This window comes from Candidatus Pseudothioglobus sp. uisw_070, from assembly GCF_059512545.2.
Genome location: NZ_CM183456.2, coordinates 807,284 through 864,954, shown reverse-complemented (window position 1 = coordinate 864,954; position 57,671 = coordinate 807,284). Strand labels below are relative to the sequence as shown.

Sequence of the window (57,671 nt, the reverse complement as noted above, 5' to 3'; positions counted from 1 at the left end):
ATACTTTTAAGTCTGGATTTGAGTATTCAGATTGTTGGGTAGATGACTCCAGATTGGTCATATTAAATGCAGTTGACGCTGCCTCAAAAGGAGCCTCATTAAGAAACTATACAAAGGTAACAAATGCAACTAGTTCAAATGGCCTGTGGACAATCTCAACAAAAAACTCTTTAAATGGTAAAGTAGAAATTGTTAAGGCAAAAGCTTTTGTTAATGCATCTGGACCATGGGTTGATAAGGTTTTAAAAGAATCTTTTAAAGTTAAAGATTCAAAAAATGTTCGTCTTGTCAGAGGGAGTCATATTGTTGTAAACAAACTATATGAGGGTGACAAGTCATATATCTGCCAAAATAAAGATGGGCGCATTTTCTTTATAATTCCATATGAAGATAATTTCACATTGATTGGTACAACAGATATTGATCATGGTAAGTCAGCTGATCAAGTAAAAATAAGTGAGCAAGAAAAATCATACATCTGCGAGTCAGCAAGTAGTTATTTAAAACAAGAAATTACAACAAATGATATAGTCTGGAGTTATTCAGGGGTGAGACCACTCTATGATGATGGTGCAAGTAAAGCTCAAGAGGCAACTAGAGATTATGTTGTTTCAGCCAAGGAATATGACTACTCATTAATGATTAATATTTTTGGCGGAAAAATTACAACTTACCGTCGATTATCAGAAACAATTCTTGAACATATTGAGAACTTCCTTGGTAAACGAGGTAAATCATGGACTGAAAATTCTCGCCTTCCTGGAGGAGAAATCAAAGTTGCAACTCTTTCTGAATTTGAAGCAAAGTTAAAAAATAAATATAGCTTCTTTACGAATGAACTTATAAGAAGACTTGCAAGGTCATATGGAGAGATTTCTTTTGATATTTTTGGTGATGCAGATAGTTTAGATGCATTAGGTGAAAATTTTGGAGGTGGATTATATGAACCTGAAGTTCAATACTTAATTAACAATGAATGGGCTAGGTCTTCAGATGATATTCTTTTTAGGCGCTCAAAGCTTGGATTAATACTTTCTGAGACAGAAATAGAAAACCTTAACTTATTTTTGAAAAAAAATAATACAAAATCCCAAACCTCAGAAAATATAGTACCTTCAGAAAATAAAGAGGTTCTTAAGGCATGAGTCTACTAATTGAACTTTTAGGATCAATTGCACTTCTGTTGTGGGGTCTTCGAATGGTTCGAACTGGAGTAATGCGCTCCTATGGTAACAACCTAAAGAGTTTAGCGCGTCGATCAGAAGGCAAAACCCTGCCCGCGTTTACATCAGGATTACTGGTTGCGGCTTTGCTGCAAAGCAGCACAGCAGCCATTTTAATATCTGCCTCATTTGCAGGTCAGGGGCTCATCAGTGTTGGTTCTGCTTTTATAACAATGTTAGGAGCCGATGTTGGAACCTCAGTAGCAGTTCTTATTGCCTCTCAAAAATTTACGACTCTGGCCCCCTTACTTTTAGCGATAGGCGTTTTTGGTTTTATTGGCTCTAAAGTCAACAAATGGCAAAATGTTTTTAGAGCAATCAGTGGACTAGGATTAATTCTATTCGCTCTTTCATTAATTGCATCAACTGCTGGTGGCCTATCAGAACTAAAACAATTTACTGCGCTGTTAAATATATTTGAGGATCAGCCCATATTCTTTATTCTTTTGGCATTGATTCTGACTTATCTTTCATACTCAAGTTTAGCCATTGTTTTGCTATCTGTGAGCTTTCTAGCAACAGGTGTGATTGGAGTAAGTGAAGGGTTATACCTAGTATTAGGCGCAAATTTAGGAAGCGGGATGCTTCCTCTTATCTCAAACTGGAGAGGATCCATACAAGAGCTGACGCCAGTATTGGCAAATCTTATTGTAAGAGTAGTTTGTATTTTAGCTTTTTATCCATTTGTTGACTTCGTTGCTACATTTGGATTAAAGTTTGTATCTATTGAATTATTCCCCGCAATTTATCACCTGTCTTTGAATTTGATTGTGGCTATTGTAGGCGTTATATTTTCTAAAAATATTCTTATGCTTGCAACAAAAATGCTCTCTAATCTTCAGGAGAAAGAGCTTAGTCAGCCTAGTTTTTTAGAAGCAAATAATTTTGCAATGCCAGCAATTTCTCTTGCTAGTGCAAAACGCGAAGCAATTCATATGGCTGAGATTTCACAAAAAATGGTTGTCTCTTCACTCGCTGTTCTTCGAGATGACAATATCGCTTTACGCAGTGAAGTAATTAAAAATGAGGATATAGTAGATAACATATTTGATTCAATAAAACTCTATATAGCAAGGATCTTACAAGAAGAATTAACGCCTACAGAAACTCAAAAAGCTTTAAATATCCTTAACTTTACAACAAGCATGGAGCATATTGGCGACATTATTAATAACAGCTTAATGGATATTTCTGGGAAAAAAATTGATAAACATATACAGTTTTCAAAAGAAGGATTAAATGAAATTATCTCTATACATGAGGTTGTTTGTTCAAATTATGATCTAGCCATTAATACCTTTGTTTCAGATGATTGTGAGCTGGCAAGAGTACTTTATGAGAAGAAACAAGAGCTCCATAATCTTGAAAAACGCTCAGTCACTAAACATCTTCAGAGGATTGGAAAAGGCATTACTGATAGTTTAGAAACCAGCTCTATGCATATTGATGTAATCCGTGATTACAAGAAAGTAAATAGTCTTTTATCTTCAGTGGCTTATCCAATTTTAATTGCTTCAGGTGAGATTCTAGAGTCAGGGTGGAAGCAAAAAATATAGGCAGTAGCTTTAAAATAGAGCAGCTAAAAATGTCTAATAATTAAGAAATTAAACTAGACTACTTATTTAGAAAGAGTTCGACTCACTGCATCCTTCCAACCTAATTGCTTTCTTTCTCTTTTAGCATCAGACATTTTTGAACTAAATTGTTTTTCAGTTTTCCATGATTCTGCAAACTCTTCAGTAGAAGGATAAAAACCTATCTGCATTCCGGCAAAATAAGCCGCTCCCAATGCAGTAGTTTGTAAATTTTTTGGACGCTCAACCGGTAAATTTATTAAATCTGCAAGCATCTGCATAGTCCAATTTGAAGCCGACATACCACCATCCACTCTAATAGTACTTAACATATCATGTCCCAAGTCATTAGAAATTGCATTCAAAAGGTCACAAGTTTGATAGCACACAGACTCTAGCGCGGCTTTTGTTATTTCTGCAGGCCCTGTATTTCTTGTAAGACCGAATAAAGCACCTCGGCAATCTGAGTCCCAATAAGGCGCACCAAGACCGACAAATGCAGGCACTAAATAAACATCTTCTCCTGGATCAGCATTCATAGCTAGAATATCTGATTGATCAGCTGCATCAATAAACTCAAGCTTATCACGGAGCCACTGAATGGCTGCGCCGGCAACAAAAATTGAGCCCTCAAGAGCGTAGCATGGCTTATTGTTAATTTGATATGCAATTGTTGTTAATAATTTATTATTTGACTGAACTGGAACCTCTCCAGTATTTATTAGAACAAAACAACCAGTCCCATAAGTAGACTTAACCATACCTGGTTTAAAGCAGGCTTGACCAACCAAGGCTGAGGGTTGATCGCCAATGAGGCTACAGATAGGAATTGAAGAGCCAAAAAAAGACTTATCGGTATCACCAAAATTGGAAGCGCTATCAAGCACCTTTGGTAGCATTGATTTAGGGATATTAAAAAGTCTTAATAAATCATCATCCCACCGGCTTTCGTGAATATTGTACAAAAGAGTTCTAGATGCATTTGTAGCATCCGTTGAATGGACTTTTTTATTACTTAAGCGCCATAGTAAAAAACTGTCTATTGTTCCAAAAAGTAACTTGCCAGAATTAGCCTTATTTCTTGCACCATCTACATTGTCAAGAATCCAAGAGATTTTGGTTGCGCAAAAGTATGGATCAAGTACAAGTCCAGTTTTTTTGGTAACACTTTCCTCATGTCCAAGATCCCGAAGTTTTTGACACTCATCAGAGGTCCTCCTGTCTTGCCAAACAATTGCTTTATATACAGGCACCCCACTTTCCTTATCCCAAACAACAGTAGTTTCACGTTGATTTGTAATGCCTATTGAAGCAATTTGGTTAGAATTAATTTTTGCCTTATTAATTGCAATATTGCAGCTATCAAGCACTGAAGACCAAATTTCTTCTGGATCATGCTCTACCCAGCCTGAATGTGGAAAAAACTGAGTAAACTCTTTTTGGCCAATTGATACAATTTGATAATTTGAATCAAATAATATAGCCCTTGATGAAGTAGTTCCTTGATCAATTGATAGAATATATTTATCTAACTTGGACATAATTAAAAACTCCTATTTCCAAATAATGGAACTTAGTTCTACTATTGTAAACTTATTCAAAATAGTATACATTATCTGCTAAAATTATATCAATAAATGAGCTGTTAATCATATACAACAGTTGATTTAATATATTTATTTATTTATTATCTAGAAAAGTTATGGCAAAAGAGAAAAGGGGCGATGGAACTGTAGGCAAAGCACTTGATGTTCTCAATGAAGTTGCAGAAATTGGCTCACCAGTTCGATTTTCAAGCCTTTTAAAAACCAGCAAGTATCCTAAGGCAACCCTATATAGACTACTCCAAACCCTCCTGAATCAAGATATGCTGAGCTACAATGATGAGGAGCAAACCTACAAGCTAGGACTAAAGTTGGTTCGTATGGCACACGCAGCCTGGCTTCAGAGCTCTCTCGCCCCAATAGCCCTTCCATTTATCGACGTGCTATCTGACAAAGTTAGTGAAACCGTTCACCTTGCTCAGCTTGATAATGGCCAAGTATTGTATGTTGATAAAAGAAACCCTAACTCACCAATTGAGATGTACTCTCAAGCCGGCAAAGTTGGCCCTGCATACTGCACTGGAGTAGGTAAGGCAATGATGGCTTTTTTAGATGAAGATGCGCTAAGTAGAGTTATTTCTAAACAAGCATTCTTTAAATATACTGACTTTACAATTACCTCTGAAAAAGCGCTTCGCAAAGAACTAACTATAATAAAAAAGCAAGGAATATCTTTTGACAGGCAAGAACATGAAGTAAAAATTATTTGTATCTCATCCCCTATTCTTTCTGCAAAGGGGAGAGTAATTGGCGGCCTATCAATCACCAGTTCAATTGACATACATAGCTTAGAGAGCCTTCAAGAATTCAAGCCTCAACTACTTAAGACCTCAGAACTAATTGGGAAAGAAGCTGGTGCATGGAATTTTCCTGAACAAAACAACTAATATAAGGACACCTTTGATATGGCATCATTAAAGATATCTAAAGCGACAAAGAAATACGATAAAGTGGAAGTTATTCATGGAATTGATTTAGAAATCGAGGATGGTGAATTTTGTGTTTTTGTTGGGCCATCAGGCTGTGGAAAATCAACATTACTCAGAATGATCTCTGGCCTTGAAGAAGTAACCACTGGTGAGATTCATATTGGTGATAAAGACGTCACTACCATGCATCCAGCGGACAGAGGCATTGCAATGGTTTTTCAATCTTACGCTTTATATCCGCATATGACGGTTAGAGAAAATATGGGCTTTGGTCTTAAAATGACAAAAGTTCCTACTGATGAAATTAACAAGAAAGTTAATGATGCTGCGAGTATTTTGCACCTTGAAGATTACATGGATAGAAAGCCTAAAACCTTGTCAGGTGGACAAAGACAAAGAGTTGCCATTGGAAGGTCAATTGTAAGGGGTCCAGAAGTATTTTTATTTGATGAGCCTTTATCAAATCTTGATGCGGAACTTAGGGTTGAAATGCGCGTTGAAATCTCTCGTCTTCATCGTGAACTAGGGACAACTATCATTTATGTCACCCATGACCAAGTAGAAGCAATGACACTCGCCGATAAAATAGTCGTTCTAAAAGAGGGTTTAATTCAGCAAGTAGGTAAACCATTAGAGTTATATGAAGATCCACAAAATATTTTTGTTGCATGCTTTATTGGCTCACCAACAATCAATTTTTTAAAAGGAAATATTGTTGATTCAAAGTTAATAATACCTAATCTTAAGTCCTCAAAAATCAAAGTAAGTAAAGCAGTTGCCTCATCTAAGTCAGAGTTAATTGTAGGATTAAGGCCTCAGCAATTAAAGCTCACTAAGTCAGGAGATCTTGAAGTAGAATTCACTGAAGCTCTTGGAGACATTTCGTATGTTTACTTAAAAACCTTGAGTGGTGAAAGAGTTGTTGTAGAGTCAAGAGAGGAAAAATTGCCCTTAACAGGATCAAAAGTTGGAATAGAAGCAAACACAACTTCAGCCCTATTTTTTGACCCTAAAACCGAACTTCGAGTCAAATAACCTTTTGTTAAAGAGGTTCCCAGAAAACCCCAGAAGGAGGAAGACTAACTGAACTGACATTCGTTTCTTTCTCACTGTAGTTGAACCAAAATCGATGTTTATGTGTTTCACGTACTCTTACGCAATCAGGCAGATCCATTGTAGAAATATTTTGAGATAAACAAGCATCCCTAAATATTCTTGTTAACGCCTCCTGATTACCCCAACCCGTTAAATATAGTCTATTTGTTTGTCCAATGAGTGCTGGACGGCCATCCTCACATTCCTCAATAACATTATCACAATCTACTAAAGTTTCCATCCAGCGATTAAAACTACCTCCAGCTTTAATTGAAATACTGGCATTTGGCCTCAAAGACTCAACACTAGCAACAATGCCAACAACGCCAGGAACTTCTGGTGGTAAATTCTTTGGAATAGCCATATCTAATGTTTTTGAGCCAGATCTTGGGCCTGAAATTAAAATGCCTTCAAAGGATTGAATTGCCGCCTTAAGATCTGTATCAAAATGCATTAATCCAGGAGCAAGTACAATTTTATATCCAGTTAAATCTTTTTGATTTGGAGGGAGTATATCAACTGATAAACCAAGGCTTCGAAGAGCCTTATAGTATTCATAAACTAATTCAAAATAACTAAAGTCTTTACCTTGAGGCTGAATTTCCCATGCCCAACAGCTTTCATAATCAAAAATTATAGCGACCTTTGATTGAACTTGCTGAATGCCATCAAATTCTTTTAACTCAGAATTAACTTGAGAAGCTTGAGTTAAACCGGGTGCGCTTTCACCATCAGGTCTTTGCAGGCCAGCGTGCATTTGTTCCTGAGCAAAAGGAGCCTGTCTCCAGCGAAAATAACTTACCACTTCTGCGCCATGAGCAATGGCCTCCCAAGACCAAAGCCTAACCGCTCCGCGAGCAGGTTCAGGGTTGTAAGGAGCCCAATTCACGGGTCCTGGTTGCTGCTCCATTACCCACCAACGGCCGCGCCCAACAGTCCTGTATAGGTCATGATGAAATGCCTGAAAATCAGGATCTCCAAAGCGCATAAATTTAAGTTTAAAGTCTTCATTTTGAGTCGATCGATCTTCTAAAAAGCCCAAAGGATAGCTATCCCAACTAGCAATATCTAAATCATTACCTACTTCATAATGATCAAAATCTGTAATTTTTCCCATATAGTTATGAATAAGTGGCATTTTTGTATGTTCGCGCATTATTAAAACTTGGGCGCGGTTAAACTTAACTACTTGCTCAGAGCTAAACCTTCTGAAGTCTAATTCATGAATTGGATTCGCATCAGTAACGGTTAAATTTGGTAAATCAATTTGCTCAAAACTATTGTATTCCATCGACCAAAATACATTTTTCCAAGACTCATTAAGATTTTCAATCGTCTTATATTTATTAGATAACCAAAGTTTAAACGAGCTTTCTGATGAAGTACTAAAAGACAACGTAGTGTTGTGACAGCCATATTCATTATCTAATTGCCATGCTTTAATATAAGGGTTTTTTCCATATCGCTTTGCAACAAGCCTTGTAATCCTTGAAGATTCCTGGAGATAGCCTTGATGAGAAAAACAGTAATGTCTCCTTGAGCCAAATTTACGAGAACGTCCATCAGAATCAACTAGTAGCATATCCGGCCATTTATCTACAACCCACCTTGGAGGAGCTGCAGTTGGAGTGCTCATAACCACATTCAATCCAGCATTTCCTAATACTTCAATAGCTTGGTCAAGCCATTTAAAATTTTGAGCACCCTCTTCAGGCTCTAATCGGCTCCACGCAAACTCACCTATTCGAACCCAAGTTAAGCCTGACTCTATCATATCCTTAGCATCTTTTTTCCATTGAGTCTCTGACCAATGTTCTGGATAATAACAACTACCTAGTTTTGGAATCATAGTATTCTCATAATTTAACTTGATATTCAGCTAAACCAGTTATCTCTGATTGAAAATAAAATACTCTACCAGCTAAAGGCTCAACTTTTAAATTTTCATTATTTAAATTCTGATAGGCCGAAGTAGTATAAATAGTATTTAATGAGTCGCCGCCAAAAGCAGGACAAGTAACCTGGGAAACTGGAAAGTTAACTACTTGATCCAATTGACCATAAGGGCTATATCTTGCCAGCCTAGAGGCGCCATACTGCGCATTCCATAGAAATCCCTCACTATCACATACTGAGCCATCGGGACGAAGACCTTGAGGCTCCAGATCAACAAAAATAACTGGCTCATGAGCAGGCCAGCCATTAGATTCATCTAATTTCTGCTTCCAAATTTTCTGTTTACGTGTATCTGCAAAATATCCAAACTTTTTATCTGGGGAAAAGCAAATGCTATTAGGGATTGTAATATTCTGGTGTAACTGTCTTAGCTCACCTTTATAGAAGCGATAAATAGATCCAGCATCTGCTTGCCCATTAAGTCCCATTGTACTAATCCAAAAACCGCCCCATGGATCAGCGCGCCCATCATTTGATCGGGTGTGAACCATATCAGCCTCTAAATCAACGATCACCTCTCTTTCATCAGTTGCTAAGGTAAGTTTAGTTAATGAGGATGCAGTCGCAACCATTAAATGCTCCTCATCAATCCATCCTGCGGCCGAAACTGGCTCAGAAAATACCCAAGTTTTAAGTTTAGAATTATTCCAGTTATGCATCTTAAAGGAATTTATATCAAACCAGAATAGAGACTTTAGTTTTGGATGCCATAATGGGCCTTCACCCAAATCAGACGAATCTAAGGGAAGATAGTCACTTATCATTATTGCGCTTCATCATAAGCCAAAACAATCGACTCAGCCTTCTTAGAAACTATGTTTGGGGATTCGCCAGCCTTGTATAACCCTGAGCCTATTCCAAAACCAGTAGCACCGGCTTTGATCCAAGATGAAAAGTTTTTTGGACCAACACCGCCAACCATGAAAAGAGGCATATCTGATGGCAAAACAGCCTTTAATGCGATTAAATTGTCTTCTCCAATAAGAGAGGCTGGAAAAAACTTCAAACCATCAGCTCCACAATGTATTGCAGAGAAACACTCTGTTGGAGTTATAACTCCTGGATAGCTCAATATATTTTCCTCTTTAGTTGCTTTAACAACATCAGGATTAAAATTAGGCGAAACAATAAAATTAACACCAATTTTAGCAAGAACTTCAACCTGCTTTATATCTGTTACTGTTCCTGCGCCAAATTGAATTGATCCTTCAAATTCATCACGAAGCAGCTCAATGCTTTCTAAGGCACCAGGTGAATTAAGAGGTACTTCGACTTGGCTTATTCCGGCGTTAAGAATAACATAAGCTATGTCAAGAACCTCTTTTGGTTTAACGCCTCGTAATATAGCAATTATATTTCTACTCATCATTGATCTAAAAATTGCTTATAAGCGAAAATTAATCCAGCAATAGTTGCTTTTTCAACACTAAAAATTTCACTTTTTCCTCCAAGAAACTGAATGGCATTTTGATAATTTTTAACTAAAGTACCAGAGCCAATAAGTACAATTTTATTTTGCATCCAATAATTTTGGGAGCCATCAAGTTCAACTCCAATAAGAATGCCTGAAAGCATTGCCCTAGAAGAATCTTTGTTTAAGTTACTAATTATAGATTTAGATCTTAATGAAAAAAGACTTGAGGCTATGGAACCTGGATTTTTATACCCAATTCCAACGCCTTTATCAAAGCTTTTTTGATGCCAACCTTCTGTATTAATTGAATGAGCAAGCAAAGTATTAAGAGAAATTACACCAAACAATTCACCAGTCATAAAAGTAGTGAATTCTTCTATTACTCCATTGTGTATTTTAATCCATTTAGTATGAGTTCCAGGCAGGCAAATAACTCCATTAAAGCCTGGGTTAAAATCCAAAAAACCTGAAACTTGCGTTTCTTCCCCTCTCATAATGTCAGGTGGATCTGACTGCATTATTCCTCTAACTAAAGCGACTTTTATTCTTTTATCTTTTGTGGTCACAAAAGTAAGTTGACTTTTATTAATTGGCAAACAAGGAGTTTCATTGTATGGTGTTTCAACCCACCCCTGACGAGCTCCAACCATCCCACAAGTTATTACAGGTATTTCCCTATCATCAACTAGCCAACTTTCAATGAGGCGAAACAGTACTGGCTCAAACTCATTTTTTTGGAGATATTTCATTCCCTTATCAGACTCACTGTAGGCTAAGATGTTATTTTTTTCATCCATAGCCCATGCTCTCATATGAGTTGTACCCCAGTCTGCAGCAATCCAAAAAACTTTATTTATATATTTTTTCATTGTCATCCAGTAACTACTACACCACCATCAATTACTAAAGCTTGGCCAGTCATCATTCGTGATGCGTTCGAAGCTAAAAATAAAGTGGAGTCAATTAAATCATTAGGCAATAAGTGCTCCTTAATGCATTGTTTATCCATGTGAATTGCTAAATCTTTTTCATTTGCCCAAAGCTTTAGCTGTCTTTCAGTCAAAACCCAACCTGGGATTAATGTGTTCACTCTAATGCCATCAGCGCCAAGTTCTCTCGCTAAACTTCTTGTTAGGCCAGTAATACCAGCTTTAGAAGTAACATAAGCAGGCAAGCCTGCATTGCCCATCATGTAAGAATTTGATGAAAAATTAATAATACTGCCACCACCTTGAGTTTTCATAAAAGGCGCTACAGCCTGTGCTGAAAAGAAATGAGGTCTTAGATTGATATTAATTGACTGATCCCATTCTTCTGTTGTCATAGCATCAAGAGTGTGGCGTGTGTCATTAGCGGCATTATTTATAAGCACATTAATTCCACCATTAGCCTTGCTAGCATCTGAAATTGCAGACTTTAGAGCATCAATATCAGTAATATCACATTTAATAAATAAGGGATTATATTTATATTTTGAGGAAATTTCATCTAGAAATTCATCACAATCTGATCTCTGTACAAAAGCAACTTTAGCGCCTTGGGCTAAAAAGCCTTCTGTCAATGAAGCCCCTATTCCTGAGCCACCTCCAGTTATAAAAACTGAAGCATCCTCTAAATCTTTAAAAATTGCGTAATTATTCATTAATGAGATTCTCGTGTTGGAAGGCGAGTGTCTTTGCCTACTAGGAAGTCTAAGTCTGCACCTTTGTCAGCTTGCATGACATGATCAATATAAAGTTTTGCGTATCCACGGGTGTAATTTACTTTTGGCTCTTTCCTTGCCTTAAGACGTTTATCAATTTCAGACTCTGTAACTAACAGCTCAAGTACTCCATTAAAAGCATCAAGCCGAATAAGGTCACCAGTCTCAACTATTGAAATAGGGCCACCTACATTTGCCTCAGGAGACACATGAAGCACTATAGTTCCAAAGGCAGTGCCTGACATTCGAGCATCTGAAATACGTATCATATCTCGAACACCTTGTTCAATTAATACCTTTGGTATTGGCATATTACCAACCTCAGGCATTCCTGGATAGCCCTTTGGCCCACACCCCTTTAAAACTAGAATAGAGTCTTTTGTTACTGGAAGGTCAGGTCTATCAATATTAGCCTTTAGATCTTCAATATCTTCAAATACATAAGCCAAACCTTCATGCTTTAACAATTCTTCTGTTGCAGCAGCAGGCTTAATAATTGCTCCATTTGGAGCCAAATTCCCTCTTAATACTTTTAACCCTGCAGCAGGCTTTAGTGGGTTATTTATTGGCCGAATGACGTCCTCATTGAATGTTTCAGCACCTTTAAAGTAGCTGGTTATATCTTTGTTTAGAACCGTATTAGCAGGTTTTATATGATTCTTAATTTGCTCTAATACTGCTGGAACTCCTCCTGCATAACAAAAATCTTCCATTAGATACTTACCTGAAGGCATACAATTAACAAGAAGCGGTATATCTGCCGCTTTCTCAAAGTCCTCCAAAGTAAGTTCAATTTCAGCTCTTCCCGCTAAAGCCAACAAGTGAATTACTGAATTCGTTGAACCGCCAACTGCGCTGTTCAATGTAATCGCATTTTGAAAGCTCTCTTTTGTTAAAACTTTGGATAAGTTCAAACCCTCTTCCACCATTTCTACGATGCGCTTTCCTGTCATATGCGCAAGAGCCATTCTCCTTGCATCAACGGCTGGAATAGCCGCATTCGTTGGTAAACTTAAGCCCATCCCTTCAACCAAGCTTGCCATTGTGGATGCAGTCCCCATTGTCATACAAACCCCCGATGAGCGGCTCATTCCTGTCTCAGCAGACATAAAATCTTGTAAAGACATATCACCCGCCCTGACATCTTCAGAAAAGCGCCAAACATCAGTTCCAGAACCAATATCTTGACCTTTATATTTTCCATTAAGCATTGGGCCAGAAGAAACAACAATTGTCGGTAAATCGACACTTGCTGCACCCATTAATTGCCCTGGGGTAGTTTTATCACAGCCACCGAGTAAAACAACGCCATCAATTCCATAAGCGCGAATACTTTCCTCGACATCCATAGACAAAAGATTTCGGAAAAGCATTGCGGTTGGTTTCATTTGGGTTTCACCTAATGACATTACAGGAAACTCAAGTGGCAGTCCTCCTGCCTCCCAAACACCTCTCTTAACGCCTTCAGCTAAAGTTCTTAAACCTGCATTACATGGGGTTAACTCAGACCAAGTATTGCATATGCCAATTATTGGGCGTCCATCAAAAACATGGTCTGGGAATCCTTGGCTTTTCATCCAGCTGCGATGGATAAAACCATCTTTATCCATTTTTCCATACCAATTCGATGATCGACGCTTGTTAGCTTTACTCATGCAGCTTTATCCCCTTCTATTACCATCATGCTAGCTGGAAAAGCTTTAGGTAACTGCAGTCCATGGTTCATTAAAAATTGCCCACTAAGCTTAAATGTTTTTTGCAAAAGACCACCATTTGATTTACTAAGAGAGTTGATGTGATTTTTGTTGTATAACGAGACATTATACATTGCCATTGAGTCTAGCCCAGATAGGACCAATGGAACTGGTGAGCTAAATTCTGATAAGGCATTTTGGCCAGCAAAAACAACAAAGTGATTCTCGCTTGAATTAATTTGAATTTCAGCGGTTATGCTTTTATCGACACAAGGTAATCGTAAAATATTTGCATCTTTCATCCACTCACGATTCTCCTTCCACCAGTTAGTAACGGCTTTTAGCAGTGCTTTATCTGAAGGTGAGAGTTCACGAGGATCCATCTCAAATCCCATATGCCTTTGAGCTGCCACCCACGCTCTGAATGCTAGTGGAAGTTCACGCCCAGAAGTGTGACAAACCTTTGGCCCAACATGACTGCCCGTTATCGAAGTAGGCAGCCATAAAATTGCCTCATGCTGAATACGTAACCTTTCAATTGCATCATTACTATCAGACAACCAAACCCTTTGTGTATTTTCTAAAATACCATAATCTATTCGTCCACCTCCTGATGAGCAGGATTCAATCTCAACTTTTGGATACGCCAATCTAATTCGCTTAAGAAGAACATACAGGCTTTTTGTTTGCGAAGCGTCAGGATAAGGCAGAACTCGATTATGGTCCCACTTAATATACTCAATTGGGTACTCAGTTAACAATGCTGAAATTTTCTTAAAAAGGTAATCCTCAACATCTTTAATGGCAATATTAAGAACCAACTGATCTCGTCCAAGAGTTTGATCTTTGTGGCCCATTATCCATTCAGGATGCTGTCGATAAAGATTACTATTAGGGCTAACCATCTCAGGCTCAAACCACAAACCAAAAGACATTTTAAGAGAATGGATATGGCTAATTAATGGTTGCAATCCTGAAGGATATTTATTCTTGTCAACATCCCAGTCACCAAGACTAGAGTTAGCACTATCACGTCCTTTAAACCAGCCGTCATCCAGCACAAACCTTTCAGCGCCAATTTCAGAAGCAAGGCTAGCTATTTCTTTTAATTGGTCAATATTATGATCAAAATATATAGCCTCCCAGCAATTGTAATGAACAGGCCTAACATTGTCCTTAGGTGCCTTAATAATTGAATTAGCTACGTGAGATCGAAATGACTTACCAACCCCACTAATTCCGTTACTAGAATGGCTAATATATAGCTTTGCTGTTTCGAAGCTATTTCCAGAAATTAAATCACTATTTTCAGTATTGCCAAATTGAACTTGCCTGCGACCATCTGGAAGTTGCTCTGCAATCATACGATGACCTCCAGACCAACCGTAGTGAAAACCATAACAAGACCCTGAATTCTCTGAGCTTTCAATGGTTGGAATAAGAAGGCCAGGGAAATTTGCATGACTTGTTGTTCCAGACCTTGACTCACGCAGATGAGTACCAGTTACCCATGGAGTTATTTGGCTTCTGAATTCACCACCCCATTGACCTCCATAGTCAATCATTTCATTACTATTTTGAGGTGCTAGAATTACTGGAGCAGAAAACCAGTCCATAAATATTGGCTTTTTGCTGTCAATTTTGGCACTAAGGCTAAACGTATTACTTTCTTCAAAGGAAATGATTGTCAATGTATATGTTTGCTCTATGGCTTTGTCCAAAAAAACTAAGGACAATGAGTTGTCTTTTGCTTCGTCTTTTAGAAAAACAAAGCTACTAGAGAGAATCATTCCATCAAGGCCTCTCATTTTGCATCCAAGCTGTCCTGGAAAATTTGCAGACTGCTCAGGTAAGACAGATAACTCTGGAACTTTATCCAGTAAGTTGTCTCCCCAATCTTTAGCCACTGCAGTAGATAAGGAGTTAAGATTTTCATTGTCAGGTAAACGACGACCCCAATATATAAGGCATGGAAGCCTATTATTCAAAGATAATAAAACCAAAGTTTGATCAAGAGTATCAAGGCGCCATTGATTAATCACTTAACAGATCCAAGCGTTAGTCCAGCTATAAAGTGTTTTTGCATCAAAAAGAACATCACAACTGGTGGAAGTGCAGCAATTATTGAACCAGCTGCAACATAATGGTTATTGGTAATCCATTGCCCATTAAGAGAATTTATGCCAGCAGTAACTGGCATAGTGTCTGCACCTTGAGTTAAAACTAATGCCCAGAAAAAATCATTCCACACAAAAGTAAAAATTAGTACTGATAAAGCAGCTAATGCAGGGCGCATTAATGGCAATACGATGTACCAGAAAATTTTAAACTCCGACACACCTTCAACTCTTGCAGCCTCAATTAACTCAAAAGGAAGTGCACGTATAAAGTTACGCATAAAAAAAGTACAAAAGCCAGATTGAAAGGCAATATGAAAAGCTACAAGACCAGATATTGTGTTGTAAAGCCCAAGGGAGAGTGACAAGTCTCTAACTGGCACCATCAGTATTTGAAAAGGAATAAAGTTTCCTGCTACAAACATAAAAAATACTAATAAATTAAGTTTAAATTTATAAACACCTAGCGCAAAACCTGTAAGGCTTGAAATAGCTAAAGCACCAATAACAGTTGGAATAGTAACTTTAAAACTATTTAGAATGTAGTATGCAATTGGGGAGTCAGTAAATATAAAAGTATAGTTTTCAATTAAATTAAAGGAAGTTGGCATTCCCCAATAATTCCCAGAATTAATATCTGCCCCAGATCGAATTGAAGTTAAAGCAACTGCAATAAGTGGAAGCAGCCAAATAATAATTGAAATAGGTAATGCAATTTTATAGAGTCTTCGTGTTAATGGTTTTGTTCTTTCAATTGGGGTTGGAAACATCGCTAAGCTCCTTTCTCAGTGCGGTACATTCTATAAAGAATTATTGCAATGTAAACCATCATTATAGCAAGCAAAATAACAGCAATTGCAGCCGCATAGCCCATTCGATATCCATACTCTGAAAAAGCTTTTTCGTACATAAAATAAGCTAAAACACGTGTTGATCCCCATGGACCACCCCTAGTCATAACTGAAATCAAATCAAATGATCTTAGTGCTCCAATTACTGTAACAACCACAGCAATAAAAGTTGCAGGCTTTAATTGGGGCAAGATTACGTACCACAACATTCTCCAGCCTCTTGCATTATCTATTCGGCCTGCTTCAATTTGTTCTGGATCTACAGAATTAAGTCCTGTTAAAAACAAAATCATACAATATGCAGTTTGGGGCCATAAACTAGCAGCAATAATTCCATAAGTAGCATAATCCTCGTCTGCCAATATCGCCACTGGATTAAATCCCATTCCTTCAAGCATTTGATTCAAAAGTCCATTTGTAGGATCATAAAACCAACTAAAAACCATGCCAACAACAACTTGAGAAATTACAAATGGAAAGAAAAATAGAGACTTATAAAATCTTATGCCTCTTACTGTTTGGTTTAAAAATAGCGCTGAAAATAAGCCTGCTGGGATTGCAACAAAGGTTAGAATCAACCATATTAAATTATTTTTTAAAGATGTATAAAAATCCTCATCATCGAGAAGTTCTATATAGTTTTCAACACCAATATAAGTCTTTTCACCAAGCCCGTCCCAATCATAAAAACTTAGACTTATAGATTGAAAAATTGGAAAAATAACATACAGGCAAAACATAAAAATGCCAGGAGCTAGAAAAATCCAAGGTGTTAACTTTAATTGATTATTTTTCCAATAAGAATACATAACTATTTAATATTAAAAATATTAAAAAAAAGTCCCGTGCCAAGAATACTTGAACACGGGACATAGTAAAACTTTATTGCTTAATAAAGTTTTTGACGAGCTTTTTCTAAACGCTCTAGAATCTTCTCTAGACGCTCAGGTTTAACCATGAACTCTTGTAAAGACTCCATACCTAATGCAGCCATTTCAGCAGGAATATCACGATCAAAATACTGAGAAAGAGCTGACGCATTATTTAGCTGTTCAAATCCAGCTTTAATAAACTTATCATCAGCAACTTCAGCACCTGAATTAGTAGGCAACTGACCAAGCGCTGCATTCCATGATGTTTGAACATCAGCACGCGCAGCATAAGCTAGAAAACGCTTAGCATCAGTAGGGTTTTTAGCATTCGCAGTTAAGTGAAGTGTATCACTTGGAGCTTCTTCTGCCATAGGAATTCCTGGAGTAATTTCTGGAAACTGGAAGAAACCTAACTGAGAATCATCCAAACCTAATTCACGTAATGGAGCTACTGCAAAGTTACCCATACAAACCATTGCACCCTCACCAGAAGCAAGAGGACCTAAGGCTTCTTGCCAAGTGTATGAAGCATGATTTTCATCAAAGTATTCCTTATCTACAAGCTCTTTATATTTAGCCATAGTAGCGCGCACTCTGTCATCGGTCCAAGCAACATTTCCATTTGCAAGATCCATATGGAAATCATAGCCATTTGTTCTAAGATTTAAGTAATCAAAGATACAACCAGTAGTCCATAAATATTTAGTGCCAATTGTTATTGGAGTAATATCATTTGCTTTAAGTGTGGCACTAGCTGACATGAACTGATCCCAAGTTTTAGGAACAGCAATACCTAAATCTTCAAAGATATCTTGACGATAGTACATTCCTACCTGGTAGTATGAAAATGGAATACCCCATTTCTTACCATCCATAGTCATACCTGCAGCTGATGATTTCATTAGAGTATAAAGACCTTGCTCAGCCCAAACATCATCAATTGGAGCAAAAAGCCCAGCATCAACATATGGAGCCATTCTGTTACCTGCATACCAGAAAGCTATATCTGGAGCGTCAGCAGTTAAAAAGTTACGGATAGCTGCCTTATAGCCTTCATGATCAAAAAGATTGTAAACAACGTTTACGTCTGGATTCTCAGCTTCAAAGCCATCAATAACAGCTTGAAATGCCGCCTTTGGCGCTGGATCAGACGTGTCACCATTAATGACAAGTGTTCCAGCAATAGCAGAGGTTCCAGCCAAGATACCGGCTAGAGCAAGAGCTATTTGATTTTTAAATATTTTTTTCATTATTTTTCTCCTAAATTATAAAAAACCTCATTGATTACATATCTCTTGTGACGTGTTTACGCCTATATGTCAAATCATCTTAAAGTATACATAAATATGAATTCATGTGAATACATTTGTCCATATAATAGCACATCGTTCCACTATATGAAACTAAACTAAAAGAAGTCACTAAAATAGGGGCAATCAGCTTCTTAAAAAAAACAAACTTTAAAGTGTAAAATAGATACGAGTCTGTTTATCAAGGGCACAGATTAAAAATATGCTTATATAAACAATCAAAGACTCTGTAACTATTTTTAAAAAATAAACTTAGCTTTATTAATTATTTAGGAGAAAAAATATGGGAATGCCAGGACCATTCGAACTAATTATTATTTTAGTTATTGTGTTACTTATTTTTGGCGGCAAACGTCTTAAAAATATTGGTAATGAAGTTGGAGGCGCAATTAAAGGCTTCAAGTCATCTATGAAAGATACTGATGCTGAAAAAAAAGAAGATGTCATTGAGGCTCAAGTTGAGGCCGATGATGAAAGTTCTGACAAAAAATCATAAAAACTATCTTTTTATTTTAATGAAACGATATGTTTGATTTTGGTTTCTGGGAAATTGCCATTATTGGTGTTATTACCCTTATCGTAGTAGGCCCTGAAAGATTACCAGCACTGGCAAGAAAAGCCGGTGTTATTATGGGTAAGCTTAATAAGTTCCTCAACAAAGTTAAAGCAGATATAAATGAAGAGCTAAAGACAGATGAACTTAAAGATCACTTGTCTATGGCTGATGAAAAATCAATAATCTCTGACATTAGCAATGAAACCAAATCAAGTGTTGACCTTTTTAATCAAAATGATGCTCAGCAGGATGATTCAAAGTTATGACTATAGATAATGAGGCATCAAAAAAACTACCCTTAGTCCAACATTTAATTGAACTTAGGCGATCACTTCTTCATTCAGTTACTGCAATAGTTATTTTTTTCCTAATATTATTCCCATTTGCTGATGAAATATACACCTTTATAGCGGCGCCAATTGTTCAAGCAATACCAGGCTCCAATCTAATTGCAATTGGTGTAATCTCTCCTTTTTTAACGCCCTTAAAGATGTCATTGATACTGGCCATCTATATTGCAATGCCCTACTTGCTGTATCAGCTATGGATGTTTATAGCCCCAGCACTCTATCGCAATGAGAAAAGGTTGGTGCTGCCTTTGGTCATCTCATCAACAATACTATTCTATGTTGGCCTTCTGTTTTCTTTTTATATTGTATTCCCAGTTATATTTAACTTCTTAGCGAGTGTTGGCCCTGAATCAGTTAACTTTGCCCCTGATATTCAGTACTATCTTGATTTTATCTTGAAAGTCTCATTCGCCTTTGGAGCTGCCTTTGAAGTCCCAATTGTGACAATCCTTCTTATTATTTTTGGAGCGACTACTGCTGAAAAACTTAAAAAAAATCGCCCTTACATATTTATTAGCGCCTTTGTAGTTGGAATGGTATTAACTCCTCCAGATATTATCTCGCAATTTCTAATTGCAATTCCAATTTGGCTTCTATTTGAAACTGGTTTATTTTTTTCCTCTTTCTTTAAAGTCCGTAAAAATAATCCAGAAAAGAGTGCTACAAAAAATCAATCCAAGGACTGGTCTGATAAGTCACATAATGAGATGATGGATGATATTGAAATTGAGATGAACAGCAAAGTAATTGGTAAGGAAGAAAAAGATAACTAGTATTACTAATCAGCAATATACGTTTGCAACAAGTTAGAAAGCTCTTTCTTTCGACTATCTTCAGCAAAACTTGCATCAATACTATTGTTAATAAGGCTAATTGCCTGGTCTCTTGAAAGCTCTAGACTGTCATAAAGTGCAAGGAAATTTTCTGTCATGTACCCTCCAAAGTAAGAAGGATCATCTGAGTTAACCGTTACGCAAACTCCTAAGTCAAGCATATCAAGTATTGTATGGCTTGCCATAGCATCAAAAACTCTAAGCTTTACATTTGATAGTGGGCAGATAGTTAAGGGCATTTGAGACTCAATCAAACGAAGCATTAGATCAGGATCATCGATTGCTCTTATCCCATGATCAATTCTTTGAACATTTAAAACGTCCAAAGAGCTCCAAATATAACTAGCGGGACCCTCTTCTCCTGCATGGGCAACTAATTTATAACCCATACCTTTTGCTTTGCTGAAAACATTAATAAACTTTTCTGGTGGGTTTCCCATCTCCGCGCTATCTAAACCAACACCATAAATAACATCGGTAAATTGCTCTGAAGATTTTAAAGTTTCAATTGCGCTTTCCTCGCTAAGGTGTCTTAAGAAACACATAATCAATCTAGAGGTTATACCAAGCTTCCCCTTTCCATCAGCTAGCGCCTCTGATATACCACTTACTATAGTTTTAAAAGCAACACCTCTTACAGTGTGCGTTTGAGGGTCAAAAAACGGCTCTACATGCATCACATTCTGCTGCTTACACATCAATAAGTAAGCCCATGTCAGGTCATAAAAATCTTGCTTATGGAGCAAAACCTCAGCACCCTGATAATAAATATCTAGAAAATCTTGAAGATTTGAAAATTGATATGCTTTTTTTACCTCATTGACACTATTAAAAGGCAATTGGATTGAATTTCTCTTTGCCAGCTTAAATAATAGTTCTGGCTCCAACGTACCTTCAATATGCAGATGAAGTTCAATTTTTGGAAGGCCATTCAGCCACTTGTGAGAAATCTCTGACATAATTTTTTTCTAAAAAAAATCGCACCCTAAGCAAAGCCTAGGACGCGATTAGTAATATTACTTAATAAACCTTTATTAGTTAGGGTACTTAGCGTCAATACCTTCTACATAAAAGTCCATTGTAAGTAGGTCAGGAAAGTTAGGTGGAGTTTCACCTTCTGCTAACCATGCACTACCATCTTGCTTATTGATTGGACCTGTAAATGGATGAATCGCGCCCATTGACAAATCAATAATTGCTTTTGAAGCTTCATTTCTAACTTCAAAAGGCATTGAATTATTCATAGGAGCGAACTTAACCATTCCTGAATCAACTCCATGGAAGACATCAGTTGAAGTCCAAGTGCCGTCTTTAACAGCCTGAACACGCTCTAAGTAATAAGGACCCCAATCATCAATAATTCCAGTTAATTGAGCATTTTTACCCCACTCACGCATGTTTGAAGCTTGGCCAAAAGCAAAGACACCTTTCTCTTCAGCAACTGTCATAGGAGCAGTTGAATCAGTGTGTTGCATTAGAATGTCCGCACCTTGCGCTATAAGAGCATTGGCAGCGTCAGCTTCTTTACCTGGATCATACCAAGAATAAACCCAAACGATCTTGATTTCAATATCAGGATTTACTGACTTAGCAGCTAGATAAGCAGAGTTAATTCCTCTGATTACTTCAGGGATTGGGAAAGATGCAATATAACCAATAACATTAGTCTCAGTCATTCTTCCAGCAATCTTACCAATAACGTGTCTACCTTCATAAAATCTCGCAGAATAAGTAGAAATATTATCAGTAGGACGCATATAGCCCGTTGCGTGTTCAAATTTAACATCTGGATAACGCGCCGCAACCTTTACTGTTGGGTTCATGTAACCAAATGATGTTGTAAAAATAATATCATTTTTTCTGGCAAGACTCGTAATAACACGCTCTGAATCTGAGTTTTCCTCAACACTCTCAACAGTAGTAACGATTACGTCGTCACCCATCATTTCTTTTACATATTTTGCGCCTTGATCATGTGCAAAAGTCCACCCATGGTCTCCTGTTGGGCCAATATATACAAAAGCAGCTTTAACAGGGTCAGCATAAACATTACTAGTAAATGCTAAAACTACGCTTAATATCGAGAGCTTCACAACACTCGACAAACTTCGATTAGACATACTTATTCTCCTTTAAGTTATTTAACAATTTTCTTACTTTTTTACTTCTTACAAAACTTTATTTATCAAACTAAGTTGTTGAATGAAATATTCTACCCAAACAATTAGGAACTGTGCGATTTGTTTTATTTTTTAATCTCATCCTAAGACTAACAAGAATAACAATGGTTGCCAGGTAAGGAAGCATAGATAGATATTGCGCACTCACATTGATGTTTAACCCTTGTGCATGAATCTGCAGGATAGTTATTCCTCCAAATAAAATTGCTCCAAATATAATTCTAAAAGGTTGCCATGAGGCAAAAACAACAAGACCTAAAGCGATCCAGCCTCTTCCAGCAGTCATGCCTTCTCCCCATATAGGCACTTGAACGAGTGATAAAAATGCGCCTCCAATTCCTGCCATAGCACCGCCAAATAAAATAGCCATCACTCTGTATCGAACAACGTTATGGCCAATAGCATGGGCCGCATCATGATTGTCGCCAATGGCGCGTAATATTAAACCCTGCTTAGTCTTAAATAGGAACCACCAAACTAAGTAAACCATAAAAAATGCCAAATACACAAGAGGATTAAATGAAAAAAGTAAAGGCCCTAAATAAGGTATATCAGATAAATATGGAATTGGAACTGCCGTGATAAGTTGAATTGTTTCCTCTGTATATCCTCTGCCCGCAAAAGCAGCAAAACCCAACCCAAAAAGAGTTAGAGCAAGCCCAGTTGCAACCTGATTTGTAAGCAGAAATTGAGTCAAAAAAGCAAAAATGGATGCTATGGCCATCCCCCCAAGCATGGCAGACAGAACAGCTAAATAAGGGTTTTGAGTATGAGACATAACAACAAAGCCTAGGAGCGCTCCAACAATCATCATGCCTTCAACTCCTAAATTTAGAACACCTGAGCGCTCTACTAATAATTCACCAATAGCTGCAAAAATAAGGGGCACTGAGGCAATGCTTATTCCAATAATGATGTTAATAAATAGACTTTCATTCATAATCTTTAGTTTTTAGTTTTAAAAAGTACAACTTTATATTTAATTAATATATCGCAGGCCAAGAAGTAAAACAAAAGCATGCCTTGAAAAATTTGCGTTATCGAGCTTGGTAAATTGTATTCAATTTGCACATTCTCACCACCAACATAGCTAAGGGCAATTAGTAGCGCTGAAAATAAAACTCCTACCGGATGAAGTCTCGCCAAGAAAGCAACAATGATTGCAGTAAAGCCATAAAATTGGGGCAGTCCTGGAGTCAGTTGTCCAGCAGGGCCAGCCGCCTCAAAGAGGCCTGCAAGACCAGCTAGTCCACCTGATATAAGTAGTGAATACCAAACAGTTTTATTGTCATTAAATCCAGCAAATTTTGCAGCTCGAGGTGCGCTACCTGATATTTTTATTTGCATACCAAACATATGCTTTTTAATTCCAAACCAAGCAACGAGTGAGAGAATAATTGCGACAATCAGACCAATATGTAATCGAGTACCTTCCCAAATTATAGGTAGCATAGCGCTATCATGAAAAATCCTACTTTCTGGAAAATTAAAGCCTGATGGGTTTCGAAGAGGTCCTTGAAGCATTGCGCTTAAAAACAAAACGGCAACATAGGTCAACATTAAAGTTACTAGGATTTCATTGACTTGGTACTTAATTCGAAGAAAGGCTGCAATGCCCGCATAAAACATACCCCCTAAAATACCCGCTATCGTCATCAATGGAAGCAACCAAAAAGCCTCAACATTATAAAAATATAGTCCTACCGCGCTTCCTGCAATTCCTCCCATCACGTATTGGCCTTCTGCACCAATATTCCAAATACCTGCTCTAAATCCAATTGACAAGCCAAGCCCAATAATCATCAAAGGTGCTGCCTTAACAAGCAGCTCTGAAAAATAGTAAGAATCAATTAAAGGCTCCACAAATAGAGTGAAGAAGACGCTTGATACTGGAATGTCTACTAATATAAAGACAAATATTAAATAAGCTGATAGAGCAGTAAGCGTGAGAGCCAATAGAGGTGATAACAGAACCATTGCTGTAGAATTCTCAACTCTTGGAATAAGTCTAATCATTGGGTTTTTCCTCCAACCATGAGCTGAGAAATCTTCTCTAACCCTTTACTCTTCATGTCCACAGCATCAGAAAGCTTTCCTTCAGATAGGACATGGATTTTGTCACACAAACTTAATATTTCATCCAAGTCTTGGGAAATAATCAATATAGCTGAGCCTTTATCAGCCAATTCAATCAAAGCCTGATGAATATTGTTAGCAGAGCCCGCATCGACTCCCCAGGTAGGCTGAGCAACAATTAATAATTCTGGATTTTGAATAAGCTCTCTTCCAACCATAAACTTTTGTAGGTTTCCTCCAGAAAGTGATTTGGCTAACATTCTGCTTGAAGGCGTTTGCACATCAAAGGTATCGATAACATTTTTTGAATGAGTTGCAACTTTTTTCCAGTCAATGACATCATTACTCGTCATTTCAGTTGAATCTGGCCTGCTTAGTAACATATTTTCATCTAACGACATATCTGGAACTGCGCCGTGCCCAAGCCTTTCTTCAGGGACAAAGAACATAGAAAGCTGTCTTCTTTCGTGCGAGTTTAGAGTGCCAATATCTTGGCCATTAAAATTCAAAGTTGTTTTGGGTGACGAAATTTCACCAATAAGCAGCTCCATCAACTCATCTTGGCCATTTCCAGCAACACCTGCTATACCAACAATACTTCCCTTATTAATTTTTAAAGCGATATTATTAAGATTAACCCCATATATATCATCACTCTTTCGACTTAAATTATCGATTGAAAAAATACTTTCACCAACAGCTATATTAGCTCTAGCAAGTTCGGTTAGTTTTTTTCCAATCATCATTTCTGCAAGTTCTTTTTGACTGTGCTCCTGAGGTATGCAGCTTTGAACTAATTTTCCACCTCTCAAAATTGTTGCTTCACTGCATATTTCACGAACCTCTTCAAGCTTATGAGAAATATATAAGATAGCGCATCCATCTGCTGCTAGCTTTTTAAGAGTTACAAATAGATCGGATACTTCTTGAGGCGTCAAGACTGAAGTAGGCTCATCCATAATAAGTAACTTTGGATTTTGCATTAAGCAACGAATAATTTCAACACGTTGACGCGCACCAACCGACAGATCACCAACAACTTGTTGTGGGTTAATATCTAAGCCATATTGCTTTGAATACTTAATTATTTGCTCAGAAAAATTGTCATTTAGACCTACACTATCAAGTCCGAGAATTATATTTTCTTCAACTGTTAACGATTCAAACAATGAAAAGTGTTGAAAGACCATTGCTATTCCATTTTCTCGAGCTTGAAAAGGGCTTTTAGGACTATATTCATTATTAGCCCACTTCATTTCACCACTATCTGGCGATAACGAGCCATATATAATTTTCACCAGAGTTGACTTACCTGCTCCATTTTCACCAAGCAAAGCATGGATACTTGAATCCTTAATTCTAAGCGAAACATTATCATTAGCCTTTAAATCTCCATAAGACTTAGTAATATTGGATACTTCTAATTGATATTTCATACAGATTCAGGTTGTCTTTTATGTTCTATAAAGTTAATTAAATCCATTGCAATAGTTACGGCAATTGCAGCAGGTGATTTTAAGAATTTTTGCTTATCTCCTATTGGACAGATAAATTTATTAATCACTTCCTCAGAAAAATTCTTCTGATGAAAACGATCTCTAAATTTTTTCCCCTTAATTTCTGAACCAATCATACCCAAATAACTGAAGTTATTTTGAGTAATCATTTTTTCACAAATCTCGAAGTCAATTTGATGGCTGTATGTAATTACGAGACAATAGCTACTGTCTGGCAAGTCAGGAATGCTCTGAACAAAGTCATCACAAATAATATCTATTTGAGATGTATCTCCCTGATATTTATCAAATTGTTCTGCTCTATCATCAACCCAATAAATCTTAATAGGTAGGTTAATTAAAATTGGCATCAGAGCTCTTGAAATATGTCCAGCTCCAAAAACGACTACTGGCTGAACTTCACTAGTCAAGACTTTTTCAAAGCAAACTTCAGTTAAAGCGCCTGACTGATTTTCAAATTGCACTATAGTAGGACTATCAGAAAATAACAAAAGATCTTTAGCACTTTTTGTAATCAAGCTAGAGATTTTTTTGTCATCAATATTTGGAGATAAATTACCATCAAGGTATACAAATTTTTTACTGCTAAATTCAATTTCAGAGTTACTATCTACAATTGTAGCAACTATAAAATCTTCATTATCTTGAAGTAAGTTTGATACTGTTTCGATCCATGAATTTGTTGCGTCAGACTGAATAAAACTTTCAAACATGACATTCACATAGCCTCCACAACACTGCCCAAGTGAGGCGCCAAGAGGATATTTTTTTAAATAAGTGCCATTAGAATTAAGACTTAATAATTCTTCAGCAAAAGATAAGGCTTTAAATTCTAAATTACCACCGCCAATACTGCCAAAAACTGACTCAGCTCCAGAGAAGACAATCTTATCTCCATTAGAGCAAGGGGTTGAGCCCTTAGTTGAAATAATTGTTAACAATACAAAGCCATTATTTAAAGCACTTGCCGTCTTAACTGGCTTCAACCAACTATTCATAACTTATTACTTAAGACTCTTATTGAGATTAAAGAATACTTGCTCAAAAGTTGCAGGAGCATTTAGGCCATTTTGCATTTCATTATCTGCATTATAAATAGCATTTTTTATCGCAAGCCAAGTTGATATTGCGAGCATCAAAGGAGGCTCTCCAACTGCTTTAGATTTATGAATTGTATTTTCATGATTAGAAATATTAGGCTTAATTTTGACCTCAAAATGCTCAGGCGTATCTCCGATTGCAGGGATTTTATAGGTCGATGCGCCCATCGTTAAAAGTGCTCCAGAATCATTCCATTTGAGCTCCTCAGAGCAGAGCCAGCCCATACCTTGAATATATCCTCCAACTATTTGCCCCATATCAATTGCTGGGTTAAGTGATGCACCAACATCATGCAAAATATCAACTGCTAATAACTTATACTCACCAGTCAAACAATCAACTATAACTTCACTAACGCAGGCACCATATGAATAATAGTAAAAAGGATGGCCTTTTTGTTTAACAGCATCAAAGAAAATTTTTGGTGTTTTATAAAAGCCATTACTAAAAAGTTCTACTCGATTTAAATATGCTGTTGACACAAATTCATCAAACGCTATCTTTTTCTTACCAATAATAACAAAAGAGTCTTTAAACTCAATATCACTATTACCTTCGCCATAGAAATCTTTCGCAAAAGTAGTTAAATTTCTCTTAATTCTTAAGCATGCCTCTCTAGCAGCCATACCATTTAAATCTGAACCAGAAGATGCAGCAGTTGGTGATGTATTTGGAACTTTAGCAGTAGAAGTAGCTGAGACCTTTACTCGCTCTAGATTAACACCGAATTCATTAGCAACAACCTGCGCAACTTTAATAAATAGGCCTTGGCCCATTTCAGTCCCTCCATGATTAATATATATACTTCCATCTTTATATACATTTACCAATGCGCCAGCTTGATTTAATAATTGAGTAGTAAATGAAATACCAAATTTCACAGGAGAAAATGCCAATCCTTTTTTAAGATATCTACTTGTTTTATTAAACTTTTCAATACTTTCTCTTCTAACTAAATAATTACTGTCTTCTATAAGTTCACTAGAGAGCTCATTAATAATATTATCTTCGACAACTTGATCGTAAGGTGTCACGTTATTTGTATCCTTTTGATAATAATTTAATTTTCTAATTTCAAGAGCATCAACACCAATATTCATGGCTATTTCTTCAATAATATTTTCTATAGCAAGCATCCCTTGAGGTCCACCAAAGCCTCTAAATGCAGTGTTTGAAGCGGTATTTGTTTTACATAAAAAACCCCTAAAAGTAGCATTTGACAAAAAATATGTATTATCAGCATGGAATAAAGCTCTAGAAACTATTGCTTTAGATAAATCAAGTGAGTAGCCACATCTTGCTGCAAGATCTATCTCAATCCCCAAAATTTTCCCGTCATCACTATAGCCAACTTTATAGTCTGCCTTGAAATCATGCCTCTTTCCAGTGAGCAACATGTCATCTTTTCTAGAGAGCCGAGCCTTTATAGGCAGTGTAGTTTGCTTTGCAAATATAGCGCAAACACACGCAAGTTGAGATGAATCTGTCTCCTTACCACCAAAGCCGCCACCCATTCTTCGAGTAATTACTTCGATTGCATTTTGAGGAACATCTAAAACATGCGCAACTAGATGTTGGACTTCTGTAGGGTTTTGAGTCGAAGAATGAACTACCATCTCGTTGTCCTCTGTTGGAATTGCCAGAGCAACCTGTCCCTCAAGATAATAATGCTCTTGACCGCCAATAGATAGACTTCCATTAAGCTTATTTTTTGATGAATCTATAGCTTTATTTGAATCTCCTATAGAGACTACTAGTGGTTCATCAAGAAAGCTTTTTTTAGCCATTGCCTGATCAATAGTAACCACAGCCTCTAGCTCCGTTACATTTGAGGTAATTAAGAGCGCAGCTGTTCTTGCATTCTCATGACTATCTGCTAAGACAGCAGCAATTGCTTGGCCAAAGAATAAAACCTCTTTATCAGCCAAAATAGGCTCGTCATGTTTAATCGCTCCTATATATAGATTTTCTATATCTTTTGCCAGGAGAATACTATGAACGCCGTCAGCTTTTAGAGCATCTGCAATATCAATCTTATTTATTTTTCCACGCGCAACATTACTTAATGCAAATGCAACATGAAGAGTGCCTTTTGGGACCGGCATGTCATCAATATAAGTTGCACTACCCTGGACATGCATATGAGCACTATCATGAGCAATTGAGTCGCCAATTATTGAACCCTTAAGTTGAGCAGAATTTTTTATATTTTTGTTAATTTTTGCTTACTCCTTGAATTAACTTGATTGTGAGTATTCTGCAAGATTTTCAACTGGCTGATCTTGATACATCAATATAGTTTTTTTAATTAAGTTTGCTGATACTTGTAATCGGTATTCTGAAGTTGCTCTAACATCAGTAAATGGAGAAAATTCTTCTTTCAAAACCTTATAAGATAACGCAGCTATATTATCTTCTTGCCAATTCTTTAATAAAAAATTTTCAAGTATATTTGATCTTTGAGGTATTCCTGACATGCCTCCAAAGGCGATCTTAAATGATTCTGGTTTATTATTTGTGGACGTAATATTTATTGCCATGCATACAGCTGAAATATCATCCTCGTATCTTTTAGACATTTTATGAGTAATTAGACGCTGATTTTCATTAGGCTTTGGAATGATAATACTTTCAATAAATTCACCTTGCTGAATATCAGTTTTTTTATAGGTAATAAAAAAATCTTCTAACTTAATAGTTCTGCTAACAGGACCTTTTCTGAGCTTTAATTTTGCATCTAAAGCAATTAAGACTGGGGGCATATCTCCTATTGGTGAAGCATTAGCAATGTTGCCTCCAATAGTCGCCCAATTCTTTATAGGTAATGAGGCAAAGCGTTGTAAAAAAGGACCTAAGTCAGGCCAGTTACTTATTAGACTAGATGCGGCATCCTCATAACTTACTGCAGCTCCAATCTCTAATTCTTTAGCGTTATCTTTAATCTCCTTTAATTCAATAACTTGATTAACGCTAACGATATGTGAAAACTCTTTCATTGATTGAGTAATCTCTAGGCTGAGATCAGTTCCTGCGGCAATAATATTTGCTGAGGTGCTACTAATTAGAACATTAGAGAGCTCATTTATCGTTGAGGGAGCATCATATTTAATTGTTTTATTACTCTTTTTATAACTTAAACTTATGTGCTTAGGATTATTTAATTCTCCTAAAATCTTAATAATATTCTTCTGATTTTTTTTATAGTAGTCTAAGGGTTCGTCACTTTTCTCATTAAACATTGAAAATGCAGCTGCAATTATTGGTTTATAGCCAGTGCACCTGCACAAGTTACCTGATAGAGCTTCGTTTATTTGATGCAGATCTACTGAGTTTTTATTTTGATATAAGGCAAATAACGACATAACAAAGCCAGGCGTGCAAAAGCCACACTGTGAGCCGTTCTCTAGCACCATTGCTTTTTGAGAAGGATGCAGCTTGCCCTCCTCAGCCAACCCCTCAACAGTAACTAAATGTTTGCCAACTAGTCCATAAGCCAATGCCATGCATGTATTTATACTTTTATACTCAACCTTACTAGACTTATTATTAGTAACAATCTCACCAATAACTGCAGTACAAGCACCGCAATCTCCAGAAGCGCAGCCCTCCTTAGTTCCAACAAGCTGATTATCTCTTAACCACTCTAGGACAGTCGTATTTGGATTTATTGCGCCAAGATCTGTTGGCGTAGAGTTTTGATTCAGCAAAAAATACATTAGCTTCCTCGATAGGTTGAATAACTATAAGGGGAAATTAAAAGAGGTACATGGTAGTTTTCAGTTTTTTCACTAATATAGAAACGAATAATGACATCTTTTAAAAAAGGGCACTTAATATTTTTAGCTTCATAATAATCATCCACTATGAATTCAAGCTCATAACAACCCTCATCAAATTCTTCTTCTGACAACAAAGGTTTATCACAACGGCCATCTAAGTTCGTTTTTATTGATTTAAGATGTACTGAATTTGTACCATCTCTTCGATATAAATTTATCGCTACGCCACTTGCAGGAACTCCTGCAGAGGTATCTAAAATATGTGTTGTAAGTTGTCCCATTATGCCTTCCTTATTTTTGGTAAATATTTTGACCTAAAATATAAACCTCTTTAATTAGTCTATCATCACCTAAAGTCATTAAATTAAATAATATATCGTTAATATCATCTGAGGTTTCGAGTTTATTTTTTATTAATTCTGTTGCCTTCAAATCAATAACAATAAAGTCTGCCTCCTTATTAGGCTCAAAGTTACCGATACGATTATCCATATCAAGTACTTTTGCTGCAGCTAGAGTTGTCAGATAAAACGCTTTAACAGGATCTAAATTATAATTATTTAGTCGACATATTTTGTAAGCTTCATTCATTACCTGAAACATTGAAAAGCTGTCACCGCCGCCAACATCTGATGCAAGTGCAGTACCTATTCCAAAAGCCTCTAATTTATCAAGTTCAAATAGACCGCTACCAAGGAATAGATTGGATCTTGGACATAGCGCTACCTTAGAGCCTGAATCTGCAATACGTTTATATTCTTCATCAGTATTATAAATGCAATGACCAAAAACTGAATTAGGTCCTGATAGATTGAAATTATCATAGACATCAAAGTAGTTTTTTGAGTCTGGAAAAAGCTCCTTTACCCAGCCAATTTCATCAATATTTTCATTAAGATGAGTTTGCAGAAGAACGCCTTTATTTCCATTATTATCTGAATATTCTTCTAATAAATTAGCAGCCTGTACTAATTGCTCAGAAGAAGATGTAGGAGCAAATCTAGGCGTAACAGCGTAACTCATTCGCCCTCTATTGTGCCATTTTTCAATAAGCTCTTTCGAATCAAAATAACTACCATCCACACTATCACAAAGAGCCTCTGGTGCATTTCTATCCATCATAACTTTACCGGCCACCATTCTAAGCTTCAACTTTTCTGCTGCCGTAAAAAAAATATCTACAGATTGTTTATGTGAGGTACAAAAAGTCATTGCCGTTGTAGTGCCATTTTTAATAAGCTCATCAAGAAACAAATCTGCAACCTTAGCGGCATAAGTCTCATCTGAAAACTTTTGCTCTTCAATAAATGTATACTTATTAAGCCAGTCTATAAGGCTTGCTCCATAGGAAGCTATAACTTTATATTGAGGATAATGCACATGGGTGTCAATGAAGCCAGGCATTATCAAGCTATCCTTAAAGTGAGTAGATGATTTAGCGTTTGGCCACTTTGAAGAAATTTGATTGAAGTCTCCAACCTCAATGATGCTTCCAGAATCATTATCAACAACCATAAGGCCATCAACAAAATAGTTTGGCTCTAGCACCCCATTACTTTCAGTGCAGTGGTAAATTGCTCCTCGATAATGATTATATTCGCTCACTGATTTGCCTCAATCCAAATCCCTAATTTCGCTCTCTCATCATCGGTCATATTTGTATTGTTAATTAAGGGCATTGCTTTAGATAGAACGGACTGCTGATATATCTGATTCTTATGGGCAATAATTTTTTCTTTAGTATCCAGCATAATCCCATTAGGCGCAATCGCAAAGGCTTTGTTTGCAGGCTCCGCAGCATGACAACTCACGCAATGTTTTTCAATGATGGCTTGGGCCTCAGCAATAGTTACGATCTCTTGGCTATTATCTTGCATCTTAATTGGTGATGGCGCTAGAGCATAAATCAAGGTAAAGGTTGAGATAACTATAATGGCGATTAGACTATTTTTAGCTTTACCAACTCCTCTTAAATTAAAGTAGTGGCGAACCATTACCAAAATCCCAATAACAGCCATTAATATTAGCCAGCCATAATCTCCGCTATAAATTGTAGGGTAATGGCCACTTATCATCATAAATAAAACTGGCAAGGTAAAGTAATTGTTATGACGAGAGCGAAGATAGCCTATTTTTCCCAGCTCTAAACTAACTTCAGTAGAGTTTTCACAAGCATCAACTAATTTTTTTTGAACTGGAATAATTACAAAGAAAACATTGGCAACCATTACCGTTCCAATCATTGAGCCAATTTGCATATAAACGGCTCTAGGATTAAAAATATTGCTATAAAAATATGCAAAAAATGCAATTACTATAAAAATAATAGCTAAAAAAATTGCGGATTTAGTTACTAACTTTGACTTACATAAAAGATCATAGATAAGCCAAAAAAGTATCAGCCCTAAGAGACTTAAACCAACACCATATAATGCAGATATTGAGCTATTGGAAGCTAACAGATAAGTGCTAGCATTAAAATAATAAATAACTGAAAGCAGTGAAATTCCAGAAAGCCAAGTAACGTAAGCTTCCCATTTAAACCAGTGCAAAGGTTCTGGGAGGGTTTGAGGATATTTCTTATATTTTTCTAAATGATAAAAGCCGCCGCCGTGAACTGCCCATAAGTTGCCAGCTATCTCGTCTCTATTATTTAATCGGTCAAGTTTATTTTCAAGCCAATTAAAATAAAAGGAAGCACCAATCCAGGCTATACCTGCAATTATATGGAGTAATTTCAAAACTAGACTGAGCCAGTCCATTAGATATATTTGCATCATAAGCTGAGCTCCACATAAATACTAACATCTTCAATTTTACTAACAGTGCACTGCTTCATACTGTCTTTATCACTATTGTATTTCCTATCTATCACAACGAATTGAGCGTTATCTTTTAAACTAATTAAAGGAAAGTGCCAAACTCCTCTTGAATAACTTATGCCTTGATCACCATCCGTAATAAAAGCCTTAATATTTTCAATTATAGGTTCTTCAGATGGTGGCGCGACAACAACTATAAATGGTGTGTTATTTTTTGGAATAAATGTCTGACTAAAAAAAGGATGATTCTCAAGCATAGTAATTTGAAGAGGAAACTGCCTCTTCTTAGCAATAAAAATATGGACACTTGTTTCCCCCTCTGCCTCCTTAGTATCTAATTTTACAATATCAGGAAACTTGGATGCAAAACCATCATTAATTGTAATAGATTCTTTATTTTCAATACTAAGCACTTCGCCAAAAAGTTGGAAATTATCTGCAGTTAGAACCTCAGGAGTTAGTTTTAAAGTATTCATATCTAGGTAAATTTTCCAATAAGTTTTAACCTGGCAATACCGCCATCTGGATATATATCGACACGGATATGAGTAAACACATCATTATGAAGTATGTCCGAACCTTTAAAGACATGCATTTGGTTTATCTTTAATTTTTTTCCTTCAATAAGTTTATTCCAAGTTTTGCTATTTTCTTTCAAAGTTTTATCATCTTCGTCTGGTGAATTGGAAGTTGATATTGAGAAAGTATCTGGAAAATTACCTTTAAAAAATTGAGTATCAACTATTACTTCCTCAGCAGTTGCAGGCTTAGAGAGGGCAATAATTCCCCAGTCGTTCCCAGGCTTTCTTCGCCGCCTTGTTTCCCATCCATCAGCCATACTTAAAGGCTCATGCTTTTCTAAAACATTACTTAAGCTTCCAAAGTGCTCATCATTTGCAAAGATCGCTTTCGCGCCACTTTCTTTTGATATTACGTTCGTACCATTAACTTCATACTTCTTCTCATCAACCCATATCTCACCATAAGCCCTGAAACGAGCAATCCCCCCATCTGGGAGTAATGTAATTTTTAAATGCGTAATTGGCTTTGATGAAGCACTATTAAATAAATTTTTTGAGTCACCCTCTAGGGATTCTTTGGTAACGAGATCAAACCATTCTGTGACTGCAGTGCCATCAACAACTAAGTCATCAGTAGTTCCTCCTGGCACAGAGCAACCTTGAACAGAAACTCCAGGTGCAAAATTTCCAGTAAAGTGAGTTGTATCAATATTAAAGCTATTAATAATAGATTCAGCGCCTAACCTAATAAAACAAAAGTCATTTTTCCCATCTCGCCGTCTTCGGCTCTCCCAGCCATCCATCCACTTACCATTTATATCGTATTTGTCTTCAATCCAAACAGGCTCACTTGATTGAAGCATGCGGCCTGAGTCTGCAAAAAATTCATCACTACAATAAACAACTTTAGTACCAAAACTTGCACTAGCAACATCAATCTGGTTTTTAGATTCCATAAATCTCCTTAATTCTTAGCCACGCTATTTTATTAATCTCATCTAAAGCATTTGATCTTTCTTGATTTTTTGAATTGTCTTTTCGCTCTTTAAACTGCGAAATGATGTCAGATTTATTTTTTTCTTTAACTGCCATAATAAAGGGGAAGTCAAATTTAGCAAAGTACTCCCTATTAAGCTCCTCAAAAAGCTCAATTTCAGAGTCAGAGCAATCACTTAATCCAGCAGATTTTTGTTCATTAGTTGAGAAATCAGTAAGTTCATTATTTTGGGCTTTTTTGCCTGCCAAAGTTGGATGAGCGACTATCAAGTTATCCTGTAAGTCAGAATCTGCATTAAGCATAATATTTGAAAGTAGCTCATGAAATTTTTCTAAACTATTATATTTTTTATCAGCTAAAACTAGAGGTAACGATTTTTCTACAAACCAAGGAGTATGCTCATACAAGTTTTCAAAAGTTTTTAAAAAGGCTTCTGCAGATTGTTGCGCTAAATTTAATGGTAATTCCATCTCTTGCCCTTTTTAAAAGTTCTTATACCAATGGTTAGCAATTTCTCTGCGCGAGCAAAGCCAAACATTATCAAACGTTTTAACATACTCTAAAAATCTTCTCATAGCCATAATTCTTCCAGGGCGTCCTAATATTCTCGCATGCATTCCAACTGACATCATTTTTGGACTTGCCTCTCCTTCAAGATATAGCGCATCAAAAGTATCCTTTAAATAGTTAAAGAATTGGTCTCCAGAATTAAACCCCTGTGGTGAAGCAAACCTCATATCATTTAAATCTAGAGTGTAGGGAATAATTAAATGCTTTTTTTCAGCACCAAATTCATTTGACCAGTAAGGCAAGTCGTCGTCATATGTGTCACTATCATAAAGAAACCCTCCCTCTTCCACAATCAGCCTTCTTGTATTTGGACTATTTCTTCCGGTATACCAACCTTCTGGCCTTTTTCCTAGGTATTCAGTCAAAACAGAAATGCAGTCTTTTATATGCTCTCGCTCTGTTTTTTCATCAACAAATTGATAATCTATCCACCTAAATCCATGCGCACAAATATCATAATTCTGTTCTACCAAATAATCAGCAAGTTCTCGATTACGAGCAATTGCAAGAGCCACTGCAAAGATAGTTACTGGAACATCGAATTCTTTAAAAAGGTTTAATATTCTCCAAACGCCTGCTCTTGAGCCATACTCATAAATGGACTCCATGCTCATATGCCTAACGCCTTCATAAGCCTTAGCACCAACAATCTCTGAAAGGAAAGCTTCAGATGCATTGTCGCCGTGCAAAATTGAGTTTTCCGCACCTTCTTCATAATTCAACACAAATTGAACTGCAATACGGGCTTTATTTGGCCATTTGGGGTGGATTGGATCCTTCCCATAGCCCACCATATTTCGGGGATAACTTTTAAGGCTTTGAATGATTTTTTTATTCATAATAATTTTTAGCTAAGTATTTGACTACAACTATTATTTTTAACCAAAATACTCATAGATTGGTATTTAAATAATTATTTAATTATATGCATAAATGTATTAATAATTATTGTAAACAATTATTTTTCACAATGAATTTAAAAATGATTATTTTTTACTTATATATTCAAGAATACTCAAACTATATAGGTAATTATTAGAGCTATAAGAAATAGATTGAAAATACATTGAAATATTTTTGACAAAGGACATCATCGAGAATAGAATATTAACAACTTGAGATTTTATTTCTATATACTTTTAATACAAAGCTTGAGTTAACAACAAAGATATTTTTAGACTATCTTTATTTTAATGATGGTTTTTGTTCTATTGAAAAATTAAGATTAATAACTAAGGAGAAGTACACAATGAAAAACACGAAACATTCACATTTTGGTGGATTTATCAAAAAAACTGGTCTAGCAATAATAGCTACAACAATTGCTTTATCAGCGTCAATTGCTCAAGCTGCTGATATTAAGCCTGCTGTAGTTTATGATACTGCTGGTAAGAATGACAAGTCTTTTAACGAGGCGGTCTATAACGGCATCATGAGATTTGCTAATGATACTGGTATTGCGGTTACTGAGCTAGAGCCTACTAATGAAGCTATGATGGAGCAAAGTCTTAAGAAGTTTGCACAACGTGGATACAACCCAGTTGTAGCTGTAGGCTTCACTATGGCGAATGCTGTTGCTGCAGCTGCTGCAGAGTATCCTGACACTTGGTTCACTATCATTGATGGTGTTGTAGATGCTCCAAACGTTCAAAATGTTGTCTTTAAAGAGCAAGAAGGATCATTCCTTGTTGGTATTATGGCTGCTATGGCATCAAGCACAGGCACTGTAGGCTTTGTTGGTGGTATGGATATTCCATTAATTAGTCGCTTTGAGTGTGGTTATAAGCAAGGTGTTGCTCATCAAGACAGCTCAATGAATGTATTAGCACAGATGACTGGATCAACTCCAGCTGCTTGGGGTAACCCAACTAAAGGTGGTGAAATTACTCGTAGCCAAGTTGAAAATGGTGCTGACGTAGTTTATGCTGCTGCTGGTGGAACTGGAATGGGTGTTTACCAAACTGCTGCTGACATGGGTGTATTAGCAATTGGTGTAGACTCTAACCAAAACTACATTCAACCTGGAACAATGCTTACTTCTATGTACAAGAAAGTTGGATTAGCTGCTTATGAGAGTTTTGAGGCTGCTATGAACGGCACTTGGGAAGCTGGTTTTAAAGTGAACGGTGTTGCCGAAGATGGTGTTGGCGCTGCAATGGATGAGTACAATGCAGATCTAGTTTCTGCTGAAATGCTTGCCGCAGTTGAAACTGCAAGAGCTGGAATTATTGATGGCTCTATTGTGGTCCATGACTACATGAGTGATAATACCTGCCCTTTATAAGAAGCAGTTTTTATTCTTAAAAACATCCGGCTCTAGGGCCGGATGTTTTTTTTTAAACTTTAATATGTATTTTTATAAAACTATATATTAAAGTTACAAATTCATACAACTATAATAATTACATATTTTTATATAAATATTATCTATGACTAAGTCAAACATTGCTATTGAACTGATAAATGTTGACAAACATTTTGGTGCTGTGCATGCAAATGATAAGGTCAATCTGAGTGTTAAAACTGGAACAATACACGGTATTGTTGGTGAGAATGGAGCGGGTAAATCCACTCTAATGAGTATCTTGTACGGCTTTTATCAGGCAGACTCTGGACAAATTAAAGTCTTTGATAAAGACTTTAGAGCCACCAGCTCAAAACAATCAATTGAAGCAGGAATTGGAATGGTTCACCAACATTTCATGCTAGTTGAGAATTTTACCGTTCTTGAGAATGTCATTCTTGGCAGTGAGGGTGGTGCATTGATTACAGAAAGCCTAGCAAATGCTCGAATTGAGCTGACTAGACTTGCTAAAGAATATGGATTGGAAGTTGAACTAGATATCGCAGTAGAAGAGCTCTCTGTTGGAATGCAGCAACGAGTCGAAATCTTAAAGGGTCTGTATAAGGGCGCAAAAGTTTTAATACTTGATGAACCCACAGGAGTCTTAACGCCTCAAGAGTCTGATGAGTTATTTCGTATATTTGAAGCTCTTAAGAATGAAGGTGTTACGATTATATTAATTACTCACAAGCTTCGAGAAATTATGAATATCACAGACCATGTATCGGTCATGAGAGCGGGCAAGATGGTAGCCCATAGAGAGACCAGTAAAACCAACCCTGAAGAACTTGCAGAGTTAATGATTGGTAGAAAAGTACTACTAAATATTAAGAAGTCTAAAGCAAAAATTGGTAAGCCCCTTTTAGTTGCAAAAAATCTCGAAATAAATAATGAACAAGGATTAAAGCGCGTATCAGAAGTGAGCTTTGAGGCTCGCTCTGGTGAAATTCTTGGAATTGCAGGCGTCACCGGTAATGGCCAGGGAACACTTCTAAAGGCACTAGCTGGAATACTCCCATTAACAAAAGGGTCTATTGAGATTATGGGTGAAACCATATCCCCAAAAAGTCGACTTAATCCTGAGCAATTACGAAATCTTGGTGTTGCTCATGTCCCTGAGGACCGTCAAAAAATGGGTATGATTGCTGAATTTAGTGCTAGCGAAACCGCCCTAATGGGATACCAAAATGATAAGAATCTAAATCAAGGAATTTGGCTAAAAAAATCACTAGTTAAGGCTAATTGTGCTTCCATAATGGAGGCCTTTGATGTCCGTCCACCAAATCCAAACTTGATGTCCTCAAACTTTTCAGGGGGCAATCAACAAAAACTTATTCTAGCAAGAGAATTTGAACGCGACCCAGAAGTTTTAATTATTGGTCAACCAACACGTGGTGTTGATATAGGTGCTATTGAATTTATTAGAAAACGCATTATTCAAATGAGAGACGCTGGCAAAGCTATTGTCCTAATTTCTGTTGAGCTAGAGGAAATCATGTCTCTTAGTGACAGAATAATAGTGATGTGTGATGGAATAATTACTGGTACTGTTAATGGCGCAGATGCAGATGAAGCAACACTCGGCATGATGATGGCCAATGCGCTTGAATCTCCGGCAGAAACCAAAGGAGCTGAAATATGACACGTGATAGACGATTATCATGGATAAATGGCTTATTGCTGCCTCTCTTTAATGTTTTAACTGCATTTATAGCTACCGGTATTGTTTTTCTATTTATAGGAGTCGATCCAATAGAGGCAACCAAGATATTAATCTATGGTGCACTTGGTTACGATGAAGGTCTTGGTTACACTCTGTATTACGCGACAAACTTTGTCTTTACTGGCCTTGCTGTAGCAGTTGCATTTCACGCTGGATTATTTAATATTGGAGGAGAGGGTCAGGCATATGTTGGAGGCCTTGGCACTGCGTTAGTTGCCTTATATATGAATCCTGCCCTTAGCGCATGGATTGTCATTCCATTGGCTATCTCAGGAGGCTTGTTGTTTGGAGCATTATGGGCGATCATTCCTGCTTACTTACAAGCTTATCGTGGAAGCCATATTGTTATAACTACCATAATGTTTAACTTTATAGCCTCCTCATTAATGGTTTACGTCTTGGTCAATGTATTGCGTGAGGTTGGCGAGATGTCACCAGAAAGTGGGGACTTTATTGAAGCCTCATGGATCCCTTTTGTGCATGATGTATTAGCAAATTTTGGTTATGAAGTTACAAGATCACCACTTAATATGTCGATATTTGTTGCTTTATTTTTCTCAGCTGTAGTCTGGTTTTTCCTATGGCATACTAGATGGGGCTTTGCAATTCGTGCTGCAGGAAAAAGCAATGAAGCTGCAATTTATAGTGGAATTAATCCAAAAAAAATCATTGTTGTAACAATGTGTATTTCGGGAGCACTGGCCGGCTTAGTTGGTATCAATGAACTTATGGGAGTTCAGCATCGCCTTTTCTTAAATTTTAATTATGGCTATGGATTTGGTGGTATCGCGGTTGCCTTAATGGGCCGTAACCATCCTGTTGGTATTCTTATTGCAGCCTTCTTGTTTGGAATACTTTATCAGGGTGGTGCAGAATTAGACTTTGAATTACAAAACGTATCAAGGGACATTGTTGTTGTTATGCAGGGCCTAGTCATCTTGTTTTGTGGTGGTTTAGAGTATTTATATAGACCTGTTTTAATTCGCTATTTAGCACCAGTTGAGGCATCAGAATGAGCGACTTCTTTTTAACTACTGTATTGACATTTGACGCCTCAGTTAGAATCTGTGTTCCACTTATTTTTGCTTCCATGGCTGGCTTGTTTGCTGAGCGAGCCGGTGTTGTAGATATTGGTCTGGAAGGAAAGCTTTTGATGTCAGCCTTTATTGCTGCTAGTGCAGCAAGCGTTTTTGGCTCACCATGGCTTGGTTTAATTGCGGGTATGCTTGCATCCTCTGTATTAGCAATGATTCATGGCTTTGCATCCATTACCTATAAAGGTAATCAGATTGTTAGTGGAGTTGCAATAAATATCTTGGCGTCTGGACTGACAATGATTTTAACGTTAGCCTGGTTTAAAAGAGGCGGCATTACGCCGACACTTCAAAATGACGAAAGATTTCTTTCTATTACCCTTCCTGGAGTTGATATTATTGATCATATTCCTATTATTGGTGTAATTTATAGGGAGCTCATTAGTGGTCATAATATCCTGGTTTATTTAGCCTTTGTGATTGTTCCAATTGTTTGGTGGATAGTTTACCGAACTCGATTTGGTTTACGCCTTAGAGCGGTAGGAGAAAATCCTAAAGCGGTTGATACAGCAGGATTATCAGTTGAAGGTCTGCGCTACAGAGCTTTATTAGTTGGTGGTATTTTATGTGGGATTGGTGGCGCTTATATTTCAACTGCATATACTGCACAATTCACAAAAGAGATGACTGCTGGTGCTGGCTTTATTGCTTTAGCTGCACTAATTTTTGGAAAGTGGCACCCATATAAGGTTTTAGCTGCATGCTTCTTGTTTGCCTTTTTACAGGCATTATCTATTAGACTTCAAGGTGTTGTCTTTCCTATTATTGGTGAAATTCCGGTTCAATTGATCGATGCAGCCCCTTATATTTTAACTATTATTTTATTAGCAGGGTTTATTGGCAAAGCAGTTCCTCCTAAGGCATCTGCCCAACCTTACATTAAGGAGTTATAAGTATGAGTGAAGAAAGTCATATTGCAGCTACTAAAAGTGCCATGAGCAAAGCCTATGTCCCTTACTCTAACTATCCTGTTGGTGTTTTAATAATAACTGACAAAGGGAATACTTATTCAGGTTGTAATGTTGAAAATGCTAGCTACCCGCTTGGAAACTGTGCTGAGGCATCTGCTATTGCATCAATGGTAATGGGTGGTGAGAAAAAAATTAAAACAATATATGTTATGACAAAGAATGATGAAGGCGGAATACCTTGTGGTGGATGTAGACAGAGAATAAGAGAATTTTCGGATGAAAATACAAAAATTATGCTGTGCTCTCCAAGTGGAGTTCAGAGCCATATGAATCTTGCTGAATTATTACCTCATTCTTTTGGGCCGGAGCATCTGTAATGAGTCAAGTTGATGATTGTGTTGGTATCATAAATCAAACAATTGCTAGCTTTAAGCCTGAAGTTGGTCTTATTCTTGGATCTGGCTTAGGTCAGTTTTGCGATAATATCAATACGATAGCTAGTCTAGATTTTGACTCACTTCCAGGCTTTCCAGTTGCCGGTGTTGGCGGCCATGCTGGAAGACTTTTATTTGGTAAAGTTGAAGATACCAATGTGGTTGTAATGCAAGGTCGAGCTCATTATTATGAGAACGGAAGAGCAGACATAATGGCTGTTGCCATTCAAACACTTAACGCAATAGGATGCAAAAGCCTGGTACTCACTAATGCTGCTGGAAGTATAGTTAAAGAAGCATCGCCAGGAAGCGTTATGCTTATAACAGATCATATTAATATGACGGGAGTTTCTCCCTTGTTTGGTGCTGAAAGTAATAAGCGCTTTGTGGATATGAGTGATGCCTACAATCCTGAGCTAAATGATAATATGCGTTCTTCAGCTAAAATGAATGACATCACCCTACATGAAGGAGTTTATGCATGGTTTAGTGGGCCGCAATTTGAAACTCCTGCTGAAATTAAAGCTGTCAAAACCCTAGGCGCAGATGCTGTAGGAATGTCTACAGTTCCTGAAGTTATTTTAGCTCGCCATCAAGGGCTTCCACTATGCGCTCTTTCAGTTATTACTAATTATGCAGCAGGAATGAGTGCCACAAAACTAAGTCATGAACAAACAATTGCCTTTGCAAGCAAGGCTGCAGCCACTGTCGAAAAAGTTTTAATTTCATACCTAAAGAGTTTATAGATTTTATTAAGCATCAAAGAATATGACTAAAAATATCACTAAAGCTCAAATACCTCAGAAAGATAGCAAAGTTATCTCTTATCCAAATTTAATTGATTCAGAAAGCTTAAAGGAAAACTCTGGTGTTATTAGAAATCCAGGGACAGACTTTAGAATTGATAAAATATCAAATATAGCAATTAATAGAAGTGCTGTTGAGAGGCGCTGCAATAATTATGGCACAAGGCGAAGTATAAAAAAAGATAAACAAGCTGCATGGCTTCTCAAAGCTATTACTTTAATGGACTTAACCACCCTTTCTGGAGACGACACAGAGGCTCGAGTTAGGCGTCTTTGCAGTAAAGCAAAACAGCCTATTAGTAACAAGCTTAAAAAAATACTGGGCACTGAATCTTTAGATTTAAGTGTTGCTGCTGTGTGTGTATACCATGACATGCTTGCTTCTGCCAAAAAAGCATTGAATAATTCAAAGGTTAATTTAGCCGCGGTATCCACAGGATTTCCAGCAGGCCTCTCCCCTCTTCAATTAAGACTTAAAGAAATCGAGTATTCAGTAGATTCGGGTGCTAATGAAATTGATATAGTTATAAGCCGCCGACATGTTTTAGAAGGAAACTGGGAAGAACTGTATAAAGAAGTAAAAATGTTTCGTGAAAAATGTGGCGATGCGCATATGAAAACTATTTTAGCTACGGGTGAACTTGGAAATCTTAGTAATATTGCTAAAGCTTCTCAGGTTTGCATGATGGCTGGGGCTGACTTTATTAAAACGTCTACTGGTAAAGAGCCTACTAACGCAACCCTTCCAGTAAGTTTAGTTATGGTTCGAATGATACGTAATTTTTATAATGAAACAGGCATTCGAATTGGCTTTAAAGCTGCTGGTGGAATTAGTGACACTAAAACTGCACTTTTATATATGACAATGATCCAAGAAGAGCTCGGTCGCAGATGGTTAGAGCCAGATTTATTTCGTTTTGGAGCATCTAGCTTACTCGGCGATATTGAACGCCAATTAGACCACTTCTCTAGTGGTTATTACTCGGCATCTTATAGACATCCATTAGCATAGGACTTAACAATGACACTTTTAAAATCATTCAAAGATCTAGATTATAGCAAAGCTCTCGAAAGTGATAAAGAGGCGCATGAGTGGCTTAAACTTAATAACTGCCGCTTTGGTCAGCTGATTAATGGAAAATTTATATCTAATAAAAAATCTAAATTAATTGCTAGCTTAAATCCCTCAAATGGTAAGTTACTAGCCAATATTGAAATTGCAAGTTCTGAACAGCTAGATTTAGCAGTAGAAGCTGCTAGAAAAGTACAACCCTCTTGGGAGTTGCTTGGAGGCCATGGAAGAGCTAAAATTCTCTATGCCTTAGCAAGATTACTACAAAAACATTCGAGATTAATATCTGTACTTGAAACACTTGATAATGGAAAGCCAATTCGTGAAAGTCGTGATATTGATATACCTCTTGCAATAAGGCATTTTTATTACCATGCTGGCTGGGCACAACTTCAAGGCAAAGAGTTTTCTAGTTACCAGTCAATTGGTGTTGTTGCTCAAATTGTCCCATGGAACTTCCCACTATTAATGTTATCTTGGAAAATTGCTCCAGCTCTTGCTATGGGTAATACTATTGTCTTTAAGGCTGCAGAGCAAACTCCAATTTCAGCAATGTTTTTTGCACACTTATGCGAGCAGGCAGGAGTTCCACCTGGCGTTGTCAATATGATCAATGGTGATGGAAATATTGGCGCTGAACTTGCAGCTCATAAAGGCGTTGATAAAGTTGCATTTACTGGCTCAACTGCTGTTGGTCAGTCCATCAGAAAAAGTACAGCTGGACAAGGTAAAAAACTTACACTCGAACTTGGCGGAAAATCTGCATTTATTGTGTTTGAAGATGCAGATCTTGATGCTGCAGTTGAAGGCTTAGTTGATTCAATTTGGTTTAACCAAGGAGAGGTTTGTTGTGCTGGATCAAGATTATTGGTTCAGGCTGAAGTTGCTGAAGACCTTCATCTAAGGATTAAAGAAAGAATTAAACAATTACGCTTAGGCTCTCCTCTTGATAAGTCAATAGACTTAGGCAGTTTAGTTAGCAAGACCCAGTTTAATAGAGTGAATGAAATGGTCAAAGATGGCTTAAAACATGGCGGAGAAATTTATCAGGCATGTGATATTGAGTCAGAGGGTAACCTCTATCCCCCAACTCTTATTACAAATATTGATTCTAGTCACCCGTTAGCCCAAGAAGAAATTTTTGGACCTGTTTTAGTCTCAATGACTTTCCGAACTCAATCCGAGGCCGTTGAGTTAGCTAACAATAGTAGATATGGATTAGCGGCAAGTATTTGGAGTGAAAATATTAATCGCACAATGGATGTTGCTCCTAAAATTAAAGCCGGTGTTGTATGGATTAATTGTCATAATCAATTTGATGCGTCTTGTGGATTTGGCGGCGTCAAAGAGTCTGGATTTGGCCGTGAAGGTGGAAAAGAAGGACTTTATGAATACCTTAAGCCTAACGGTTTAAAGTTATCAAAGAAGGCTACTGCTTCTTTAATTACTAAAAATCCTAAAAATAATGCTATTGACCAAACATTAAAATTTTATATTGGCGGAAAGCAGGTAAGGCCAGATGGTGGTCATAGTATTGCAACTTTCAATGCTGATGGAAGTCATGCGGCTTTTGTTGGTGCTGGTAACAGAAAGGATGTAAGAAACGCTGTAAGTGCAGCCTCAAAAGCATCATCCTGGGGCTCTCAAAGCGGTCACGGCAGAGCTCAAATTATTTATTTTCTTGCTGAAAATTTATCGGTACGCGAATCTGAATGGATTCAACGACTTATAACTCTTTGTGGGGTTTCAAAAAAACAAGCTAAAGCTGAATTTGATGAAAGCATCAGTCGACTCTTTAGTTATGCTGCCTGGGCAGATAAGTATGACGGAGCAGTTCATAGTGCGCCCTATAGAGGCATTACAATGGCACTTCCAGAGCCCATAGGTATTCTTGCTCAAATTGCTCCTGAAGAACTTCCATTACTTACATCAATCTCTTTAGTTGCCCCAGCAATAGCTATGGGAAACCGAGTTATTTTAATTCCTAGTGAACGATTTCCAAGTGTTGCCTTGGAGTTAGTACAAACAATTGAAACTTCAGATGTACCAGCTGGCGTTGTAAATATAGTTAGCGGTAATAAGCGTGAGCTTGCTGAGCAAATTGTTGGTCATGCAGAAGTTGATGGAACATGGTGTTGGGCGGATCAAGAGACTATTGCCTCTATTGAAGCTATCAGTGCTATCGACTTAAAACGCTTGTGGGTTCATGAAGATAGCGATCGAGATTGGCTTAATCCTGATCAGGGTGAAAGCTTAGAATTCCTTAGAAATGCTACTGAAGTGAAAAATATTTGGACTCCATATGGTGACTAATTTATGAGCGCATTATTCCTTCCTCAAGAACTAATTAGAAAAAAACGTGATGGCCTGATACTGAATGACCCTGAAATTGGTTTTTTAGTTCAAGGAATTACTGATGGCAGTTTGACGGATGCTCAGTTAGGCGCATTTGCAATGGCAGTTTTTAAATGCGGCATGACTATGGATGAGCGCGTTAGCTTAACTCAGCACATGATGCACTCAGGAGATACGCTTCAGTGGCAAGACCTTAACTTAGATGGTCCAGTAGTAGATAAGCATTCAACTGGCGGCGTAGGAGACAAGATAAGTTTAATATTGGCTCCAATAGTTGCTGCTTGTGGAGGCTATGTGCCAATGATTTCTGGTCGCGGCTTGGGACATACGGGTGGCACACTAGATAAGCTTGAAAGCATTCCAGGATATAATGGAACTCCTGATAATGCAAAATTTAGAATGCTTGTTAAGGAAGTTGGCTGCGCTATTATTGGGCAAACTACCAAACTTGCTCCAGCAGACCAGCGTTTTTATGCCACTAGAGACGTCACCGCAACAGTTGAGTCAATTGACCTTATTACCGCGTCAATTCTATCAAAAAAACTAGCCTCTGGACTTGATGCCCTTGTAATGGACATTAAAACTGGTAATGGTGCATTTGCTGCAAACTATTCAATGGCGCAAGAATTAGCCCAAAGTATTGCCAATGTATCAAGTAAATCTGGTGTGCCAACTAGCTGCTTAATCACAGATATGAGTCAGGTTCTTGGTCATAGCGTAGGTAATGCTATAGAAGTAAAAGAGTGTATAAATTTTTTAATCAAACCTGAAAATGCTAACCTTAGACTACTTGAGCTTACCATTGAATTAGCAGCTCATATGTTGCAGCTAAGTGGTATTGAAAGTGACCTTGAGACTGCTCGAGTGAAATCTCAAGATGTACTAACGTCTGGCAAGGCAGCTGCAATATTTGAACAAATGATTTCTGCTCTTGGTGGGCCAAGTGATTTATTAGAAAAGTCTCACAAACACTTAGTCCCTATGCCCATTATTAGACCTATAGCAGCAAACTCTTCTGGATATATTTTGGAAATGGATGCGCGCGCTATTGGTCTTAGTATGATACATTTGAAAGCTGGCAGAACTAAATCTAGCGACCCAATAGATCATGGCGTTGGATTAAGTGATATTGTTGAAATCGGTCAATGGATTGATAAAGGTGAGCCACTTGCAATTGCACATACGCGAGATAAAGAACAATTGAACTATCTCCAAGAAACTATCCCTGGATTTATTTCATTAGGAGCTAAACATATAGAGCCGCCAACCCTAATCCATGAAATACTAGGCTCAAATTAGAAGGTTTATAGATGAAAAGATCAATTATTTTAGTTTTAGATTCTTTAGGTTTGGGTTCAACTAAGGACTCGCATCTTTACGGTGATACAGGGGCAGATACTTTAGGTCATATTATTGAGTCTTGTGATTCTAATAGTGCTAATAATTCTGAGCGAAATGGCCCCCTAGTTATTCCAAACTTGATTCGATGGGGTTTAGGGGAGGCTGCAATTGCAAGCCGTAAAAAGCCCTTACCAATTTCTCGAGTTGAGCCTCAGGGCGCTTTTGGTTATGCGAAAGAAGTTAGCGCAGGTAAGGACACCCCGAGTGGTCACTGGGAGATTTGTGGTCTGCCAGTTCCTTTTGAATGGGGAACATTTCCAAAAACTGAAAACTGCTTTCCTGAATCACTCCTTCTTAGCCTTATAGAGGAAGGAAAAATAGGTGGGACACTTGCAAACCAACATGCATCAGGCACTCAAGTAATTGAAGAGTTTGGTCAAGAGCATATAGATAGTGGATTTCCTATTTGTTATACCTCGGCTGACTCAGTATTTCAAATTGCTGCCCATGAAGAGCATTTTGGATTAGATAGGCTCTATGAATTATGCACCATCGCAAAACGCTTGGTTGATCCACTAGAAATTACAAGAGTAATTGCAAGGCCATTTACTGGGAACTCTAAAGATGGCTTTGAGCGAACTGCTAATCGAAAAGACCTTACTACGCCGCCCAATGGCCCAACGCTGTTAGACAATATTCAAGATGGTGGTGGAGATGTTATTTCAGTTGGAAAAATTGGAGATATTTTTTCGAATCAAGGAGTCAGCTATACCGTTAAGGCAGCTAATAACATGGGCTTAGTTGATCAATTATTATCTGAAATGAAAAAAGTTAATGAAGGACTAATCTTTGTAAATCTAGTAGATTTTGATACCAAATTTGGTCATCGACGTGATGTTGCAGGGTACGCTCTAGCACTCGAGCAATTTGATGCCCGAATACCTGAAATTGAGGCGCAACTAACCAGCAACGATCTAGTGCTAATAACAGCAGATCATGGCTGCGATCCTACATGGCCTGGAAATGATCACACCCGTGAACATGTTCCAGTTGTTTTTTATGGAAAATCAATTAAGAACAATAACTTAGGAGAGCGAGAAAGCTTCTGCGACATGGGACAAACTATTGCTCAGCACCTTGAAATAGAGCCTTTACTTCATGGTAAAGCTTGTAACTTAAGTTAATTATTATGCAAGATCAAATTCAAATGCTTCCCAAAGTTGAGCTTCATAGCCACTTAGAAGGAACTATTAACCCTAAATTATTTCATGAAATTGCCAAACGTAATAACGTTGATTTTGATGAAAATATATTTGATGAAGATGGCGGTTATGCCTGGACTGACTTTCCAAGCTTTCTTAACGCTTATGACTCAGTAAGTTCATGCCTTAAAAATGCTAAAGATTACAGAGATATTATGTATGAATATCTTAAAGACTGCTCATCACAAAATGTAATATATGCTGAGACCTTTATATCCCCTGATCACGCTAGTGATTGCGGTATTAGCTATAATGACTTGATTAGAGGGTGCGCAAAAGGAATAGATGATGCACAGTTAGATTTCGGTATTATTGGGCGAATTATTGTAACTTGCGTACGGCATTTAGGGCCTCAAAAAGGGGTTGATGTTGCACAAACAATGGTTGATAACCCCCATCCTTATGTTGTTGGGTTTGGTATGGGCGGCGATGAAAATGCATTCAAGTTAATTGATTTTGCCCCTGCTTTTAATATTGCAGCTAAAGCTAACTATCCTTGCACAGTTCATGCAGGTGAGATATGCGGCGCAGAAAGTGTTTGGGATGCCATAAATTATTTACCCGTTAGCAGAATTGGTCATGGCGTTAGAAGCGTGGAAGATGAGCATCTACTAGATGAACTAAAAAATCGTAATATAGCCTTGGAGATTTGTCCTGGAAGTAATCTAGCTCTTTCGATATACCCTAGTTGGGAGAGTCACCCAATCAAACTCATTATGTCTAAAGGGATAAATGTTAGCCTCAACTCAGATGATCCACCATTTTTTCATACTAGTGTTGGTCAAGAATATCAAGGATGTTCTGATCAACTTGGCTTTGAAATTAAGCAGCTTAGATCTATCTCAACCATGGCTATTAAGTCTTCTTTTGCAGACCCTGAGACAAAATTACACCTTCTTAGTAAAATTTCACAGTCTTAATTAAGAAAAAATAGAATTCTATAAATATAAATGTTGAAACCTCTATAAAATTTCAAATAAGAAAGATGCTTTATAATTCATTCAAGTCACATTATTTAAATTACAACTAATAATAAAAATGTCTCTATCAAAAAAATACATCACAGCTGATGAGTTGCTACTTGACTCTTTTAGATTGGGAGTTCAAATACACAATAGTGGTTTCAAACCTGACTTTATTGTTGGAGTTTGGCGAGGTGGAACGCCCGTTGGTATAGCCATCCAAGAGATTCTTGGGTATTTGGGTAATGAATCTGATCATATTGCGATTCGAACTTCATCATACTATGGCATTAATAAACAAGCAAAAGAGGTTAGGGTTCATGGTATCGACTATCTAATCAGTCATATGAATGCTGAAGACAAGCTTCTTATTGTTGATGATGTCTTTGACTCAGGCAGAAGTATTAAAGCGATCTTAGATACTCTGAATGAAAAATCTAGAAAAAATATACCGCATGATATTCGCATGGCTATGCCTTGGTACAAGCCTTTAAGAAATATTATAGATACTGTGCCAGATTACTATATCCACGAGACTGATGATTGGCTAGTTTTTCCTCATGAGATGGATGGACTTTCAGAACAAGAAATCTTTGAAAATAAGAAAGATATGAAAGAAATCTTATCTCACGTTAAAGTTAAGTAAATCTTCCAAGGTATCAAAATTTAGAAGATCGATTTAATAACGTCCCACAACCCATAAAATATGGCAAGCCATATTAAGCCCTTTATTAGAAAAAATAGAAAAGGCAAAATAATAAGCATCCACTTATTTTTAATTCGTTTTTTAAGAAACTTAATCATGAAAATGACAAGCAACCTCATGATTGCTTGATACCTCTTTAAACTCAGGCTTTTCTATTGCACAAATATCTTGAGTTTTTTGACACCTTGTTCTAAAAACACAACCTGAGGGTGGGTCTACTGGTGATGGCAAGTCACCTTCTATTAATATTATTTTTTTACTTTTCTCAATACTTGGGTCAGGAATAGGAACTGCAGAGATAAGAGCCTGGGTGTAAGGATGTCTTGGTTTAGTATAAATATCATCACTGTTTGCAAGTTCAACCATATTGCCTAAATAAAGAACCATAATCTTAGTACTGATGTGCTTGACAACACTTAAATCATGGGCAATAAAAATTAAAGTTAAATCCATCTCTTCTTGCAAATCCATCAAGAGATTAACTACTTGAGCTTGAATTGAGACATCAAGCGCAGATACTGGCTCGTCACAGATAATAAGCTTTGGTTTTAAAATTAAAGCTCTTGCAATACCAATTCGCTGACACTGTCCACCCGAAAACTCATGAGGGTAACGATTAACTAAATTATCCAATAAACCAACTTTATTCATTACGTCTTTAACTCTCTCTTTTACATCGGACTCTGGTGTTTTAGGGTAATGTGTTCTTAATGGCTCTGCAATAATTTCGCCAATATTCATTCTAGGATTTAGACTTGCAAGAGGGTCTTGAAAAATCATTTGAATTTGTTTACGGTGCTGCCTCATTTCAGACTTGTTTAGAGTTAACAAGTCATTCCCAAACCAAATTACTTTTCCTGAATCAGCGGGCACCATTTTAACAATTGCTCTCGCCAAAGTAGACTTTCCACAACCTGACTCCCCAACTATGCCAAGGGTTTCACCTGAATTTAAATCAAACGAAACGTTATTTACTGCCTGTAATTTCTTGGCCTTAGTCCATGGCATATCTCCTTCTGAGGAAACATCAAAATTTACTTTTAAATTCTGAACCTGAAGAATTTTATGCTCACTCATAATGTATCCTCTATGGCAACGTGACAAGCTCTATAGTGATCATTATTATCAACTTTAGCTAGGATAGGAGTTTGCGAAGAGCATGTAGTATTTGCAAACTTACAGCGTGGTGAAAATGGACATCCAACTGGAGTTAGCATCATATTCGGAGGGTTTCCAGGAATTGTCACTAATCTATCTGCTGAGTCATCAAGCCTTGGCACCGCGCTCATTAAACCTTGAGTGTAAGGATGCGTAGCATTAGAGTAGAGATGCTCTGTTTTACCTATCTCCATTACTTCTCCTCCGTACATAACAAGCATCTCATCACTATTTCCAGCTACAACTCCAAGATCATGAGTAATTAAAATAATTGACATGCCAAATTCTTTTTGAATATCAGCTAGCAATTGCATAATTTGAGCCTGCACAGTAACATCTAAAGCAGTCGTTGGTTCATCAGCGATTAGAAGCTTAGGATGACAAAGTAGAGACATTGCAATCATTACGCGCTGGCGCATTCCACCTGAAAACTCATGTGGATACATCCTTATGCGATTTTTAGCGTCTGGAATTTTAACAGCATCGAGCATATTGATTGATTGCTGAATAGCATCCGACTTTGAGACCCCTTGATGGTGGACAAGTACTTCAGCCATTTGCTCTGAAACTCTTACATAGGGATTAAGACTGGTCATTGGATCTTGAAAAATCATTGCAATTTTTTGAGCCCGAATAAGGTTGAGCTCCCTGCTAGGAAGATTAAGAATCTCTTTGCCTTCAAATTTAACACTACCACTTGCCCTACCATTGTGATCAAGGAGACCGTTCATAGCAAAAACAGTTTGGCTTTTTCCACTTCCAGATTCACCAACTATCGCTAAAATTTTTCCCTCATCAAGTGAAAAGCTAACATTGTTAACTGCACTTACTATGCCATCTGCAGTATCAAACTCTACTTTTAAATTGTTTACTTCTAAAAAGCTCATATTAGTTTATCGATCCTTTGGGTCAAGCGCATCACGCAAGCCATCTCCAATAAAATAAAAGCAGAATAAGCTGACAACAAAAAATGCCAAAGGAAATAGAAGTTGCCATTCAGTATCGTAGCGAATTGTTCCAGCACCTTCTTTAATTAAAGCACCCCAACTTGTTGATGGCTCCTGCACTCCTAGACCCAAAAAGGATATAAAACTTTCTGCTAATATTATTCCAGGTACTAAAAGAGTCGCATATACCGCAACAATACCTAGAAGGTTAGGAACAATATGACGCGTTATAATTTTAAAGTCACTAACCCCAGTTACCCTTGCAGCTTCAATAAATTCTTTATTTTTAAGATTAAGGGTTTGCCCCCTAACAATTCGGCTCATATCTAACCAAGATAGTAGGCCAATTCCTATAAAAAGCATTCCAATTGAGCGGCCAAATACAACCAACAAAAGTATTAAAACAAACATGTACGGAATTGACATCAAAATGTCAACAATACGCATCATTATTTGATCAGTCTTTCCTCCTAAATAACCAGAAGTAGCGCCATATAAGGTGCCCACAAAAACAGCTACTGTTGCTCCTAAGAAGCCAACCATTAGGGAGATTTGTGTTCCCTGTATTACTCTTGAGTACAAATCTCGACCTAGATCATCGGTCCCAAAAAAATGTCCACTTTCAATTGATGGCATCCCAACTCTGGCTGCAGAGCCCATTGCATTCCAGTCAATCTTCTCATAACTCCAAACAGCAAAATATGGCCCAATAAACGAAAAGAGTACTATCGCTGCAAGAATAAACAGGCTAACAGTTGCAGCCTTGTTTTGCATAAATCTTATTCGTGCATCCTTCCATAATGAACGGCCAGTTCCAGAATCAGAAAGATTATCCGCCATCTCTTTTATCTTATTTTTATTTATTGCAATCATTTTTTAGTATCTAATCTTAGGATCAACCCATGCGTACAAAAGATCTGCGATTAAGCTAAATAAAATTGTAAGGCCGCCAACTACAATAGTTATTCCCATCATTACTGAGTAGTCTCTATTAAAGGCTGAATTAACAAAAAAGTAGCCCATACCACCAGTTGAAAAATACATATCAATGATTACAGATCCTGTTATTAATCCAACAAATGCCGGGCCAAGGTATGAAATTACTGGAAGAAGTGAGGGCTTTAATACATGACGAAAGAATATTATTTTTGTTGGAAGTCCTTTAGATTTTGCTGTTCTAATGTAATTCGTATTTAGAACCTCCAGCATGGATGAGCGAGTTATTCGAGCAATAGATGCCATATAGCTTGTTGAAAGCGCAATGACTGGCATTATAAGGTACTGCCACGATCCTCCATTCCAGCCTCCACCTGGCAGCCAATCAAGCCATAAGGTAAAGACGATAATTAGTAATGGCGCCATTACAAAATTTGGGAGCACTTGCGCGCCAATTGATACACCTACTGCTAAGTAATCAATCCAAGTGTTTTTCCGTATTGCAGCAATTGCGCCTAATGGTATACCAACTCCAACAGCAACAATAAATGACCAAAAACCGTACTTCAAAGTAATTGGAAAACCTTGTGCAATAATTTCGTTTACACTTCTGTCATGATATTTGTAGGAGGGCCCAAAATCAAATTCAGTTAAAACTCCCCAAAGATAACTAAACATCTGTCGCCAAATTGGCTGATCTAGGCCATATTTTGCCTCAATATTTGCAAGTACTTGGGGTGGAAGTGGTCTTTCCGATGTAAATGGACCACCAGGAGCTGCGTGCATTAAGTAGAAGCTAACCGCAATAAGAACAAGCAGAGTCGGAATAGCAATTCCAATTCGCTTAACTATGTAGTTGATCATATCCGAAATTGACCAGAAAAAATTTAATGAATTATTGTACCGTACAAATAAAAAAGCACCGCACAATATCTGTGCGATGCTCTTAGAGTCAAACTAATTATTACTGCGCAATCTTATACAAATTGCGAGAATATACGTTTTGTTCAACGTTGTTATAAGGCCAACCTTTTACATTAGTCTTAAGCATAAATACACCAGCATAATGATAAATAGGAATCACTGGCATTTCATTTGCCAAGATCTCTTCAATGCGCGTGTAATTACCTGATGCATCAGACATAGTCCTTGCATCTAACATAAGCTGATCTACCTCAGCATTACTATACTTACCATCATTGTAACCAGAAGGAGTAGTAAGAAGGTCTAGGAAAGTAGACGCTTCATTGTAGTCACCACACCAAGCTCCACGTGCAAGTTCAAAACCTTGACCGCCACGAGTTTTAAGGAATGTTTTCCACTCTTGATTAGCAAGCGTAGCTTCAACACCAAGTGTTTCTTTCCACATTTGCTGGGCTGCAATTGCAATCTTCTTATGACCTTCAGAAGTGTTATATAAATACTCAAACTTCAAAGGATTACTTGGTCCATAACCAGCTTCACTTAACAGTTCAACTGCTTTAGCGTTTCTCTCATCTTGAGTCATACGACCAAATGCAACTGAAGGAACGTCAAATCCAGCTGTCGCTCCAGGAGTAAATGTGAATGCGTTGATTTGTCCAGCTTGTAAGATTTTTTCAGTAATAACTGAGCGATCTATAGCATAGGCTAGAGCATGACGAACACGAACATCTTTAAATGCTTCAGGGCCACTAGGTGACATATTAAAAGTCATGTAGTAGTTGCAAAGTCTTGGAAAAGAAGTTGCTTGATTAGGATAGTCCTGTTTCAGGCGAATATACTGACCTGAAGGCACAGTTCCTTTGTCAAGTTCATTAGCTAAATAACGAGTCAAATCTGTATTCTCATCATTTATAACTAATCCAACAACCTTATCAAGAATTGTTGCATCGTTATTCCAATACATAGTGTTACGCTCACGTACTGAACGCTCATTAGGAATATGCTCAGTTAAAATATATGCACCATTAGATACAATATTTTCAGGCTTAGTCCAATCATTACCTGATGTTCTAACTACCCACTCAGGACTTGGAAAAGTTGAGCTATGCGTAGTCATTGCAGCAAAATATGGCAATGAAGCTGTTAAACGAACCTCAAGAGTATGATTATCTAGAGCAGTAACTCCAAGAGTTTCAGGTGAAGCATCGCCAGATAACACAGCTCCAACATTTTCAATAGCCATAATTTCAGCAAACCATGAGTAAGGTGAGGCTGTAGCAGGATCTGCTAAACGTCTCCATGAGTATACAAAGTCATGCGCGGTAACTGGGTTACCATCTGACCACATTGCATTGTCACGAAGCGTGAATGTATAGACATCTTTTGCATCATTTGTTGTAAAGCCAGTCGCAACACCTGGAACAAGATTTCCATCTGCATCTTGATTCATCAGGCCTTCAAAAAGGTCACGAACAATATCAGCTCCTGAGACATCCTCAACGATTTGAGGGTCAGCAGAACTAAATTCATCTAACAAACTGTATGTAAATGTCTGATCATCAGCTAGGGTTTCACCTGTTACTGGGTGAGTTGCTGCAAGCACAGAGGCTGAAGCAAAAGACGCCAATACAAATCCCACTGCCAACGACTTAGGCAAATAATTCATATTTTTTCTCCTTAATATTAAAAAATTAAAAATCCGTCATAATGAAATGAGGACTAATGAAAGTTTATACTTATTTACATTAATATTGAGATTTTTTATGAATTATTTCTCTATTAGAAACGTTTAAAAAGTTTTATAGCTTTTTCATCACCAATTGGATCCACTGAAATTTGAGATCCACCTGAAGTTATATAAATAGGTTTTTTTCCTCTAAGCATCTTATTCCAGCTTTTAAGTGAATCTAGGATTACTTCACCCCTACTAATAGAATTAGAATCAGCTTCTAAATTCATGACTTTTGGAATGGAGTTAAGCCTCATTGATCCAAGAATTGAATATTTAGCCATTCCAAAAGAATATATAAATAAAATAACAATAATCATGATTAGTAATGGCGCACCAATCTTTCGCCACTTAATCCAAAGAAAGATTGAAGCACAAACAAAGAAACATAGGTATCCCCAAAGAGCAAACTGATTTAATAACATTGGCTATCTAAAGATCAATAGTAGTTGGTTTTTGAACATTTTTTACGTAATCATAGAAATTTTCTATATTTTCTCAAAATTTCTATTCAATTTAAGACTTGTAGAAAACAAAAAAGCCTGCAATACTGCAAGCTTTTAAGAATATGGTGGGGCGTGAGCGACTTGAACGCTCGACCAGCGGATTAAAAGTCCGATGCTCTACCAACTGAGCTAACGCCCCATATAAAAACGAGAAATTATACTGAACTAATGTTCATTAATCAATCGTAAATTAGCCTTTATTAACAGCCTCTTTGAGAAGTTTTCCAGGCTTAAAAAAAGGAACAAATTTTTCAGAAACTTCAGTCTTTTCACCAGTCTTAGGATTAATACCCATTCTGCCTTTACGATGACGTTTTTGAAAACCACCAAAACCTCTTACTTCAACGCCTTTACCAGAAATTACTGCCAAGCTAATTTCTTCAAGGATAATTTCAACAGATTGTTTTGCTTCTGAGCGTGTAATTCTAGTTTCTTTAGATATTACATCAATAAGGTCGATTTTTTTCATATAATTAGCTGCTAAACCATGGCATAGCAGCTTTAATTAATTATTTATCTTTAGCTTCTTTTAAGAGATCACCAAGTGTTGATCCAGAAGTTTGAGTCGATTGACTGTTATAGTCATCCATGACTGCTTTTTCTTGAACCGAATCTTTAGCTTTCATACTTAAATTTACTTTTCGTGTTCTTTTGTCAATTAAAGTAATAGCGACTTCAACCTCTGCACCTTCTTTTAGTACTGTTGATGCGTCATCAATTCTATCTTGAGAAATTTCAGACACCTTAAGATAACCAGTAATTCCAGCGGCTAATAATACGACAGCGCCTCTTGCATCTACCTCTTGGATAACACCTTT

The 57,671-nt window shown here is 37.2% G+C and carries 53 protein-coding genes and 1 tRNA gene (2 of these 54 running past the window's edge); 19 read left to right on the top strand and 35 right to left on the bottom strand.

The window, feature by feature from the left end; genetic code table 11:
• Both glpD and AC5YGD_RS04280 read left to right on the top strand, forming a co-directional pair.
• Nucleotides 1-1,145: the 3' portion of a glycerol-3-phosphate dehydrogenase gene (glpD, locus tag AC5YGD_RS04285; protein WP_496142279.1), read on the top strand. It extends 421 nt beyond the left edge of the window; the window shows 1,145 of its 1,566 coding nt (coding positions 422-1,566); the start codon falls outside the window, past its left edge; its stop codon occupies nt 1,143-1,145.
• Nucleotides 1,142-2,779 (top strand): Na/Pi symporter, encoded by a 1,638-nt coding sequence (locus AC5YGD_RS04280; RefSeq protein ID WP_496142278.1) that lies wholly within the window; start codon nt 1,142-1,144, stop codon nt 2,777-2,779. Before glpD ends, AC5YGD_RS04280 begins: the two co-directional genes overlap by 4 nt.
• A 62-nt stretch (nt 2,780-2,841) precedes the next feature.
• Here AC5YGD_RS04280 and glpK read toward each other — a convergent pair whose 3' ends face one another.
• Nucleotides 2,842-4,338: a glycerol kinase GlpK gene (gene glpK / locus AC5YGD_RS04275; protein WP_496142277.1), complete on the bottom strand. Its 1,497-nt coding sequence runs from the start codon at nt 4,336-4,338 to the stop codon at nt 2,842-2,844.
• Between the two features lie 161 nt (nt 4,339-4,499).
• Here glpK and AC5YGD_RS04270 point away from each other — a divergent pair, with 161 nt between their 5' ends.
• Both AC5YGD_RS04270 and AC5YGD_RS04265 read left to right on the top strand, forming a co-directional pair.
• Nucleotides 4,500-5,288: an IclR family transcriptional regulator domain-containing protein gene (locus AC5YGD_RS04270; RefSeq protein ID WP_496142276.1), complete on the top strand. Its 789-nt coding sequence runs from the start codon at nt 4,500-4,502 to the stop codon at nt 5,286-5,288.
• Between the two features lie 18 nt (nt 5,289-5,306).
• Complete coding sequence (locus AC5YGD_RS04265) at nt 5,307-6,365, top strand: sn-glycerol-3-phosphate ABC transporter ATP-binding protein UgpC (protein ID WP_496142275.1); 1,059 nt, start codon at nt 5,307-5,309, stop codon at nt 6,363-6,365.
• A 7-nt stretch (nt 6,366-6,372) separates the two neighbouring features.
• Here the strand turns inward: AC5YGD_RS04265 and AC5YGD_RS04260 are convergent, their stop codons facing one another.
• The 10 genes from AC5YGD_RS04260 to AC5YGD_RS04215 all read right to left on the bottom strand — a co-directional run bounded on the left by AC5YGD_RS04260 (nt 6,373) and on the right by AC5YGD_RS04215 (nt 18,281).
• On the bottom strand, nt 6,373-8,274 hold the full coding sequence (locus AC5YGD_RS04260) for a beta-galactosidase (RefSeq protein ID WP_496142274.1): 1,902 nt from the start codon (nt 8,272-8,274) through the stop codon (nt 6,373-6,375).
• A 7-nt stretch (nt 8,275-8,281) separates the two neighbouring features.
• Entirely contained in the window at nt 8,282-9,145 is an 864-nt protein-coding gene (locus AC5YGD_RS04255; RefSeq protein WP_496142273.1) for an SMP-30/gluconolactonase/LRE family protein, read from the bottom strand.
• Nucleotides 9,145-9,747, bottom strand: coding sequence for a 2-dehydro-3-deoxy-6-phosphogalactonate aldolase (locus AC5YGD_RS04250; RefSeq protein WP_496142272.1), 603 nt, complete (start codon nt 9,745-9,747; stop codon nt 9,145-9,147). Before AC5YGD_RS04250 ends, AC5YGD_RS04255 begins: the two co-directional genes overlap by 1 nt.
• Nucleotides 9,747-10,664: a 2-dehydro-3-deoxygalactonokinase gene (locus AC5YGD_RS04245; RefSeq protein ID WP_496142271.1), complete on the bottom strand. Its 918-nt coding sequence runs from the start codon at nt 10,662-10,664 to the stop codon at nt 9,747-9,749. Before AC5YGD_RS04245 ends, AC5YGD_RS04250 begins: the two co-directional genes overlap by 1 nt.
• A gap of 2 nt (nt 10,665-10,666) precedes the next feature.
• On the bottom strand, nt 10,667-11,437 hold the full coding sequence (locus AC5YGD_RS04240) for an SDR family oxidoreductase (RefSeq protein WP_496142270.1): 771 nt from the start codon (nt 11,435-11,437) through the stop codon (nt 10,667-10,669).
• Nucleotides 11,437-13,152: a dihydroxy-acid dehydratase gene (locus tag AC5YGD_RS04235; RefSeq protein WP_496142269.1), complete on the bottom strand. Its 1,716-nt coding sequence runs from the start codon at nt 13,150-13,152 to the stop codon at nt 11,437-11,439. Before AC5YGD_RS04235 ends, AC5YGD_RS04240 begins: the two co-directional genes overlap by 1 nt.
• Nucleotides 13,149-15,230 carry an alpha-galactosidase gene (locus AC5YGD_RS04230; protein ID WP_496142347.1) on the bottom strand — a complete coding sequence of 694 codons (2,082 nt, stop codon included), beginning with the start codon at nt 15,228-15,230 and terminating at the stop codon, nt 13,149-13,151. The genes AC5YGD_RS04235 and AC5YGD_RS04230 overlap by 4 nt, the downstream gene beginning before the upstream one ends.
• A complete protein-coding gene (locus tag AC5YGD_RS04225; protein WP_114115399.1) occupies nt 15,230-16,078 on the bottom strand; it encodes a carbohydrate ABC transporter permease in 849 nt (282 codons plus the stop codon). The genes AC5YGD_RS04230 and AC5YGD_RS04225 overlap by 1 nt, the downstream gene beginning before the upstream one ends.
• Nucleotides 16,079-16,080: 2 nt before the next feature.
• The gene (locus tag AC5YGD_RS04220) at nt 16,081-16,968 is read right to left on the bottom strand and encodes an ABC transporter permease subunit (protein ID WP_496142268.1); all 888 of its coding nucleotides are present in this window, start codon (nt 16,966-16,968) and stop codon (nt 16,081-16,083) included.
• Between the two features lie 80 nt (nt 16,969-17,048).
• The gene (locus tag AC5YGD_RS04215) at nt 17,049-18,281 is read right to left on the bottom strand and encodes an ABC transporter substrate-binding protein (protein ID WP_416679409.1); all 1,233 of its coding nucleotides are present in this window, start codon (nt 18,279-18,281) and stop codon (nt 17,049-17,051) included.
• Nucleotides 18,282-18,624: 343 nt separating this feature from the next.
• On the opposite strand from AC5YGD_RS04215, the gene tatA reads away from it, so the two are divergent.
• From tatA to tatC, 3 genes are read left to right on the top strand one after another with little or no spacing between them, the layout of a single operon-like run.
• Nucleotides 18,625-18,837: a twin-arginine translocase TatA/TatE family subunit gene (gene tatA, locus AC5YGD_RS04210; RefSeq protein WP_496142267.1), complete on the top strand. Its 213-nt coding sequence runs from the start codon at nt 18,625-18,627 to the stop codon at nt 18,835-18,837.
• 29 nt (nt 18,838-18,866) lie between these two features.
• The gene (tatB, locus tag AC5YGD_RS04205) at nt 18,867-19,163 is read left to right on the top strand and encodes a Sec-independent protein translocase protein TatB (RefSeq protein WP_496142266.1); all 297 of its coding nucleotides are present in this window, start codon (nt 18,867-18,869) and stop codon (nt 19,161-19,163) included.
• Entirely contained in the window at nt 19,160-20,020 is an 861-nt protein-coding gene (gene tatC, locus AC5YGD_RS04200) for a twin-arginine translocase subunit TatC (RefSeq protein ID WP_496142265.1), read from the top strand. The genes tatB and tatC overlap by 4 nt, the downstream gene beginning before the upstream one ends.
• Nucleotides 20,021-20,025: 5 nt before the next feature.
• On the opposite strand, the gene AC5YGD_RS04195 is transcribed toward tatC, so the two are convergent.
• The 15 genes from AC5YGD_RS04195 to puuE all read right to left on the bottom strand — a co-directional run bounded on the left by AC5YGD_RS04195 (nt 20,026) and on the right by puuE (nt 36,482).
• Complete coding sequence (locus AC5YGD_RS04195; protein WP_496142264.1) at nt 20,026-21,039, bottom strand: adenosine deaminase; 1,014 nt, start codon at nt 21,037-21,039, stop codon at nt 20,026-20,028.
• Nucleotides 21,040-21,114: 75 nt separating this feature from the next.
• A complete protein-coding gene (locus tag AC5YGD_RS04190; protein WP_416688239.1) occupies nt 21,115-22,200 on the bottom strand; it encodes a BMP family ABC transporter substrate-binding protein in 1,086 nt (361 codons plus the stop codon).
• A 70-nt stretch (nt 22,201-22,270) separates the two neighbouring features.
• Nucleotides 22,271-23,200 carry an ABC transporter permease gene (locus AC5YGD_RS04185; protein WP_271558741.1) on the bottom strand — a complete coding sequence of 310 codons (930 nt, stop codon included), beginning with the start codon at nt 23,198-23,200 and terminating at the stop codon, nt 22,271-22,273.
• Nucleotides 23,201-23,205: 5 nt separating this feature from the next.
• Complete coding sequence (locus tag AC5YGD_RS04180; RefSeq protein WP_496142263.1) at nt 23,206-24,276, bottom strand: ABC transporter permease subunit; 1,071 nt, start codon at nt 24,274-24,276, stop codon at nt 23,206-23,208.
• Nucleotides 24,273-25,772: an ATP-binding cassette domain-containing protein gene (locus tag AC5YGD_RS04175; protein ID WP_496142262.1), complete on the bottom strand. Its 1,500-nt coding sequence runs from the start codon at nt 25,770-25,772 to the stop codon at nt 24,273-24,275. The genes AC5YGD_RS04180 and AC5YGD_RS04175 overlap by 4 nt, the downstream gene beginning before the upstream one ends.
• Nucleotides 25,769-26,851, bottom strand: coding sequence for an XdhC family protein (locus AC5YGD_RS04170; RefSeq protein ID WP_496142261.1), 1,083 nt, complete (start codon nt 26,849-26,851; stop codon nt 25,769-25,771). The genes AC5YGD_RS04175 and AC5YGD_RS04170 overlap by 4 nt, the downstream gene beginning before the upstream one ends.
• A 6-nt stretch (nt 26,852-26,857) precedes the next feature.
• Nucleotides 26,858-29,095 (bottom strand): xanthine dehydrogenase molybdopterin binding subunit, encoded by a 2,238-nt coding sequence (xdhB, locus tag AC5YGD_RS04165; RefSeq protein WP_496142259.1) that lies wholly within the window; start codon nt 29,093-29,095, stop codon nt 26,858-26,860.
• Between the two features lie 96 nt (nt 29,096-29,191).
• Nucleotides 29,192-30,670, bottom strand: a complete 1,479-nt coding sequence (gene xdhA, locus AC5YGD_RS04160; RefSeq protein ID WP_502319144.1) for a xanthine dehydrogenase small subunit — start codon at nt 30,668-30,670, stop codon at nt 29,192-29,194.
• A complete protein-coding gene (uraH, locus tag AC5YGD_RS04155; RefSeq protein WP_502319143.1) occupies nt 30,670-31,014 on the bottom strand; it encodes a hydroxyisourate hydrolase in 345 nt (114 codons plus the stop codon). Before uraH ends, xdhA begins: the two co-directional genes overlap by 1 nt.
• 10 nt (nt 31,015-31,024) lie before the next feature.
• Complete coding sequence (gene guaD, locus AC5YGD_RS04150) at nt 31,025-32,338, bottom strand: guanine deaminase (RefSeq protein ID WP_502319142.1); 1,314 nt, start codon at nt 32,336-32,338, stop codon at nt 31,025-31,027.
• A complete protein-coding gene (locus AC5YGD_RS04145) occupies nt 32,335-33,513 on the bottom strand; it encodes a urate hydroxylase PuuD (RefSeq protein WP_496142254.1) in 1,179 nt (392 codons plus the stop codon). Before AC5YGD_RS04145 ends, guaD begins: the two co-directional genes overlap by 4 nt.
• Nucleotides 33,510-34,031, bottom strand: a complete 522-nt coding sequence (locus AC5YGD_RS04140; RefSeq protein ID WP_496142253.1) for an ureidoglycolate lyase — start codon at nt 34,029-34,031, stop codon at nt 33,510-33,512. Before AC5YGD_RS04140 ends, AC5YGD_RS04145 begins: the two co-directional genes overlap by 4 nt.
• 2 nt (nt 34,032-34,033) lie before the next feature.
• Entirely contained in the window at nt 34,034-35,032 is a 999-nt protein-coding gene (gene alc / locus AC5YGD_RS04135; RefSeq protein WP_496142252.1) for an allantoicase, read from the bottom strand.
• Nucleotides 35,022-35,543, bottom strand: a complete 522-nt coding sequence (gene uraD / locus AC5YGD_RS04130) for a 2-oxo-4-hydroxy-4-carboxy-5-ureidoimidazoline decarboxylase (protein WP_416653365.1) — start codon at nt 35,541-35,543, stop codon at nt 35,022-35,024. The genes alc and uraD overlap by 11 nt, the downstream gene beginning before the upstream one ends.
• Before the next feature lie 12 nt (nt 35,544-35,555).
• On the bottom strand, nt 35,556-36,482 hold the full coding sequence (gene puuE, locus AC5YGD_RS04125) for an allantoinase PuuE (protein ID WP_496142251.1): 927 nt from the start codon (nt 36,480-36,482) through the stop codon (nt 35,556-35,558).
• 410 nt (nt 36,483-36,892) lie between these two features.
• On the opposite strand from puuE, the gene AC5YGD_RS04120 reads away from it, so the two are divergent.
• From AC5YGD_RS04120 to AC5YGD_RS04065, 12 genes are all read left to right on the top strand, one after another.
• Nucleotides 36,893-37,927, top strand: a complete 1,035-nt coding sequence (locus tag AC5YGD_RS04120) for a BMP family lipoprotein (protein WP_271558513.1) — start codon at nt 36,893-36,895, stop codon at nt 37,925-37,927.
• 145 nt (nt 37,928-38,072) lie between these two features.
• Complete coding sequence (locus tag AC5YGD_RS04115; protein ID WP_496142250.1) at nt 38,073-39,629, top strand: ATP-binding cassette domain-containing protein; 1,557 nt, start codon at nt 38,073-38,075, stop codon at nt 39,627-39,629.
• Entirely contained in the window at nt 39,626-40,726 is a 1,101-nt protein-coding gene (locus tag AC5YGD_RS04110) for an ABC transporter permease (RefSeq protein WP_416653360.1), read from the top strand. Before AC5YGD_RS04115 ends, AC5YGD_RS04110 begins: the two co-directional genes overlap by 4 nt.
• Nucleotides 40,723-41,697: an ABC transporter permease subunit gene (locus AC5YGD_RS04105; RefSeq protein ID WP_496142249.1), complete on the top strand. Its 975-nt coding sequence runs from the start codon at nt 40,723-40,725 to the stop codon at nt 41,695-41,697. Before AC5YGD_RS04110 ends, AC5YGD_RS04105 begins: the two co-directional genes overlap by 4 nt.
• A 2-nt stretch (nt 41,698-41,699) precedes the next feature.
• Nucleotides 41,700-42,092 carry a cytidine deaminase gene (cdd, locus tag AC5YGD_RS04100; RefSeq protein WP_496142248.1) on the top strand — a complete coding sequence of 131 codons (393 nt, stop codon included), beginning with the start codon at nt 41,700-41,702 and terminating at the stop codon, nt 42,090-42,092.
• Entirely contained in the window at nt 42,092-42,895 is an 804-nt protein-coding gene (locus tag AC5YGD_RS04095; protein ID WP_496142247.1) for a purine-nucleoside phosphorylase, read from the top strand. The genes cdd and AC5YGD_RS04095 overlap by 1 nt, the downstream gene beginning before the upstream one ends.
• A gap of 22 nt (nt 42,896-42,917) precedes the next feature.
• Nucleotides 42,918-43,967: a deoxyribose-phosphate aldolase gene (gene deoC, locus AC5YGD_RS04090; RefSeq protein ID WP_496142246.1), complete on the top strand. Its 1,050-nt coding sequence runs from the start codon at nt 42,918-42,920 to the stop codon at nt 43,965-43,967.
• Nucleotides 43,968-43,976: 9 nt separating this feature from the next.
• On the top strand, nt 43,977-46,340 hold the full coding sequence (locus AC5YGD_RS04085; RefSeq protein WP_496142245.1) for an aldehyde dehydrogenase family protein: 2,364 nt from the start codon (nt 43,977-43,979) through the stop codon (nt 46,338-46,340).
• A gap of 3 nt (nt 46,341-46,343) precedes the next feature.
• Entirely contained in the window at nt 46,344-47,681 is a 1,338-nt protein-coding gene (gene deoA, locus AC5YGD_RS04080) for a thymidine phosphorylase (RefSeq protein WP_496142244.1), read from the top strand.
• Nucleotides 47,682-47,692: 11 nt separating this feature from the next.
• Nucleotides 47,693-48,907 carry a phosphopentomutase gene (locus AC5YGD_RS04075; RefSeq protein ID WP_496142242.1) on the top strand — a complete coding sequence of 405 codons (1,215 nt, stop codon included), beginning with the start codon at nt 47,693-47,695 and terminating at the stop codon, nt 48,905-48,907.
• A gap of 5 nt (nt 48,908-48,912) precedes the next feature.
• Entirely contained in the window at nt 48,913-49,905 is a 993-nt protein-coding gene (add, locus tag AC5YGD_RS04070) for an adenosine deaminase (protein ID WP_496142241.1), read from the top strand.
• 118 nt (nt 49,906-50,023) lie between these two features.
• On the top strand, nt 50,024-50,593 hold the full coding sequence (locus tag AC5YGD_RS04065; protein WP_271556279.1) for a phosphoribosyltransferase: 570 nt from the start codon (nt 50,024-50,026) through the stop codon (nt 50,591-50,593).
• Nucleotides 50,594-50,743: 150 nt separating this feature from the next.
• Here AC5YGD_RS04065 and oppF read toward each other — a convergent pair whose 3' ends face one another.
• The 9 genes from oppF to rpsA all read right to left on the bottom strand — a co-directional run.
• Nucleotides 50,744-51,730 (bottom strand): murein tripeptide/oligopeptide ABC transporter ATP binding protein OppF, encoded by a 987-nt coding sequence (gene oppF, locus AC5YGD_RS04060; protein WP_496142240.1) that lies wholly within the window; start codon nt 51,728-51,730, stop codon nt 50,744-50,746.
• Entirely contained in the window at nt 51,727-52,698 is a 972-nt protein-coding gene (locus AC5YGD_RS04055; protein WP_496142239.1) for an oligopeptide/dipeptide ABC transporter ATP-binding protein, read from the bottom strand. The genes oppF and AC5YGD_RS04055 overlap by 4 nt, the downstream gene beginning before the upstream one ends.
• 6 nt (nt 52,699-52,704) lie before the next feature.
• Complete coding sequence (locus tag AC5YGD_RS04050) at nt 52,705-53,631, bottom strand: ABC transporter permease subunit (RefSeq protein WP_271558526.1); 927 nt, start codon at nt 53,629-53,631, stop codon at nt 52,705-52,707.
• Between the two features lie 3 nt (nt 53,632-53,634).
• Nucleotides 53,635-54,558, bottom strand: coding sequence for an oligopeptide ABC transporter permease OppB (oppB, locus tag AC5YGD_RS04045; protein WP_271556285.1), 924 nt, complete (start codon nt 54,556-54,558; stop codon nt 53,635-53,637).
• A 100-nt stretch (nt 54,559-54,658) separates the two neighbouring features.
• Nucleotides 54,659-56,284 carry a peptide ABC transporter substrate-binding protein gene (locus AC5YGD_RS04040; RefSeq protein ID WP_271558527.1) on the bottom strand — a complete coding sequence of 542 codons (1,626 nt, stop codon included), beginning with the start codon at nt 56,282-56,284 and terminating at the stop codon, nt 54,659-54,661.
• A gap of 113 nt (nt 56,285-56,397) precedes the next feature.
• Entirely contained in the window at nt 56,398-56,772 is a 375-nt protein-coding gene (locus AC5YGD_RS04035) for a hypothetical protein (protein WP_496142238.1), read from the bottom strand.
• 144 nt (nt 56,773-56,916) lie between these two features.
• A tRNA-Lys gene (locus tag AC5YGD_RS04030) sits at nt 56,917-56,992 on the bottom strand.
• Nucleotides 56,993-57,043: 51 nt separating this feature from the next.
• Nucleotides 57,044-57,322, bottom strand: coding sequence for an HU family DNA-binding protein (locus AC5YGD_RS04025; protein ID WP_416653297.1), 279 nt, complete (start codon nt 57,320-57,322; stop codon nt 57,044-57,046).
• A 40-nt stretch (nt 57,323-57,362) separates the two neighbouring features.
• On the bottom strand, nt 57,363-57,671 hold the 3' portion of the coding sequence (rpsA, locus tag AC5YGD_RS04020) for a 30S ribosomal protein S1 (RefSeq protein ID WP_416679339.1). Its footprint extends 1,365 nt past the window's final position; only the last 309 of its 1,674 coding nucleotides appear in the window; its start codon lies beyond the right edge, outside the window; it ends in the stop codon at nt 57,363-57,365.

Bases quoted from the DNA above. Each gene is read 5' to 3' on its own strand.
- deoA (WP_496142244.1), top strand. From the start codon at position 46,344: ATGAGCGCATTATTCCTTCCTCAAGAACTAATTAGAAAAAAACGTGAT.
- AC5YGD_RS04105 (WP_496142249.1), top strand. From the start codon at position 40,723: ATGAGCGACTTCTTTTTAACTACTGTATTGACATTTGACGCCTCAGTT.
- AC5YGD_RS04085 (WP_496142245.1), top strand. From the start codon at position 43,977: ATGACACTTTTAAAATCATTCAAAGATCTAGATTATAGCAAAGCTCTC.
- oppB (WP_271556285.1), bottom strand. From the start codon at position 54,558: ATGATCAACTACATAGTTAAGCGAATTGGAATTGCTATTCCGACTCTG.
- AC5YGD_RS04065 (WP_271556279.1), top strand. From the start codon at position 50,024: ATGTCTCTATCAAAAAAATACATCACAGCTGATGAGTTGCTACTTGAC.
- AC5YGD_RS04025 (WP_416653297.1), bottom strand. From the start codon at position 57,322: ATGAAAAAAATCGACCTTATTGATGTAATATCTAAAGAAACTAGAATT.
- xdhB (WP_496142259.1), bottom strand. From the start codon at position 29,095: ATGCATGTCCAGGGTAGTGCAACTTATATTGATGACATGCCGGTCCCA.
- tatA (WP_496142267.1), top strand. From the start codon at position 18,625: ATGGGAATGCCAGGACCATTCGAACTAATTATTATTTTAGTTATTGTG.
- AC5YGD_RS04040 (WP_271558527.1), bottom strand. From the start codon at position 56,284: ATGAATTATTTGCCTAAGTCGTTGGCAGTGGGATTTGTATTGGCGTCT.
- AC5YGD_RS04035 (WP_496142238.1), bottom strand. From the start codon at position 56,772: ATGTTATTAAATCAGTTTGCTCTTTGGGGATACCTATGTTTCTTTGTT.
- alc (WP_496142252.1), bottom strand. From the start codon at position 35,032: ATGGAATCTAAAAACCAGATTGATGTTGCTAGTGCAAGTTTTGGTACT.
- AC5YGD_RS04175 (WP_496142262.1), bottom strand. From the start codon at position 25,772: ATGAAATATCAATTAGAAGTATCCAATATTACTAAGTCTTATGGAGAT.
- AC5YGD_RS04195 (WP_496142264.1), bottom strand. From the start codon at position 21,039: ATGTCAGAGATTTCTCACAAGTGGCTGAATGGCCTTCCAAAAATTGAA.
- tatC (WP_496142265.1), top strand. From the start codon at position 19,160: ATGACTATAGATAATGAGGCATCAAAAAAACTACCCTTAGTCCAACAT.
- uraH (WP_502319143.1), bottom strand. From the start codon at position 31,014: ATGGGACAACTTACAACACATATTTTAGATACCTCTGCAGGAGTTCCT.
- AC5YGD_RS04280 (WP_496142278.1), top strand. From the start codon at position 1,142: ATGAGTCTACTAATTGAACTTTTAGGATCAATTGCACTTCTGTTGTGG.
- AC5YGD_RS04245 (WP_496142271.1), bottom strand. From the start codon at position 10,664: ATGAAAAAATATATAAATAAAGTTTTTTGGATTGCTGCAGACTGGGGT.
- AC5YGD_RS04145 (WP_496142254.1), bottom strand. From the start codon at position 33,513: ATGATGCAAATATATCTAATGGACTGGCTCAGTCTAGTTTTGAAATTA.
- AC5YGD_RS04075 (WP_496142242.1), top strand. From the start codon at position 47,693: ATGAAAAGATCAATTATTTTAGTTTTAGATTCTTTAGGTTTGGGTTCA.
- AC5YGD_RS04095 (WP_496142247.1), top strand. From the start codon at position 42,092: ATGAGTCAAGTTGATGATTGTGTTGGTATCATAAATCAAACAATTGCT.
- AC5YGD_RS04220 (WP_496142268.1), bottom strand. From the start codon at position 16,968: ATGTATTCTTATTGGAAAAATAATCAATTAAAGTTAACACCTTGGATT.
- glpK (WP_496142277.1), bottom strand. From the start codon at position 4,338: ATGTCCAAGTTAGATAAATATATTCTATCAATTGATCAAGGAACTACT.
- AC5YGD_RS04260 (WP_496142274.1), bottom strand. From the start codon at position 8,274: ATGATTCCAAAACTAGGTAGTTGTTATTATCCAGAACATTGGTCAGAG.
- AC5YGD_RS04225 (WP_114115399.1), bottom strand. From the start codon at position 16,078: ATGTTTCCAACCCCAATTGAAAGAACAAAACCATTAACACGAAGACTC.
- xdhA (WP_502319144.1), bottom strand. From the start codon at position 30,670: ATGTATTTTTTGCTGAATCAAAACTCTACGCCAACAGATCTTGGCGCA.
- AC5YGD_RS04140 (WP_496142253.1), bottom strand. From the start codon at position 34,031: ATGAATACTTTAAAACTAACTCCTGAGGTTCTAACTGCAGATAATTTC.
- AC5YGD_RS04055 (WP_496142239.1), bottom strand. From the start codon at position 52,698: ATGAGCTTTTTAGAAGTAAACAATTTAAAAGTAGAGTTTGATACTGCA.
- cdd (WP_496142248.1), top strand. From the start codon at position 41,700: ATGAGTGAAGAAAGTCATATTGCAGCTACTAAAAGTGCCATGAGCAAA.
- AC5YGD_RS04110 (WP_416653360.1), top strand. From the start codon at position 39,626: ATGACACGTGATAGACGATTATCATGGATAAATGGCTTATTGCTGCCT.
- add (WP_496142241.1), top strand. From the start codon at position 48,913: ATGCAAGATCAAATTCAAATGCTTCCCAAAGTTGAGCTTCATAGCCAC.
- oppF (WP_496142240.1), bottom strand. From the start codon at position 51,730: ATGAGTGAGCATAAAATTCTTCAGGTTCAGAATTTAAAAGTAAATTTT.
- AC5YGD_RS04170 (WP_496142261.1), bottom strand. From the start codon at position 26,851: ATGAATAGTTGGTTGAAGCCAGTTAAGACGGCAAGTGCTTTAAATAAT.
- tatB (WP_496142266.1), top strand. From the start codon at position 18,867: ATGTTTGATTTTGGTTTCTGGGAAATTGCCATTATTGGTGTTATTACC.
- AC5YGD_RS04050 (WP_271558526.1), bottom strand. From the start codon at position 53,631: ATGATTGCAATAAATAAAAATAAGATAAAAGAGATGGCGGATAATCTT.
- AC5YGD_RS04120 (WP_271558513.1), top strand. From the start codon at position 36,893: ATGAAAAACACGAAACATTCACATTTTGGTGGATTTATCAAAAAAACT.
- AC5YGD_RS04270 (WP_496142276.1), top strand. From the start codon at position 4,500: ATGGCAAAAGAGAAAAGGGGCGATGGAACTGTAGGCAAAGCACTTGAT.
- AC5YGD_RS04235 (WP_496142269.1), bottom strand. From the start codon at position 13,152: ATGAGTAAAGCTAACAAGCGTCGATCATCGAATTGGTATGGAAAAATG.
- AC5YGD_RS04240 (WP_496142270.1), bottom strand. From the start codon at position 11,437: ATGAATAATTACGCAATTTTTAAAGATTTAGAGGATGCTTCAGTTTTT.
- AC5YGD_RS04185 (WP_271558741.1), bottom strand. From the start codon at position 23,200: ATGAATGAAAGTCTATTTATTAACATCATTATTGGAATAAGCATTGCC.
- AC5YGD_RS04250 (WP_496142272.1), bottom strand. From the start codon at position 9,747: ATGAGTAGAAATATAATTGCTATATTACGAGGCGTTAAACCAAAAGAG.
- AC5YGD_RS04180 (WP_496142263.1), bottom strand. From the start codon at position 24,276: ATGATTAGACTTATTCCAAGAGTTGAGAATTCTACAGCAATGGTTCTG.
- AC5YGD_RS04215 (WP_416679409.1), bottom strand. From the start codon at position 18,281: ATGAAAAAAATATTTAAAAATCAAATAGCTCTTGCTCTAGCCGGTATC.
- AC5YGD_RS04190 (WP_416688239.1), bottom strand. From the start codon at position 22,200: ATGTCTAATCGAAGTTTGTCGAGTGTTGTGAAGCTCTCGATATTAAGC.
- AC5YGD_RS04255 (WP_496142273.1), bottom strand. From the start codon at position 9,145: ATGATAAGTGACTATCTTCCCTTAGATTCGTCTGATTTGGGTGAAGGC.
- puuE (WP_496142251.1), bottom strand. From the start codon at position 36,482: ATGAATAAAAAAATCATTCAAAGCCTTAAAAGTTATCCCCGAAATATG.
- uraD (WP_416653365.1), bottom strand. From the start codon at position 35,543: ATGGAATTACCATTAAATTTAGCGCAACAATCTGCAGAAGCCTTTTTA.
- AC5YGD_RS04265 (WP_496142275.1), top strand. From the start codon at position 5,307: ATGGCATCATTAAAGATATCTAAAGCGACAAAGAAATACGATAAAGTG.
- deoC (WP_496142246.1), top strand. From the start codon at position 42,918: ATGACTAAAAATATCACTAAAGCTCAAATACCTCAGAAAGATAGCAAA.
- AC5YGD_RS04115 (WP_496142250.1), top strand. From the start codon at position 38,073: ATGACTAAGTCAAACATTGCTATTGAACTGATAAATGTTGACAAACAT.